Here is a 57,671-nt window from a genome sequence, read left to right on the forward strand (position 1 = left end):
AATATCACGCTCAAAGCCAAAGAATAGTGGATGGCTTAAATCAATTTTACTTTTATACACAGCGCCCGCTATTAATTTCTTGGCACCTAAGGCTTGTTTATCAGAATATTGCATATCATCGGTGGAAAAAGAGGAGTTGATAGCTTCACCAGATAAGGGCTGGTTGTTTATCCAACCGAGTCGAGCAAACCAAGCCACTGCTGATTTTTGACCAACCACTACACCGCCTCTGTTCATCCATTTTTCTAACTTATTAATGGTGCCATCGTTAATTTTGATATATGAGCCTGATGCAAAAAATATGTGGGTGTACCTATCTACATCGCGGTTGTTCAAATCACGCATGTCCCAAATGGTTACGGGTAAACCTACGCGGGTATCAAGGTAATGCCACATTTCACCCACTTCGTAACTTGAAGTACCTATTCCACCAATCAACAATACCTTGGGAGATGTTACTGGTGCTAAGCTACGCGAGCCTAAATCACTGCCTGAAGAAGTCAGACCGCTTTGAATATTATAAGCGCGAATATTGAACTTTTGAGCGCTGCTTGACACTATGCTAGCCACTTCACTAGGTTGCGTAAGGGCATTGGGAATAACTACGCTACCTCGTGCAAACTTCACTTCGCCAGAAGATGTCAATGCCGTGAAATCTGAACCCGCTACTCGAGCTTGAACACCTTTATCAAGAAGTGATTGAAGTAATGCCGGTGCTGACGAGTCAAACCATTCAAAAGCATAAGCGTAAGCATCACTATCTATAGCAATATTTTGTTGCGTACTTGCCTGCCATGTACTTAATGCTAGCTTTCGGCTAAGCGAAGATTTCACTTGTTCATAAGGTAAATTAAACGCCAAGCCAATATTCCAATTTGAAACATCATAAAAAGTGTTGTCAGTAAAGCGTTTACGTTCACTGAAAAGTGAGCGAATTAAACGATACTGGGCTTGGTCAAACGGAATATAAATACTTTGCTTAGCCTTATATTGCGTGCCATTAATATCAATATCTTCACTTAACATTTCTAGCTTAATTTTATGTGATTGCAAAATATTGACCATACGTTCAAAGCGGGTAGCGTCTTTGCCCCTTGTGACCACATAGCCTGCAAATTTGTCATCTGCCACTAGCTTTTTAGTGTCTTCAAAGAATTCACGCTGATAAGCTAAAATAGCGGCTTTATTAGCGAACGCGCCAGCAAAAGTAGACAAAGAAGTAGTGACTTGATTTTGAATAGAATCTTGGAAAGTTAGCAAGCCATTAATTGATTCTTGCACGTGTCCGCGGCTGCTCGCTTGCTCGAACAAAATACCTATGCTGCCGTGCGCGTCAGGGTAAGTAGACCCCTTCCCATAGTAAAAATCATCAAAACTTTCTTCGCTAAAATACAACTTTTTCGCATCGTCTAAGGCTTTTGCATGAAACTTAGCGATTGCAGAGGTGAGTGTTACATTTTGATTAGGCGTCCATGGGTTTTTACGTGCAGCAATGCCGGGCTGAAAGAAAAAGGTACTGTCGGTGCCCATTTCATGAAAGTCAGTTACTATATGCGGGCGCCACGCGTGAAATTGCGCAATACGTGCTTTTGACTCAGGATGTGTTAGCAACAACCAATCGCGGTTTAAGTCAAACCAATAATGGTTTGTTCTTCCGCTAGGCCAATACTCTTTATGCTCTCTATTACTGGGATCAGATACTAAGTTTTTGCTTTTATGCATATTCGCCCATTGTGCGAATCTGGCCATGCCATCTGGATTAAGTGATGGGTCGAGTAATATAATGTTTTGCGCTAATAAGTTTTTAACTTCATCACTGTTTGAAGCCGCTAAATGGTAGGCAATTAACATAGACCCATTGCTACCCGAGGGTTCGTTACCGTGAACGCTATAACCCATGTAAATAACTAATGGGGCATCACTTTTCGCTGATTCGCCTAACTGAATGCTTTTTAGATGCTTAGCTTGAATTTCATCGATATTACTTTGGTTTTCTGGTGAGGTAATACGCACTGAAATCAATGAGCGGTGTTCGTGCGTTTTCCCAATTACGCTTACATTCACACGCTCAGATTTTTCGCTCAGTACTTGCATATAAGTAAGCAATTGATCATGACGCATATGCCATGTACCTATGGGGTAGCCAAATACCTCTTCAGGAGTAGGAATATCAGGGTTGTAGTCTTGATTTTTAGGGAGAAAATCAAGGTCACTTGTTTGAGAAAAAGCGTTTGTTGCAAGGCCTAGTGTGCTTACAATAATGAATAAAACCAATGATGCCTTAACAAATCCTAGCAAGTGATGCATATAATTCCTTTGTTTTATTTTCTTTTCAGCGAACAATTGTCGCTCAATTTGAATCAAAAGTATAATTATGTAGCAATATATTAGACCAAAGTAAAAAATGATGAGTACTTGAGTGTTTTACTCGGGTAATTTTTGCTACACTATAGCCATTAATGATTAACGCATTGTTGAGGCTCCTATGATAAATATTTCCGAATCAGCACAATCTCACTTTTCAAAACTGCTTGCACAACAAGAAGCCGGTACAAATATAAGAGTATTTGTTATAAACCCAGGTACTTCTAAAGCAGAATGTGGTGTGTCTTACTGCCCGCCTGACGCCGTTGAGCCACAAGATGTGCGCCTTAACTTTAATGGCTTTGATGCTGTAGTAGACGAAGAAAGCGCGCCGTTCTTAGAAGACGCAGAAATTGATTTTGTAACTGACCAAATGGGTTCGCAGCTTACACTTAAAGCACCTAATGCTAAAGCCCGTAAAATTAGCGATGACGCATCTTTGGTTGAACGCATCAATTACATGATTGAATCTGAAATTAATCCACAATTGGCAAGCCACGGTGGCCAAGTGTCACTTATGGAAATAACCGAGGACGGTGCAGCCATATTGCAGTTTGGCGGTGGTTGTAATGGTTGTTCAATGGTTGATGTAACGTTGAAAGACGGCATTGAAAAGCAAATGCTTGAACAATTTGCCGGAGAAATTACTGCAGTGAAAGATGCTACCGAGCACGAAGCTGGCGAACACTCTTACTACTAGACACTCCGCTATTGCCAAACACTAATGAAGAGTTTAGCCGCAAGGTTAAGCTCTTTTTTTATAACACGGCTATATAAAGGCTTGTGGCTTGTAATAAGTCCAGTAGTAATAGTAAATGCCTTGCGTAATACCTCTACTGGCTAAAAAACTTAACATGGCTATCCACATTGCCATGTTACCTTGTTCGCTAAACACTAAGTAGAAAGGTAAAAAGACTAAGCAGGTACTTACTAACATACTTGTACGCATAGCCGCTCCCTTGCTTAATCCTACGAACACTCCGTCCATTAAAAAACACCAATGCGCAATAATAGGCAAGCATACAATAATGTTTGAGTAGTCTTTCATGGCCCTACGAATATTGTCATGATCACTTAGCAAGTTAACAATTGGACTGTCCAGAAAGTAAAATACAAGGGCATACAAAATAGCAAATATACTTGACCACACTAGCCCAATTTTGAAGTTTTGATGTATTTTATCAATGTCTTTATCACCCTTCGCTTCGCCAATAAGGGCTTCAACACCATTGGCTACGCCATCTAAACCTAAGGCAATTAAGGTAAAAAATTGCAAAATTATGGCATTTACTGCCACCGCTTCTGCGCCGAAATGCGCACCGCGAAGCATGATAAACGCTATCACAAATTGCAGTGCTAAATTCCTAACAAAAATATTGGAGTTGAGCGAAAGTAAACTTTGCATGCTTGTGAAACTTAACCAACTGCGCAAACGCGCTCTTATCTCATGGCCTTTACTGTGGAATAGTTTTAATTTGGACTGTCCAGAATAGTGTTTAACTATGAAATAAGCGCCTAAAATCAACATCATATATTCAGCGCAGGTGGTTGCACCAGCTACGCCCTTAACGCCCCAATCAAACACATATACAAACAGTAAGCTTGCCGCAATATTAATTACGTTAATCAGCACCTGTAAAATCAACACTAATTTGGTTTTATGCTGCCCAACTAACCAACCCACAATCACCAAATTAAGCATGGCGGCTGGCGCGCCCCAAATTCTTACAAAAAAATAGTCTTGTGTGCTGCTAGCAATTTGAGCAGAAACGTCTGAGAAAAACAGGCCCGCTTGAACAATCGCTTGTTGCAATAGCAAAATACAAAACGCGAGTAACAAACTAAGCGCCGCCCCTTGTATTAATACCTTAATTTGCATGTGTGGTTCGGCATTTTTTGTTTGCGCACTCAAGCCCGTAACCGACATTTTTAAAAAACCACACAGCCAATATATTTGCGTCACAATAAGGCTGCCAATAGCCGCACCAGCAAAATAATGAACTTCCTCCATGCGCCCCAAAATGGCGGTGTCTACCAGTCCAAGAATAGGGGTGGTTACATTCGCCAATATCAAAGGCAGGGCCAAGGCTAATAAACGTCCATGAGTTTGCGAAAAATTAGTGATACTATGCCCTTATTATTTTAGCTATTGAGTCGGCTTGTTTATGTTTGTGCATCGCAATGTTTTTAACTTTTTTCTTATTCTAATTGGAAGCTTAATAGCACAGGCTGCTTTTGCAAACCAAACCATTGCTGAAAGCCCAAACCACCATAATTTGGTTATATTACAGTATCATCATGTATCTAGCGATACTCCGGCAAGTACCAGTGTTTCCACTGCCGTATTTGAATCGCATATGGCGCTTTTATCAGAGGGCTACAAGGTAGTAGATTTAAGCAGTGCTCTTAAAAAGATTCAAAACGGACAAGCGCTAGAAGATAAGTCTGTTGCGATTACCTTTGATGACGGTTATACCAATATACTTGAAAATGCCCATCCTATTTTAAGCAAGTACAATTTTCCCTATACGGTGTTTATTAATCCATCAATTATTGGTGAATCTAGTGCCCAGCTCACATGGGAACAAGTTAAATCAATGCAAGATTTAGCCACGTTTGCCAATCATACTTTAGACCACGCCCATCTACTTGCGAGAAATCCAAATGAAAGTAGTGAGCAAGTGTTAAAGCGCTCAATGAACAATATTGAGATGGCTGAAAATATTATTAGTGACAACATAGGCTACAGTAAAAAGTGGCTTGCCTACCCTTATGGCGAATTTAACTTGCGTCTTAAAAACGCACTGCTTGATGCTGGCTATATTGGCTTTGGACAGCAGTCTGGTGCAGTATCACGCATGAGTGACTTTGGCGCATTGCCGCGCTTTCCAGCGGCTGGTGTGTACGCAAATATAAATAGCCTAAAGGTAAAACTAAATAGCTTAGCCATGCCAGTTACTCAGTTAACACCCGCCAAAGTTGAATTTAGCTCGGGCGAGGAAATCACCGGTTTTACCCTTACAGTAAAACCAAAGGATATTAAAATGGGCCAATTCGCCTGTTACTTTCAAGGTAAAACCCTTGAGCTTGATATTGCTGAAAGCTCGGTAAATATAAAGCTGCCTTTCACCATGAAAGCCGGCAGAATGCGCGTTAACTGCACCGCGCCTAGTAAGCAGTTATCAAATCGTTATTATTGGTTTTCACATGCTATGTTTACCGCCACAGAAAGTGGCGAGTTTCTTGACTAGTTGTTCAAACCGCCCAACTAAAGGGTGTAATGCAAGCGCGAAAAGGTTTGCTGAGTAGGTTCAAAAAATGAGTCTTTGCTCAGCATGAATCCGCAGGCTAAATAAAAACTTAAAGCTTCATCGTTGTCTTTATCTACATCTAAAATTACGCAGCTTTTGTTTAGTATTTTTGCTTGCTTTATAGCATGCGCTATTAGCTTTCTGCCAAGCCCTTGTCCTTTAAAGTTTTCATGAACCGCCAAATGACCAACGCAAAGTTCATGTTCCGATGGGCTTTGAAAAACACGGCTCAGCAATGGGTTAGTTATGAGTAAGTGTTGAATTTGGCTTTCTAACAAGTACTGCTGCAAGCACTTAAGCGTGGCGAGTTGAAAAGCATCACCTAGTTGCGCATGCCAAAGGGTCATGCACGCGCATATTTGCAGATTCGAGTTATCATTTTTGGAAGGCTCAATCACATAGTGCATGTTGGCGCTAAATTGGCCGTTGTCTTGTTGAGCAGCCTGTTCTATAAAGGCTTTAACTGCCTGTTCGCCCTTAAATAAATAAGGCAATAATACCGGCGCTGATGACAAAATAAGCTCACAAAGATTAGCTGAGTCAGTCACTACACCTTGTCGAATGTTCATCATGATAAAAAGTGCGCTAGTCAGACGCCAATATAATTGGCAGGTCTTGTTTTATTTGCTGCATATCGCTAATGGCCAATTTACCGGCTTGTTGCTTAGGTTTAAAGCGCCCCACCACATTGCCTTTAGGATTAATCACAACAATAGACGCGCTATGATCGACTAAGTAGTTTTCATTATCAGTACTTTCACTCAAGCTATACATCATTCCCATACTGCGTACTAAAGGAAATATTTGCTCATGCGGGCCCGTAGAGCCAACAAAGTCGGCGTTAAAGTAATTAATATATTCGTTTAAACGTTCAACGGTATCGCGCTTAGGATCCACCGACAAAAACCATACTTGCAAAGGATGTTTTGCCTCAATGGCAGTAATTTCTGGATATATTTCGCTAATTTCAGAAAGCGTTACCGGGCAAATATCAGGGCAAAACGTATAACCCACAAAGGCCAAGGTCCACTTGCCCATTAAGTCTTCGTTGGTGAAAGGCACATTGGTATGCTTTGTTAGGGTAAAATCAGCAAGCGCTCGCGCTTGAGGGTACCAACTTAAGTACTGTGTTTGCTCTGATAAGGGCTCATCTTTTGAACTAGGCGGAGCAATAACTAAGGCGGCATAAATCCCACCTATAAACACAACCAACAGAAACAAACCTAAGCCAGTATTCTTCATACACCTTTTTCCTATATGCCATAAGCAGTATTAATTTAATGCGCCTGTTACACCAACAAATAGTGATCAAGCAGTAATACAATAAATAGTACCATTAAATGAATAATAGAAAACTTAAAGGTGGCCATTGCCGTATCGGATTGTGGCTTAAACTTGAGTTTTAAAGCCATATATAAAAAATAAGCATTTAATGCACTAGAGCCAACAAGGTATAAGTTTCCACTCATGCCGGTCAAATATGGCAATAAGCAAATCAAGCATAGCAAAACGGTGTAAAGCACTATACAAGTTTTAGTAAAGTCGATGCCGTGGGTATTTGGGAGCATCGGTATTTCGGCTTTTGCGTAATCTTTCTCTCGATGAATCGCTAAGGCCCAGAAATGAGGCGGCGTCCATGTGAACACAATGAGTACCAGCAACAAGCCATAGGCATGAATTTCGCCGGTAACTGCGGTCCAGCCAAGTAATGGAGGAGCTGCACCTGCTAAGCCACCAATCACAATGTTTTGCGGCGTAGCGCGCTTTAAATACATGGTGTAAATAACCGCATAGCCCACAAGGCTAAGTAAGGTTAGCCATGCGGTAAGCATATTCACAAACAAGGCCAAGGAAGCAAAACCAATTGCACCAAGGGCAAATGCGAACCATAGAGCTCTTTCAATCGATACTTTGCCTTTTGCTACGGGGCGGTTAAAGGTACGCGCCATTAAGGCATCAATTTTATGATCAACCGCGTGGTTAATAACCGCCGCTGCCGACGATAAAAAGCCAATACCTAATAAGCCCGCAATAAGTACCATTGGGTCAACCCAAGTTTCACTGGCCAAACACATACCCACTAAAGCGGTGAGCAAAAGCAACATTACTACTTTTGGCTTGGTAAGCTCGTAATAATCACGCCACACCTGAGTGATTTTCGCACTTGGTTTAGTGGCTTTGTTACCCGCAAGGGGAAGCGCTTTACTCATGTTATTCTCCTTCTCATAGCAGGCAAAACATAGCGCATTTCACCTGCACAAAAATGTATTAACTAGTATTTTCGATACATTGTGTAAGTGAGTAGTATCATCACTAACAGCAAACAGGCGGCCACTGCATTGTGCAGCACAGCTACGCTAAGTGGTAAGGTATACACCACATTACTAATGCCTAAGCCTATTTGCACACCAAGTACTACCACCAATAGGGTGCTCATGCGCTTAACTAAACCTGAGCTTGATTTTTTATACAAGGCAACCGCCAACCAGCAAATATATAAAAACACCGCAATTGCGCCAAAGCGATGTGCCACATGCATAGTTACGCGCTCTTCATAGGAATGCACGCCAAACTCGTAATTTTCTGCCTCGGGAACACTAAACGCCCCAGCAATATCAATTTTTGACGTCCACGTCCCTTCACAAATAGGTAACTCAGTGCATGCTAAAGATGCATAATTCGCGGATGTCCAACCGCCTAAACCTATTTGAATTACTAGCAAGATAATGCCAATTGTGCCAAATTTTGCGAAGTTTCGAATTTGGGCATCACCGCCAGGTATTCGATAAGGCGTTATGCGTAAATAGAGCAAGAACAAGCATGACAACACCGTAAAGCCACCTAATAAATGCCCCATAACAACAACAGGTAGTAAATTCAAGGTAACTGTCCACATGCCTAAAGCGCCTTGAAAACACACTAATAACAGCAAAATGAAAGGTAATTTAATAGGTGAATTGCGCCCACGCATTCTCTTGACCAAAGATACTACGAACAAAATTAAAATAAACAAACCAAGGCTGGCGGCAAAATACCTATGGATCATTTCATTCCATGCTTTTTGTGCTTCTACTGGTCGTTCAGGATAGGCAGCATTAGCAGCCTCAATTAAACCCTCGTCTTGGGGAACCACTAAATGTCCATAGCAACCCGGCCAATCAGGGCAGCCCAATCCGGCATCGGTCAAGCGGGTGTATACGCCAAGCACAATAACGACAAGGGCCAGTAATATGCTAACGAATACCAATTTTTTCATATAACCGTGATCCTAAGCCTTAACCAATACGCGAGAGTTTCAATAGTTTTCTGAGATCTGCCAATATGTTGCGGCTATCCATAATCGCTTCCTCAGCATTGGCTGTGGTGGGATAACGTAATACAACATTATGCATAGTGTCAGTAATGAAAATAGCATTTATATTAGTGTTGTTAAACACTTTGTTTACATTTTCTTCACTTTTTTGTATCAATTCAACACCAGGTAACGCTAGTACTTCACTTAGTACATCATTACTTGAACCTTCCGTTTGAATAAACAAGGTGCTTACTCGGTCAGATTCTTTACCTGTAGCTTGGTATATTTGCTTAATACTGTATATGGCGTTTTGGCATGATTGCGCGCAGCTTGCCGGAATAACGTATAAAAGGTGCCACTTTTGCTGGCTAGTGTTTAACAATCCGCCAGCTTCAATAACGGGTTGAAGCAGCTCACCTTTATTAGTAGAAGCCTCGTTGAACCACTCAAATTTTAAAGCGAAATAAGCAAGTAGCACCGGTAAAACGAATACAGCTATCATTAACATTAGGTTGTTTTTATTACTTTCATTTGCCATGGTGGCGTCCTCTTATAATACCAATCAGCGGAAACTCATTGGGTAAATGCGCATGTATAACATGTATGAAAAACGTTTATGACGAACGTTTGCGCAAACTGATTAAAAATATAGTTAAACCTGCCACAGCTAATCCAAACCACTGGATGGCATAAGCAAGGTGCTTTTCAGGCTGCATACTCATCACTTTCCATTCACGTACCAAATCAGTGGAATCATTTGGTAACAAACGAAGCACGAAGGGCAATACCTCGGTATTTAAGTGTTGACTAATTTGCGCTAGGTCAAGCTCTTGCAGCAATGCTGGAAATTGCCCAAAGGCTTGATTCGTTTCTTTTACAAAAGCGTTATTAGTCGGAATATACACAATGCCCTCAAGCCTAGTTAACTCACCCCTATTACTTGGCAATTTAATGCTTGGCATTTCTCCTCTTGCGCCTTTGTTTTCTATCCACCCCATATTAACCATTAATACGCCGTACGACGTGTTAAATGGGGCCAATACGTAAAAGCCAGGCTTGCCCCCATGTAGTTTGTTATCAATATAAAAAAGTGTTTCTGTAAAACTGCCCGTAGCATGAGCTTGATAATCTTGATAATGCGACACCTCGCTTATTACCTTTGGTAACGAGAGCGTGGCCTGCTGCTTAGCTTGTTCTATATGCGCAATTCGTTGCTGCTTTTCATCCATTCGTTGAAGCTGCCAAAAGCCTAAAAAGAGCATAATGACAAGCGCCGTAAAAACGATTATGGTAGTAATATAAGGAAAGTGAGTATTCGCTTTTATTAAAGCCATAACTTACTTGCATCCAAATAAAAACAATAGGCATTTACTGATGGCAATAAAAATAATTGTAGGCGGCTTACTCATTTTTATGGTGTACAACTTGTTCCGCGCAATGCAGATCATGTTAAAAGGCGACACCGGCGAACCCATGAGTAAATTCATAGGCCGCAGAGTGCTCACCTCTGTTTTTATAATATTATTACTGCTTGTTGCTATAGCCACTGGTTTGATTCAACCCAACCCGCGCCCTTATTAAAGTATATAAACAAAGAAAAACAGCATTACCCACACCACATCAACAAAGTGCCAATACCAACTACCTGCCTGAAAAGCGAAATGCTCTTTTGGCGTAAAGTGCCCTTTCATTACCCTAAACAACATCACAATAAGTATTACCGTACCTAAGGTTACATGCATGCCATGAAAACCGGTCAATAGGAAAAACGTATTGCCGTATACCCCTGAATCTAGCGTAAGGCCAATGTCATAGGCGTGAATATATTCCCATGATTGCAAGCCTAGAAATATAAGTCCCAGCACTATAGTAAAAAATAGTAAGCCCGTTAATTGCTTACGTTTGTTTTGCTCTAGCCCTACATGAGCATAGTGCAAAGTAACAGATGAAATTAATAAAATTACGGTGTTAGCCAAGGGCAAACCAAACCAACTCATAGTGGCCGATTCGGTCCCACCAGGAGTAGTTAGCAATGGCCACACAGCTTCAAAAGTAGGCCATAATACTTCGTTGGTCATAGCGTTGTTTGAAGCACCCGCCAGCCATGGCACTGAAATTGTTCGGGCATAAAACAATGCGCCAAAAAATGCTGCAAAGAACATTACCTCTGAGAAAATAAACCACGACATACCTTGGCGATATGAACGGCCAAGCTGGTCGCTATATAAGCCTGACATTGACTCGTCAATTTGATTTTTAAACCAACCAACAATCATAATAAGTAGCGCGGCTAAACCTGCGATAAGCGTATATTTGCCAAAGCCTGATTCGCCCTTACTAGACTCTATAACTAAGTTTCCCGCTCCCACGGCAATTAAAAACAAGGCCACTGCGCCCACAATGGGCCAAATGCTTTGCTCGGGTACGTAATACTTTTGATATTCTTGCTGAGCCATTTTATTCTCCAGATATCTTAATTCATTGCTACATCAGCGGCTTGCTCGGTGATGTCGTAAAGTGTGTATTGCAAAGTAAAGAAGGTAATGTCTTCAGGCAGTTGTGGGTCAATATAAAATACCATAGGCATAATAGCCTCTTCACCGGCCTTCAAAGGCTGATGCTGAAAACAAAAACACTCTGTTTTATTTAAATATAAAGATGCCGTACCCGGCGATACCGAGGGTACGGCTTGCGCAATAATGTCGCGCTGTGTAGGGTTTCTCACGTAAAAAGCCACTTCGCTCATTTGCCCGGGATGCACATCTACTTTGCGCGTTTGTGCAGTAAACTCCCATGGCATACCCGAATTAGTGCGGGTAATAAAATCTACCGTAATGGTGCGGGTTTCATCAATATCTTGCGGTTTATAAACTGCGGCTTCGGTATTTGTTTTTCCGTTTATGCCGGTTATGTCGCAAAACACATCGTATAGTGGCACCAGCGCATAACCAAAACCAAACATTCCCACTACAACCAGTAATATTTTACTGACTGACTTACCATGCCCGCCCGATTGCGGTGCACGGCTTTGCTCATCATTTTGCTTAGGGGTTTGCTCAGCACTCATGTAGCATCTTCCGCCCTATTTAATTACTGGAGGTGTATCAAATGTATGATACGGCGCAGGCGATGGAATTTCCCACTCCAAGCCCTCAGCCCCTTCCCAAACTAGGCTTGTTACCGGTTCACCTTGCTTACGGCAGGCTTTTATCAATAACGCTAAGAATATAAGCTGTGACAGTCCAAAGGCAAAGCCACCCACTGATATCCACTTATTGAAGTCAGCAAATTGCAGGGCGTAATCGGGAATTCTTCGCGGCATACCCGCTAAGCCTACAAAATGCATAGGGAAGAACAATACATTTACCGACACTAATGAGCACCAAAAATGCCATTTAGCTAGGGTGATATCAAACATCTTACCGGTCCATTTAGGTAACCAGTAATACACCGCCGCCATAATTGAGAATACCGCGCCGGTTACGAGTACATAATGAAAATGTGCTACCACAAAATAGGTATCATGATATTGAAAATCTACTGGCGTAATGGCTAGCATTAAGCCTGACAACCCACCAATGGTAAATAGCACAATAAATGCGATAGCAAACAGCATGGGTACCTCAAAACTTAGCGAACCGCGCCACATTGTGGCCACCCAGTTGAACACTTTCACCCCAGTGGGAACAGATATAATCATAGTGGCAAACATAAAGAACATTTCTGCGGCCACGGGCATTCCCGTGGTGAACATATGATGCGCCCACACAACAAATGACAAACCTGCAATTGAAGCGGTGGCATAAACCATTGAGGCATATCCAAAAAGCTTCTTGCGCGAGAACGTAGGCACAATTGCCGATATAATTCCAAAGGCAGGCAATATCATGATGTAAACTTCAGGATGGCCAAAGAACCAGAATATATGCTGGAACATGACTGGGTCACCGCCGCCGGCAGCGTCAAAGAAGCTTGTGCCAAAGAATTTATCAGTAAGCACCATGGTAACTGCCGCAGCAAGCACTGGCATTACAGCTATAAGTAAAAATGCAGTGATCAACCATGTCCATACAAACAAAGGCATTTTCATAAATGTCATGCCGGGGGCACGCATGTTGAAAATGGTCACAATCACGTTAATAGCCCCCATAATTGAGCTTATACCCATTATGTGAACTGAAAACACAAACAAGGCAGTGCTATCACCACTATAAGTGGTTGAAAGCGGGGCATAGAATGTCCAACCGAAGGCAGGGCCGCCGCCTTCCATAAATAATGACGCTAATAAAATCAAGAAAGCAAATGGCAGTATCCAAAAGCTCCAGTTATTCATGCGCGGCAAGGCCATATCTGGCGCGCCTATCATCATAGGCACCAACCAGTTAGCTAAGCCTGTAAAGGCGGGCATTACGGCACCAAAAACCATAATTAAGCCGTGCACGGTCGTCATTTGGTTAAAGAAGTTAGGCTCTACAATTTGTAGTCCAGGTTGAAAAAGTTCGGCGCGAATTACCATAGCCATAGCACCGCCCACTAAAAACATGATAAAGGCGAACCACAAATACAAAGTACCAATGTCTTTGTGGTTGGTAGTGAACAACCAGCGTGTTATCCCTTTTGGAATATGGTGCTCATGCTCATGATGGTCGCCTTCAGAAATAGGATCCGTGGTATTGGTAGTGGTTGTCATAATTTACTTATCCCCATTCATAATTGCGTTTACATCTTTAGCCTGCACCATATCACCGGTATTATTACCCCAAGCGTTTCGCTCGTAAGTAACTACAGCCGCAATTTCAGACATAGTTAACTGTTTTGAAAACGACGCCATTGAAGTACCGCTCTTACCGTTTACGACTATATCAATGTGCCCTGGAATATCTTCGGTAGCCATTTGCGAACCTTTCAATGCCGGGAAAACACCCGGTAAACCTTCACCGTTAGGCATATGACAAGCCGCACATACGCCGTCATAAATGCGTTTACCGTTTGTCATTAGCTCATCCATGCTCATGTTCATAGCCAATAAGCGCTGCTCTTCTTCGCGCGCTTTTTGCGCAATGGCTTCTTGCTCTGCTATCCACGCTTCATATTCAGCAGGCTCTTTTGCAATAACTACCACGGGCATAAAACCATGATCTTTGCCGCAAAGTTCAGCGCACTGTCCGCGATATATACCGGGCTCGTTTACATTCGTCCACGCTTCGTTAATAAAACCGGGGTTAGCATCTTTTTTAACGGCAAAGTCAGGCACCCACCACGAATGAATAACGTCATCTGAGGTAATTAAGAATCTGACTTTTTTTCCAGTAGGAATCACTAAGGGGCGGTCTACTTCTAGCAGGTAATTTTCGGTTTTTTCGAATTTGTTTTGTATTTGCTTTTGCTGGGTGGCCATTACTGAATAAAATTCAAGGTCATTATCCCTGTATTTGTAATGCCATTTCCACTGGGAACCGGTTACCAAAATGGTTACATCTGGCTTACTTACGTCTTCCATATCAAGCAAGGTTTTAGCCGCAGGCACTGCCATACCAACTAAAATTAGAAAAGGCACCACTGTCCATGCAATTTCCACTTTCACGTTTTCATGAAAATTCGCTGGCTTTGCCCCTTTAGATTTTCTATGGGCGATCATGGAATAAAACATTACACCAAAAACTAATACGGCAATTACCACGCAAATGAAAAACATTAGCATGTGTAAATCATACACTTGATGAGAGATGTCAGTTACACCCGGACGCAAGTTCAAATCTGAACGGCCACTGCTAGCAACATTTTCTGCAAAAGCACTCGTCGAGAAAATGCTAGGTAGTAGAAAAGAAAGGAAAGGTCTGAGCTTCACACTAATACTCCCACTATGTGTACAAAAAACAGATGCATATAGCAAAGCCACACATCCATATTGCAGACAAAAGATTAAATTAAAGTAACGCAAATGTTTATATTTTGTAAAAACACGATCAATAATCAAACAATTTTCGCCGCTAGTCTAGTGTTTTTTATAATTTTTATTCAGTATTTGCTTTATTAATAAGCGAATTGCGTAGGGGAATTAAAAAAGGGCGCTTAGAAATAAGCGCCCTATGGGATGATTTTTCACAAACTAATTGTTAACCAAACAGTTTTTTAGATTATAAATCGCCGTGATCGCGAATAACGCCTACAGCTAAACCTTCAACGGTAAAGAATTGCGAGGCTAGATCAACTCGAATTGGCTCGAATTCTTCATTCTCAGCATGCAATAAAATTTCACTGCCTTTACGCTCGAAACGCTTAACCGTAACATCTTCATCAACTCGCGCTACCACTACTTGACCGTTATTCACTTGATCCGTTTTATGAACCGCCAGCAAATCACCATCCATTATGCCAATGTCTTTCATACTCATTCCGCGTACGCGCAACAAGTAATCAGCCTGGGGGTGGAACATGGTAGGGTCACACTTAAATCTATTTTCAATGTGCTCTTGAGCTAATATGGGTTCACCCGCGGCTACTTGGCCTATTAAGGGCAAGCCATCTTCTACCTCATCTTCTAAATCAACGTTAAGTTTTATACCGCGGCTTGTGCCCGGCAAAATTTCAATAACGCCTTTTTTAGCCAAGGCTTTTAAATGCTCTTCTGCAGCATTTGCAGATTTAAAACCAAGTTGGCGCGCAATTTCTGCTCGCGTAGGGGGCATACCCGTATCAATCATAGTAGTTTTTATGAGATCAAGTACTTCTTGTTGCCTAGGGGTTAGTGGACGCATACACAGCCTGTTCATCTATACAGTTAAACCCAGTATAACTTTTAATAAGCTATTAGCAACTTTATTTTACGTTTATCAGCTAGATATGAACATTTTTATAGCTTGAAGTGGTCTTACTAGCGGGGAATGTTATGTTTTGATACAACTTTACAGTGCATCTGCAGCCTTAGTTCGTGATAACATTGTAATCTCAATAAATATTCCATTTTCCAACATTATCATTTTTATACTACTGGAGATTTTATGAAAGCGATTGTAAACTTTTTACGATCATTGCTTGCTAAGCCTATTGGATGGCTAGTTTCGGTTAAAAGTATTCCCAACGATTTAACAAAAGAGCTGGGCATTGACCCATCAAAGCCTATTGTATATTTGCTGCAAACAAAATCGTTCACCGATTCTATTGCCCTAGAAAAATCAACAACATTCCTAAACTTGCCTTCGCCTAAAACCATGCTAAAGCTTGAAGGTGAGCAATACGAACGTAGCTATTATTTAAATCGTCCGCAAAGTATTATTACTCGGCAAATAAAACCAACCACAATTGAAGATAACTTCACGCAAATGTTTCATTTTCAGCGTGAGCACCAAGACGTTGACGTCCAGCTTGTTCCTGTTTTCATATCATGGGGGCGTTCAGCAGGAAAAGAGCGTTCAGGGTTTGCGCAGTTAATTGCAATTAAAGCCTCGCCTAACTGGCTACGTAAAGCCATGATTGTTTTGTTCTTTGGGCGTGATAATTTTGTAACCTACTCAAAGCCTGTTTCCACTAAAGAAATGGCGGCGTTAAAAGGAAGCGATCAACAAATAGCCCATAAGTTAATACGTGTGGCACGTACCCATTTTCAGCGCAAGCAACAAACTTTAAGCGGCCCAACGTTGTTAGAAAGGGCTAGCTTGTATAATTCTATTTTAGGTGCAAGCTCGGTTAAACAAGCCATAGAAGACGAGGCAAAACACAAAAAGGTTCACCCCACAAAGGCACGCGCAAAAGCCCAAAGGTATGCCAAAGAGATTGCCGCTGATTACCGTGAAGGCTTAATTAGAATTGGTGACCGCGTACTTAGCCGGGTATGGAACAAAATTTACGATGGCATAGATGTAGGGCATGCCGACCGCGTGCGAGAGCTTGCCGCAAACGGCCATGAAATTATTTATGTGCCTTGCCACCGAAGCCATATGGATTACTTACTATTAACTTATGTAATTTATCATGAAGGTTTAGTAACCCCCCATATTGCTGCTGGTATTAATTTGAATTTCTGGCCTGCAGGGCCAATTTTTAGGCGCTGCGGAGCGTTCTTTTTGCGCCGAAGCTTTGCCGGAAACAAATTGTACTCAAGCGTATTCCGTGAATATTTAGAGCTACTATTTAATAAAGGCTATTCGGTTAAATACTTCCCCGAAGGTGGGCGCAGCCGCACTGGCCGCCTGCTTCCGCCTAAAACGGGTATGCTAGCGATGACCATTCAAGCCTTCACTAAAGGGGTTAAGCGCCCTGTGTCTATTGTTCCCGTTTACATAGGGTATGAGCATGTAATGGAAGTGAAAAGCTACATGAAAGAGCTCAAAGGCAAATCAAAGAAAAAAGAATCACCAACACAGGTATTCTCAGCTATACGAAAACTCAAAAACTACGGCCATGGATATGTAAACTTTGGTGAGCCACTTTCACTTAATAACTTTCTAGACCAAGAAGTACCTGACTGGCGTGAGCACGTTACCGATGATGATAAAAAGCCTAAATGGTTAACTCCAACGGTGAATAGCCTTGCCAACAACATTATGACGCGCATAAATAACAATGCTGCGCTTAATGGCACTGCCTTGCTCGCCTTTATTTTGTTGTCATCAAAAACTCACATTATGAGTAAAGATGAATTAATCAAAGCCGTAAAAGACTACTTGGCTTTGTTTGAAGCGAACCCCTATAGTTCAGACGCCACTTTCCCAAGCAACAGTGCTCAAGACATTGTTGATAGAACCTTAGCCTTAAATCGCTTTGAGCAAACTCAAGACGCTTACGGCCAAATGGTATCACCTAAAAAAGACAATGCCATTCTACTGACCTTTTATCGCAATAACATAATGCATATGTTTGCGGTACCAAGCTTAGTAATGGCGCTCATATTCGCCCACGGCAAGCTAAATAAAACCAGTATATTGGCCTCGATTGAACAACTTTACCCCATGCTTAAACGCGAATTTTTCATGAGTTTTACAAGTGAAACCTTATTAGCGTATGTAAGTAATTTACTAGACTACCTAGTAAATTCCGGCATGTTAATTCAAGAGGGTGATCAATACAGTAGCGCACCACCAAGCTCTAATGAATTTCATAGCGCTTGGTTGTTAAGCCGAAGCATGCAAGAAACGTGGCAGCGATACGCGGTAGTGCTTCGCGTACTTGAAACAGAACAAACCATTGGCCGCGCTCAGCTTGAAAGGCAGTCAACAGCGGTAGCAGAGCGTTTGTCTATATTGTTTGGTATGCATTCGCCCGAGTTTTACGATAAAAACGTGCTAGCTACATTTGTAAACGCATTAAAAGAGAACCACTTAATAACCAGCAATGAAGATGGAAGCTTAAGCGTATCCACGCAAAGTTTGGATTTAAAAGATACTATAATGCCGTTAGTATGGCCTGAAATAGCCCAGCACTTAGAGCGAATTTAGAAAAAGAAAAACAGAGTAAGCAGTTGCTTACTCTGATGATAGGAAGAAGTTGTAAGCAGGATCATCAAGATGTTCCTGCACTTCAAAATCAAGTTTATCAAGATAGTCTTGAAAACTGGCTCGCTGTTCGCTTTGAATTTCAAAGCCGGCTAATACTAAACCCTGCGCTGCACCATGGTTTCTATAATGAAACATAGTGATATTCCAGCTTTCACCCAAGGTATCTAAAAAGTGCATGAGTGCACCCGGATATTCTGGGAACGAAAAGCTAAATATACTTTCTTCAATTGGCGTTTGCGGACGGCCGCCTACCATGTGGCGAACATGTAGTTTTGCTAGTTCATTCTGAGACAAGTCAGAATAATCATAGCCATGCTCACTTAACTTAGCCATAAGCGCATCAAACTCTGCTTTACCGTGTTTTAGTTTTACGCCAACAAATATATGCGCTTGCTTATTATTGCTATAACGATAATTAAATTCGGTAATCACTATGCCGCCTAGCAAACGGCAAAAGGCTTTAAACGCGCCTTTATTCTCAGGAATATTAACCGCAAAAACCGCTTCTTTTTGTTCACCCAATTCGCAGCGTTCTGACACATAACGAAGCGTGTGAAAATTGATATTCGCGCCGCACAAAATCCCCGTTAAACGTTTGCCTTTAATATCATGTTCGCGGCAATATTTGCGAATAGCTGCAACAGATAGCGCGCCGGCAGGCTCTGCAATTACGCGTGTATCATCAAAAATATCTTTAATGCCGGTGCAAATTTCATCGTTACTAACGGTAATTACATCGTCTAAATAACGTTGGCAAATTCTAAAGGGTTCAGTGCCTATGGTTTTTACCGCTACGCCATCAGCAAATATACCCACTTGCGGCAAGGTAACCGGGCCGCCTGCGTCTAATGCCGCTTTTAAGCTTGCAGACTCTTCAGACTCCACACCAATAATCTTAATAGAAGGCTTAACTTGCTTTAAATACAATGCGATGCCAGCAGCTAAACCACCGCCACCTACCGCTACAAAAATATAATCAAAGTGGCTTAATTGCTCTAACATCTCTTTTGCAATAGTACCCTGCCCTGCAATTACATCAGGGTGATCAAAAGGCGGGATCATTGAATAACCATTAGCTTCACGTAATTGGGCAGCATGCCCACTGGCTTGGTCAAAGCTTGTGCCAAATTGCACCACCGTTACGTTGTCACCGCCAAATTGGCGTACAGCGTTTACTTTTATATCTGGGGTGGTTTCAGGCATCACAATGGTTGCCTGTATATTCATGGCCTTAGCCGCATAAGCTACGCCCTGCGCATGGTTTCCGGCAGAGGCAGTCACTACTCCAGCATCGCGCTGAGCTTGGCTTAACTGCGCCATACAATTATAGGCGCCGCGCAATTTAAACGACTTCACCGGTTGTTGATCTTCGCGCTTTAAAAACACTTCATTTTGCGTAGTTTTCGACAAGCTCTCTAACTTGTTTACGTCAGTAACAACCGCGGCGTCATACACTGGCGCTTGCAGTATTTTTATCAAATAATCAAAGTCAGATTGAACCGTGGCGGCACCCGCCGTATTGTTGCTCATGAATTGCTTACCTTTAATATTTGATTTTGCTTGGGTCGCGCACCGCGCCTTTATCAGCACTGGTTGCCATCATAGCGAATATTTTCAATGACGTAGATACTTCTCGAACACGTTCAAGCGGCTGATACGGCTTCGCACTTGCTTCTACTTGCGTTCTGCGAGCTTGTAGCTCGTCGTCACTCAACAATACGTTAATGGTTCTGTTAGGAATATCAATTTCAATCATATCGCCATTATTCACTAAGGCTAAACCACCGCCACTAGCCGCTTCTGGTGAGCAATGTCCTATAGATAAACCCGAGGTTCCGCCTGAAAATCTGCCATCGGTAATAAGTGCGCAATCTTTGCCTAAGCCTTTTGATTTTAGGTATGAGGTGGGGTAAAGCATTTCTTGCATACCTGGGCCACCTTTAGGGCCTTCATAGCGAATAATTACCGCTTCACCCTTTTGTACTTCGCCATTAAGTATGCCCGCAACTGCGTCATCTTGGCTTTCATATACCCGTGCTGGACCCGTAAATTTCCAAATAGATTCATCAACACCTGCGGTTTTAACAATACAGCCATCTTTCGCCAAGTTACCTGAAAGCACGGCTAAACCGCCCTCTAGGCTATAGGCATTATCAAGGTTTCGAATACAGCCGCCTTCGCGATCATCATCCACCGTTGGATATCGACAACTTTGGCTAAAGGCTTGTGTGGTGCGTATTCCGGCGGGGCCAGCTTTAAAGAATTCGCGAGCAAATTCGTTTTCAGGATTCGTTACATCCCAATCAGCAATAACCTCTTGCATGGTTTTCCCAAGTACATGGTGCGAATCACCATGCAGCAAGCCAGCTTTATTAATTTCATTTAAAATACCCATTACACCACCGGCTCTGTGCACATCTTCCATATGATATTGCGGAGTAGAAGGCGCTACCTTACATAAATGCGGAACCTTGCGTGATAAACGGTCAATATCATCCATGGTGAAGTCAACTTCACCCTCAATTGCTGCGGCAAGTAAATGCAAAATAGTATTGGTAGAACCGCCCATGGCAATATCAAGGCTCATCGCATTTTCAAAGGCATTAAAGTTAGCAATATTACGCGGCAGCGCAGTTTCGTCATCATCACCGTAGTAACGCTTACATAAATCAACAATGGTACGACCGGCTTCAACAAACAAGCGTTCACGGTCTGAATGCGTGGCTAAGGTAGAGCCATTACCTGGCAATGACAAACCCAATGCTTCGGTTAAGCAGTTCATTGAATTGGCGGTAAACATGCCTGAACATGAACCACAAGTAGGGCAAGCTGAACGCTCAATTTGGTCAGTGTCTTCATCACTCACGGTGTCATCTGCGGCAGCTACCATGGCATCAACTAAATCAAGTTTAATAAGTTGATCCGACAACTTGGTTTTACCCGCTTCCATTGGCCCACCAGATACAAATATTACCGGTATATTTAAGCGCATAGAGGCCATTAACATTCCCGGTGTAATTTTGTCGCAGTTAGAAATACACACAATGGCATCTGCGCAGTGAGCATTTACCATGTATTCTACGGCATCAGCAATAATTTCACGTGAAGGCAATGAATACAGCATGCCGCTGTGCCCCATTGCTATGCCGTCATCAACAGCAATGGTATTAAATTCTTTTGCCACCGCTCCGGCTTCTTCAATACTGCGCGCTACCAGTTGGCCTAAATCTTTAAGGTGAACATGCCCCGGCACAAACTGCGTAAAAGAGTTTGCAATAGCAATAATAGGTTTGCCAAAATCACCGTCTTTCATGCCAGTTGCGCGCCATAAGGCACGTGCACCCGCCATGTTGCGGCCATGAGTTGTGGTAGCTGATCGTAATTTAGGCATGCTAATTTCCTTTATTGTGTATTGCGAACAAGTTGTTTTTGCCAACTTGAAAAAATAAGTATTCGCCGCGCAAACATTTATGGGAGCGCCACGATATGAATATATTAGGGAGGATATTTTGCCTTAAATGAATTAAGGAAACAGCAACAAACTGGTAATTTTGCGCTATTAAAAACACCCTCGTGAAAGGGGTGATATAGTTTACTGAGCAAATTAATACTCAATACTAATAAACACCATTTCCACTTTTTATTTAAGGCCTGCAGGTTGCACGCGCTAAATAAACAAATGATGCTCAAAATACAAAATTGTCGTCACGCGTAGAGTGTGCCTTTATTTATCTGCACACGCAAGAATATTTCCAGTTTAGCGCAATATTATGAGCGAATGCAGCGAAAAACTGGTCCAAGGTTCGGTTTTAGCCCTTTATTGAGTACTTCATAATGCATACCCAATAAATAAAAACACACGGAATGCATATGGAACTTGCGGTAGTGTACACACGTGCCAATTTAGGAATTGATGCACCTTTAGTAACAATAGAGGTACATTTGAGTAACGGTTTGCCGGCATTTAACTTAGTTGGCCTGCCTGAAACCACGGTAAAAGAATCACGTGACCGCGTTCGAAGCGCAATGATAAACGCCGGTTTTGAATTTCCCAACAAACGCATCACTGTAAACATGGCTCCTGCCGATTTGCCTAAGGGCGGCGGGCGCTTTGATTTAGCCATTGCTATTGGCATTATTTGCGCGAGCGAAGGATTAGGCGCGGGATGCTTAGAAACGTATGAATTTGTAGGGGAGCTTGCCCTTTCGGGCGCATTAAGAAGCGTGCAAGGCGCTCTGCCAATGGCATTTGCGGCCGCCAGTTCAAAACGCCAATTAATTTTGCCGCAATTTAATGCACAAGAAGCTGCCTTAGTTAGCCAAGCGCAAGTATTAAGTGCCAATAGTTTATGGGACGTTTACCTTCACCTAACGGATAAAAAACACTTAGCGCAAGCAAAGCCCCAAACTAGCAACAACATCCAAAACAATTACAGTGAAGTATATGGTGATTTAGCTGACATTGTAGAACAAGACCACGCCAAACGCGCGCTAACTATATGCGCCGCAGGCGGTCACAACTTACTTCTTTTCGGCCCAGCTGGCACGGGCAAAAGTATGTTGGCAAACCGTTTGTTGTCTATTTTGCCTGAGCTAGGTGAACAAGATGCGTTAAAAGTAGCGTCTATTCGTTCGGTGGTAGGGCAACAAATTACCCCGCAAAATTGGCGACAACGGCCGTTTAGGCAACCTCATCATTCTAGTTCAGCAGCAGCTTTAGTTGGCGGTGGCAGCTATCCTATGCCTGGCGAAATTACCTTAGCGCACAAAGGTGTGCTATTTCTAGATGAGCTACCAGAATTTGGCCGCCACGTGCTTGATGTATTGCGCGAGCCTTTAGAAACCGGTGAAATTAACTTATCACGCGCCAAGCACAAAACAACTTATCCAGCTAATTTTCAACTAGTAGCAGCAATGAACCCAAGCCCCACAGGCGATGTAGATGACAAACGCTGTAATGATGACCAAATTCTACGCTACTTAAACAAGGTGTCAGGGCCATTACTTGACCGAATAGACCTACAGGTGCATGTACCGCGAATTGATATTACCCAAGCGATACAAAAACAAAATAGCGCTAAAAGCCCCCGCGTCACTAGCCAAAATGTGCGCGAGCAAGTAAGCCAAGCACAAGCGGCGCAATATAAACGCCAAGGCTGCTTAAATGCTGATTTAAGCAATAAAAGTATTGAGCAGTTTGCAGGACTAAGTGACGAAAACCAAAATTTCATAAGCCGCGCAATAGATGCATTGGGGCTGTCGATGCGGGCGTTTCATCGCAGCGTAAAAGTGGCGCGCACTATTGCCGATTTAGAACAAAGCCCACTTATTACCAAAAATCATTTAGCTGAGTCGCTGTCATACCGTAGTTTTGACAAGCTGCTTAAGCAGCTCACGTCAGTTTAAGGTAAGCCTGCTTATATTGTATCTAAGGCAGTCAATACATCATGAACAATGTCACTTTCGCGCTCACACCCTACGCTAAAGCGCACTATGCCTTCAGGGATATCGTCAGACCCCCACCGTGCGCGGCGCTCACCCATACTATGTACGCCACCAAAGCTGGTAGCAACATGCACCAATTGGCAGGCTTCAAGAAAGGTAGTGGCAGCTTCGGCATTGGCTAATTCAAAACTAATAATGAAGCCATACAGTGATTGTTGGCGTTTCGCCACTTCGTGTGAGGGGTCACTTGCTAGGCCTGGGTAACGCACCGAACTCACCTTCGGATGAGTTAGCAGTAGCTGAGCTAATGTCATAGCATTGCTGCACATCCGTTCAAGGCGCACATCAAGCGTGGCCAAACTGCGATGCACTAACCATGTTTCCATGGGCCCCGGAATGTTGCCTGAAAATTTGCGCCATTCTCGCATCTTCTCAACAAGCTCATTATTTTGTGAAGACACATGGCCAAATAGAACGTCACTGTGCCCATTAACGGCCTTTGTATCAGCACTCATGGTAATGTCTGCACCCAATGTAAGTACTTGCTGACCTAAAAAAGTAAGTGTGGTGTTATCTACCGCTAAAATGCCACCATGCTCATGAATCTTTTTGGCGGCTAAGGCTATATCGAAGGTATCAAGCATTGGATTACTAGGCGTTTCAAGCAAAGCTAAATCAATACCCTCAAAAGAAAATAAATCAATGTCTTTTGTTGCAATAGTTTGAATATGAACACCGAATTTTTGCAGAAACTTTTCAGCATATACGCGCACGGGCGTGTATCCATCATTCGGCAATAATATTGTTTGCCCCGGTTCAACCAAGCTGGTGAGTACGGCTGCCGCGGCTGACAAACCCGAAGGAAAAATAATGGTATCACCCCCTTCTAACTGCGCTAAGCCCGTTTCAAGATTATGCCAAGTAGGTTGGTTGAATCGTCCGTATTGATACACGGCTGGGTCAACCTCACCGGCTAAATGAAAGGTGCTGGCAAATTGCGGGCCTTCACGAAAAGGATTACCATTTTTAGCAGGTAAATCCCCTGCATTAATAGCTTGGGTAGCAAGGGTGGGCTTGTTGGTCATAAAAATCTCAGGCAAATATATAAAATTAGCAATAGGCTGCTTACTATAAGGGAATCGTAACTTACACTGCAAACATTTGGCTTACGGCCTTAATTAAGGGCTCATTCATTCTTTCGTTCAAGTAACACAAACCTAAGCGATAGTGCTCAATATCATTTACCGATACCGTTTGCACTTTGGTTTTAGCGGCTGAGTTTTCAAGTACTATTTGGGGCACAAAACCAATCCCTAAGCCTAGCGCCACCATGCTCACAATGGCCTCATTACCTGACACCTTCGCATATACTCTTGGGCGAATATTGTGTTCAGCAAACCAATGGTTAACAATACGTTTCGAAGGCCCTTGAGCGGGCATAATCACATTTGTGTTTTGCCACTTTATGTCATTTACCGTACTTACATTCATGTTACTAGGCACAATAAGCGTAAGCGGCACTATATCTATGGCTTGAAAGTGGATATTTGCGGGGAAATCAGGTGTATGAATAGCAATCGCTACGTCAGCGTTATTGCCTTGTTTAAGCTCGCTTACCTTGCTTAATGCTAAGGCATGGTCACCAGTATCAAGTTTAATTTCAACCGCGGGGTAAAGGGTACGAATTTTTTCAAGCAAGGTAGGTAAATAAGTTTGCGCTGCCGTTACCGAGCAATATAAAGACAACTCACCGCTTAACTCTTCCCCCTGTTGTTTAAATTCGCTTTGCAGCTGATGGTACTGGGCAAGGGTTTCATCAGCAAAGCTTAATAATTTTCGCCCAGCACTGGTTAACTGTACGTTTCTATTGTTACGAATAAACAGGGTTACGCCACACTCTTGCTCAAGGCGCATAATAATGCGCGTTAAGGTAGGCGGAGACACAAACATAGCCGATGACGTTTTCGTAAAACTTAAGCTAGTTGCCAAATGTTGGAACTGTTTTAAACTTTTAATGTCCATAATTTGCACTATTTTTAGCAAGCAAGGCATCGAATAATAACGTTTATTTCACTTTAAACAATAGTCTATTGCAAATAATTCAATTTATAAAATAATACGCTTTGCTACTATGCATTCCAAGGTCGTCACAGACTACAAATTTTAGTTTTGCATTTTAGATGCTCGGAATACAAATTACATGGCAAATTATTTTAACAGCTTAGCTTTCAGACAACAGATTGACCAAATTGGTCAATGTAGATTCATGCAACGCGAAGAATTCGCAACTGGTTGTGATTTCCTTAAAGGAAAATCAATCGTAATTGTGGGTTGTGGTGCACAGGGTTTAAACCAAGGTTTAAACATGCGCGATTCAGGCTTAAACGTAAGCTACGCCTTACGCCAATCAGCTATTGATGAAAAACGTGACTCATTTGTACGTGCAAGTGAAAACGGTTTCACCGTTGGGACTTATCAAGATCTTATTCCTAACGCTGACTTAGTTTACAACCTTACGCCTGACAAACAGCACGCGAGCGTTGTTGAAGCTGTAATGCCACTAATGAAGAAAGGCGCAACCTTGTCTTATTCTCATGGCTTCAACATTGTTGAAGAAGGCCAGCAAATTAGAAGTGACATTACTGTAGTAATGTGTGCTCCTAAATGCCCAGGCACTGAAGTTCGTGAAGAATATAAGCGTGGCTTTGGTGTACCAACACTTATTGCGGTTCACCCTGAAAATGACCCACAAGGCGAAGGCTTCGAAATTGCCAAAGCATTGGCAAGTGCAACTGGCGGTGACCGCGCAGGTGTACTTGAAAGTAGCTTCGTTGCCGAAGTTAAATCTGACCTAATGGGTGAGCAAACTATTCTTTGTGGTATGCAACAAGCCGCTGCGGTACTTGCTTACGACAAAATGGTTGCTGAAGGTGTTGACGCTGCATACGCAGGTGCACTTATTCAATACGGCCTTGAAGCAATTACCGAAGCACTGAAAATTGGCGGCGTAACCAACATGATGGACCGCTTGTCAAACCCAGCTAAAGTACTTGCGTTTGATTTGTCAGAAGAATTAACTGACATGATGCGTCCATTATTTGAAAAACACCAAGACGATATTATTTCAGGTGAGTTTTCAAAAACCATGATGGAAGATTGGGCTAATGGCGATGCGAACTTGCTGAAATGGCGTGAAGAAACCGGTCAAACTGGTTTTGAAAATGCACCAGAGTACACAGGTACTATTACTGACCAAGAGTTTTTTGATAAGGGCATATTACTCGTTGCCATGATCAAAACAGGTGTTGAAGTAGCATTTGATGTAATGGTTGAAGCCGGTATTTTACCAGAGTCAGCTTATTATGAATCACTTCACGAAACGCCGTTAATCTCAAACACGATTTCTCGTAAAAGATTGTACGAAATGAATGTAGTAATTTCAGATACTGCAGAATACGGCAACTACTTGTTTGCCAACGCAGCTATCCCACTACTTCAAGAAAAGTTAATGCCTAAAATCACCCTTGAGCACATTGGTGGCGGCCTGAGCAACACCGGTAACGGCGTTGATAACTCAAGACTAGTGGCTATTAACAAAACTATTCGTAACCACGGCGTTGAAGCCATTGGTGAAGAATTACGTGGATACATGACCGATATGAAAGCAATTATTGCTTAATCATCGGGTGTAACCACACCAGTTCTGTCGTTAGGTGCTTAAACTAAGCTCCTTTTGCCCGGCCATTTTGGTCGGGCTTTTTTAAAATGGGGTCAGTGTAACTTTTTGCTTAACAGGTCTACCCATTTTTCCTGATTTCAATTTACTCCCAATCATTGTTTCAATTTTACCTTTGAATTCATCGTCGCCCAATACTATTTCTTTGTTCAAACTTACTCTTATTTCATTGATTAAAGATTGAGGGAGTGTCTCGTTGAACAATGACCGATATGCGCTCAGTCTCGTCGTACAGGTAGTCCCTAATTGCAAATAGATGTCATGTGGTTTGCATAACTCTGACAATACACCTAATGCATTATTGTGATAGCTCGACCATTTGTATTGCCATGGTTCATTGACCATTTTGGCTCTGACCGGATTCAATTCTATGTAGCGGTAAACATTGAGTAAATAAGTTGAAGTGCAGACCAACGACGATTTGAAGCGACCTTCCCAAAGGGTTCCTGTTTGCTTATAGGTGTCGTTAAAGTACCTTACATATTTTCTGCCTAGTGATTGCATCATTTGACTAACGCCCAAGTTGTCTGACCGCGGAGTGCACAACAAATGCACATGGTTGGTCATAAACACCCAAGCATGTAATGCTACATTAAATTTTTCGCTATATTGTTTTAACCAACTGGCATAAACAATAAAATCTTGTTCACGTTTAAAGCAAACTTTACGGTTGTTACCACGCTGAACAACATGTTGCGTCACATCTTTGGGGCCTATCCTTCTGCGCCTTGCCATATTCATTCCATCGATAAACTATTCTGTTATCAATATAAAACGAAGCAAATTTATTACAATCCTGTACCTAGCAAAACTGGACTTAGGGGGTAAGTAACACTGACCCCCTTTTTTATTATTTCACCACTACCGATGACTCAATAGTAATACCTTTATCCGTAATGTTAGTTTCCGCACTCAGCACCATATCCGTTTCCATCATTGTTTCAAGCTCAGGTGGAATAGCTTGTCCTGACATTTGCATAATAGGAAGTAATTGAGTAAAGAATTGACCATAATCAATCGTAATCGCTTGCAGTCCATTTGCTTCAACACTCTCAGCAAGTACTGACTCAGCTTGTACTTTCCCTTTAGCACCAGAGTAAATCACTAAATGCTCTTGGTTAGCTTGAGCTTTTACTTCTAGACCAAACTGATCAAGCATAGGAACGACTTCATTCAACGAAAGTTCTTCGCCTTTCGCGGGCAATGGTTGAGAAGCTAAAAAAGGCACAAATGTTTGTAGGCTACCGTAAAGTGAGCCTATATTTTCAGCTGAAAAAGAAACAATAGCATCAACTGCCATTTCCTGACCACCTGACATATCAAACTCGAATTCATTCACAGCTGCTGCTGCACCAAAGAAACCATTTGCAATACCTGCCATCGCGAAAGCGCCAGTAGGATTGTTTTGCTTTAATTCCTTTTGCAGGGCAAGTATTGGCTCGCAAGACAAAGGCAGATTAGCAACCGCATTAAACATAGAGCTTACACTGCCGCTTAACTCAGCAACATCCACACCCAAGCCAACAGACATAATACTAGTGCTGTCTTTCACAAAGTTAGGGATGAACCCTCTCAATGCTTTTAATGCATCGATCGTTACTTTGCTATTTGTTGGAATGAGTACTTTACCATCTATTTTAACCCCATCTTCAGCAAGCAAATCGATGTTGCTATCCATAAAGACACCAGGCCATAAGGCAGAAAGCATACTAATATCGGCTTTACACGCAGGCTCTCTAAACATTTCAAATTCTTGCTGAAACTCTTCACCAGCGAGTGTGTTTAAATCTATCGCCAAAGAGTTGCCATCCAAAGAAGTAAACATCAAACCAAGCTGCTTCGAACTTATAAAGCCAAATGCTTCTTTACTCATTTCATATTCATTCGTTAGCTTGTTATATACATCGCTGCCTACTAGTGGCTTGCTTTGCTTTTCAAAAGCCATGGTTGTTCTAAGATGCGCATCGCCTAACTTTGGACTATGAATAGCAATCACTCCCCAACCATCTGCGGCTCTTACCAAAAGGTCAAGTTGTTCAGTTTCATCTAACACATAGCGCACGTAGCTTTGGCCATCAACAACTTCATCACTATACGCAATGTTTGACGCTTGTTGTGCTTCAGAGAAAAAAGCTAAAAACCTTGCTTCATCTTTTAATTCCCAATGCATCACTGGTGCAATACCATTCATAAAGAATAATGAGCGTAATTGATTCTTAACGCCTATTTTCGTCTCTATGTCATCTGGTGTAGACAATGCACTCATAAGGCCAGTAACTAAAGTTAATGCAAACTTACTAGTTGCATCGCTTTCACTCTCTAAGCTTTTTTCTAGCATAGTCACTAATTCACCGTATTGACTAGGCTGCATACCAAGAGAAGCCAAATACGCTTTCATATCAACAGGCTCGAGCTGTGCAGACATTAATACCGTATCACCAGGAATATAGTCGAGTCGCTCTATATTTGCGCTACTCTTGCCGCCTAAGAGTTGATAGGCTCCGAAGCCCAATACAACTAGCACTATGAGGATTATAAGATTTTTCATAAAGGTTCCTTGTTGAAGTTATTAAGTAGCGTCCTCGCTACATCTATATGTGTGTTTACAACCCATTGAATATACCACCATTGGGCGTGAAATATGGGGGTCAGTGTCACTTTATTTCTTAACAGGCGTGCCCACTTTTCCTGATTTTAATTTATTCCTTCTCATCGCTTTAATTTTACCATTGAGTTCGCCGTGCCTAATACTAATTCGATGCAGCAGCAAACATTAAGTAAATAATTTAAAGTGCAGACCAACTACGATTATAAGCGACCTTCCCTAAGCGCTCCTGTTTGCTTATACGTGTCGTTAAAGTACCTTGCATATGTTCCGCCTAGTGATTACTTCATTTGACTAGCGCCCAAGCATGTAATACTACATTTATTACAATATTGTACCTAGCAAAACTAGACTTAGGGGGGGGAAGTAACACTGACCCCCTTTTTTCGCTATGTAACTTAGTTGCATTTTAGCGCATAATGGTTTTGCACTAATCGGCGTCAAATTTTAGAATGCTGGTTAATAAAATAAGAAAACATAGGATCGAATATGTCATTTAAACTTACCTTAGTTGCGGGTGCGGTTATGTTGTTAACTGCCTGCTCTAACGAATCAGAAACTACTAATACGCAAAATACTCCACTACCAAGCGCTGAAACCGCGCCAATGGAAGTAAGCAAAAACGCGTCAGAAAAAGCTAACCAATTGTTTGACGAGCTATTCGAAGAATCTATTGCTCGTTCTCCCCAGTGGTTAACAGCCCTAGGCCGTAAAGCCGATAACGACAAATGGAACGATATTTCAGATCAAGCAGCCAAAGAAACACAAGAACTTGCCATTGCACAATTAGCTAAACTAAACGCTATTGATGCTCCACAACTTGATGATCAAACCCAAACAAGCTTAATGCTATTTAAGCAGAAGCTAGAAAACCAAATTGCTGATTACAAATGGCGCTTGCACACTTACCCTGTGAACCAAATGTATGCCTTGCATGCTGGCGTACCTACCTTGTTGTTAAACCAACACCGTATTGATAGCGAAGCCGATGCACAAGCCTATATTGCGCGTTTGAATGCACTACCTGCGTATTTCGCACAAATTATTGATGCTTTAAAATTGCGTGCTGAAAATGGCGTAATTACTCCCAAATTTGTGTTCGCTCATGTTATGCGTACTGGCGAAAACATTGTACAAGGGGCACCACTAACAGAAGGTGATGACAACACAGTATTTGCTGACTTTAAACGTAAAGTAGACGCCTTATTTGAAGGTGATGACAGCGAAAAAGCACAACAGAAAAAAGCCGAGCTCATTGCCCAAGCTGAGCAAGCCATGCTTGAGTCATTCAAGCCTGCTTATGCTAATTTGCAAAGTTATTTAAGCGAACTTGAAAAGCAAGCTGACACTAAAGACGGCGCTTGGAAATTACCCAATGGTGATGAATTTTATAAAGTAAAACTTCAGCGCACCACTACCACAGACTTAACAGCCCAAGAAATTCATCAAATAGGCTTAGATGAAGTGGCTCGTATTCATGATGAAATGCGCGAGATTAAAAATAAGGTTAATTTTGAAGGTGATTTAAGAGCCTTTATGGACTTTATGAAAACTGACTCGCAGTTTTACTATCCAAATACTGAAGAAGGTAAAGCGCAATACTTAGCCGAAGCCACCGCCTACATTGATACCATGATGACGCGCTTAGATGAGTTGTTTATTACCAAGCCCAAAGCGCCACTTGAAGTTCGCGCAGTTGAAGCGTTCCGCGAGCAATCAGCTGGCAAGGCGTTTTATAATCAGCCGTCACAAGATGGTTCACGCCCTGGCATTTATTACGCTAACCTATATGACATGGAAGCTATGCCAACCTACCAAATGGAAGCCCTAGCGTATCATGAAGGCGCACCTGGCCATCATATGCAAATAGCGCTTCAACAAGAACTTGAAAACATGCCAATGTTTAGAAAGTTTGGCCGCTATACCGCTTACACTGAAGGTTGGGGTTTATACACTGAGTACATGCCTAAAGAAATTGGTATGTATTCAGACCCATACTCTGATTTTGGCCGCTTGGCGATGGAGCTTTGGCGAGCATGCCGCTTAGTGGTTGATACAGGTATACACGCCATGAAGTGGACGCGCCAAGAAGGTATTGATTACTACGTTGATAACACGCCAAATGCAAAATCTGACGCAGTTAAAATGGTTGAGCGCCATATTGTAATGCCTTCGCAAGCCACGGCTTACAAAATTGGTATGCTGAAAATTCTTGAGCTTCGTGCTGATGCAAAAGAAAAACTGCAAGATAAATTCGACATTCGTGAGTTTCATGAAGTGGTGCTACAAAATGGCCCAGTGCCTTTGAACGTGCTGGAAGCAAACGTTAATGCTTGGGTAGAACAAACACTATAGCGTGTTCGTTACCTGCCTTACGTAAGTTTACAAAAGCCCCTAAACGGGGCTTTTTTTATTACTAAAATTTCATATAAAGCGAGCGCGATATCACGTATCATACATGCTGATTTTTGTATTTTCACCACAGGCCTTAGTCACTTTTATGGATCTTATTTTCTTTGATTTAGACGGCACCTTGTTAAACAATGCCTCTGAAATATCTACCTTCACAAAAGACACGCTAGGCTTGTTATCAGAAAAAGATATTGCCTACACCGTAGCAACCGGGCGCACTATGTTAGCGGCCAAACATTTAATTGAAGACCATGCTTTTACGCTTCCTCATATTTACAACAATGGCGTAACTATATGGGATCCTGAGCATGAATCTTTAACTTTGGAAAACTTGCTTGATAACGCTGAAATTAGCACTGTATTAAGTATTGCCACAAGCCATAACATTACGCCTTTTGTTAATACGCTCGAAAACCATCATCACAATATTTATTTTCCTGACCCGCAAACAGAAGTTGAAAAAGAATTAGTCAATAAGCACTTTTCAAGATCTGATGCTACCTTGTTGCCCTTAGCTGCTATGCCAAGTAATGCCCAAGTAACCAACATTAGTATGATAGGTGATTCATCTGCAATTACTGATATTTGGAAAACCTTAAACAGTTATAGCAACTTAATTGCGTATTCTGGGCCAGCTATACAAGGCCAAAATTGCCGATGGCTAGACGTGCACCATTGTATGGCTAGCAAAGGCGGGGCGGTTGAAAATTTAAAAAACCGTTTAGGCGCAAGCAATGTTATTTGTTTTGGTGACAGCGATAACGACCTAAGCATGTTCGCACTCGCTAACGAAAGTTACGCACCTGAAAACGCCTCTGATGAAGTAAAACACGCAGCAAATGCGGTAATAGGCCACCACCATAAAGATGGTATTGCCCACTTTTTACGTGAGCGTTTTTCGCTGTAAAAAATAATTATACGAAAGTGCTATAATTGATGTTTTACATTGCCAATAAAAGGTGTATAACACTGCAAAATTACCTTCACTCGTAATACGAATGCAAAGCCATTTAATACAGTAGAGTGAATGCGACTACGGCAATTTCAATTAAGGATTTATGCGTGCGTGTTTGGCAAAAGATATTAAGTTTACTACTGTTGATTACCTTGAGTGGCTGCGAAAGTTTAGCGCCACAAAACACACCAGTTGAAGCTGTTCAAGAAATAAAGCCCGTTTATCAGGTGCAAATTGCGCCGAATAAGTTAAGCGGAAACAGCCAAATTCAAAGTGTTGCGCCTTTAAGTTTATTTGAGGGCAGCAAAGGAATTTACGCACTTATTGATACCAAAGTAAACGCCGAAAAAGTGTATATATTAAAGGGCGTAACACTGCATCATGATGAAACCTTTGCCCAATTAGATTCATCTAACAACAATACTCGCCCCAGCATAATTGCAAACTTTGATTTAAAGCCTATTAAGCGAGTGGAATACGGGCAGCACCTTATTTTAGAAGAAAACAATGTAGTCTTAAATTATGAGTTAACTGATGACATACATGAGTTTTCATGGGTAGATTATACCGCTGACATTGCCAAGCTTAAAACCGCTATTAGTGAAAAAGACCTAGCTAAAATAAAAGCGCTGAACATTCCTACCGAGCTTATTCCAAGTAATATTCTGCGTATTTTGTATGACCATATACAAACTAGCGACAGCAATGAAGATATTAAGGTTTACGAGCAAATTATGAAGATGCTATATACCCCAAACGAAAACGCTCCGGAAGCACCCGAAGCGTTGATTGAGTCTTTAAAATAACGTATTCGCTTGCTGCCTAGCCTTTATGGCTTGTGCAAACTTTATTAAACACGGCGGAGTATATTCCCTACTCTTCTAAAGGAGTGTACTTAATGCCAAGGTTTACAGCCAAATAAGTAAAAATGCCAAATACTAAAAAGCCGTATGCAATAGGGTAAATATTGCTAGTGAGGTAATTGTTAATAAACACCGCAATTGGCACGGCCAACAAGCTTGTGAACGAACCAATAAAAGCCGCTCCTACACCAGCAATATGTCCAACCGGCACCATGGCCAATGAATTCAAATTACCAAATAAAACACCAATAAAGAAAAAGCCCATAAACATAACCGACACAAACAACCACAACGGTGGTATTCCATTGAATAACACTGTAATTACGGTCATGGCTACACCATACACAACAGTCATGACCAAGGCGCCGCGCACTAACTTAAGCATGCCTAACTTCACTACCATCATGCCGTTAAATAAAGAAGCTGCACCTATAGCAAAGGCCAAAGTAGCAAACAACAAAGGAAAGTATTCGCCCGTATCGTAAATGCCTTGAAAGATAGTTTGCGAACCACTTAAGTAAGCCAAAAACGCACCAAATATTAAGCCCATGCCCATTGCTGGGCCCATTACGGCGGGCTGTTTAATTAACCAAGCTACCGAGCGAAAAAACGCAAGCCAGTTAAACTTCACTCTTTTTGCGCGCGGTAGGGTTTCTTTTTGCCGTGAAAAAAACCAAATGGCGGAAATAATCGCCACAATAGCGAACACTGAAAAAATATGTCGCCAGCCAAAAGCATGCATCACAAATTGCCCCACAAGCGGCGCTATCATAGGCACTAAAATAAAGATAACCGTAGTGAATGACATTACACGTGCCATAGCATTGCCCGAATATAGGTCACGAACCAAGGCCATTGATGCTATGCGCGGGCCTGACACCCCAAAGGCCTGAATTAATCTACCCGCTAACAACACTTCCATTGACTGCGCCAAGTAGCACACTAAAGTGCCTAAAAGAAAAATAATTAAGCCCACTAAAATGGTTAATCGCCGCCCTCGGGCGTCAGCGAAGGGGCCAAAAAACACTTGGCCAAATGCCATGCCCACAAAAAAGATAGAAACAATAAGATAAGTTTGTTGGCTACTTTCGCTATTTAACTCGCTACCAATAACTTGCATAGCAGGCAACATGGCATCAATACTTAGGGCCACTAACGAAGTTAAAAACGCCATAAGCAATATAAACTCAACCAGGGGCAGTTTTGCGTCGTTAGGCGTGTTTACGTTTGCTTGCTGTGCATCCATTTTTAGGCTCACTTCGATTGATATTCATACAGGCGCGAAACTTAACATACATGTATACTTAGGGCTATGATAAAGTTCGTTTAAATAAGCTTAAATTCTTAAAATGAAAGGTATTGTTCACGCAAAGATATAGCGTACAATAAACACCCTTCAAGCATAATATACCGCCTAAGTGCGTAATAATTTTGAATATAAATAGGAAGTAAACATGGCCGCGTTCGGAACTCTTTTTATGCCAGAAATGGCGCTAGCTACTTTTGAAAATGGCGTTTGGAGCGAAGCTTCAATGGTATCGGCTAGTAGCATTGCAATGCATCCTGGTGCCCATGTTTTGCATTATTCAAGCACCTGTTTTGAAGGTTTAAAAGCATTTCGTCACGAAGACGGCGGCATATATGTGTTTCGTATGGACCAAAACATTAAGCGCTTTCAGCAAAGCTCTGAATTATTACACTTACCTAAAGTAGACGCTGACCAGCTTTCAAAGATGATTCTTGATGTGGTTGCACAGTATGACAGTGAGGTCCCAGCGCCTCCAGGCTCTATGTATATTCGCCCTACGCATATTGGAACAGAAGCTTCAATAGGGAAAGCTGCGGCACCATCAGCCACATCAATGATGTATGTCTTGTTATCACCCGTGGGTGATTATTTTGCAGGTGGCGCGAAGCCCTTGCGTTTGTTGCTAGATGAAACCGGCATGCGCTGCGCGCCGCACATGGGCATGATCAAAAGCGGCGGTAACTACGCCAGTGCGCTAGGCCCTATATTAAATGCTCGCGATGAAGTACAAGCGGATCAAATCTTGTTTTGTCCAAATGGCGATGTACAAGAAACCGGTGCCGCTAACTTTTTAATAATTGACGGCAACGAAATTATTACCAAGGGCTTGGATTCAAGTTTTCTGCACGGTGTAACTCGTGCGTCTATTCTTGCCATTGCCTCTGACTTAGGCATGACGGTGAGCGAGCGCAACATTAGCGTGAGTGAATTATTAAAGCTTGCTGCAAAACCGAATGTTGAAGCAGCGTTGTCAGGCACGGCGGCTGTTCTAACGCCGGTAGGTACTTTCATTCATGAGGGCACTGAATACACAGTAGGCTCTGGTGAAGCAGGCCCTACTACTATGAAGCTGCGTGCTGTATTAAATGATATTCAATGGGGTAAACGTGAAGATACCCATGGCTGGTTAACAAAAGTTAACTAGCACTGAAATGCTAGGTACATTAACTGTACCTAGCCATATGACTCTTCTAACAATAAATCAAAGGGCGTTTTGCCATCAGCATCTAAATGGGTTTTAAGTAAAGGAATGGGTTGCCCGTGGCCTGCAGCTGTTTGCAAAAAATAATGCGCTCGGCGCTTTAAACGCTCCCCATATTGCCCGCCCACTAAGGCAATATAATCGGCGCCGCCACGGCGCTGAGGTTTAGCAAACACACTGATAAAAGTGGTCACATTTTTCATACCCTTTTTATTGGGTATTTTGTATTTGTTGCGCATTTTGGCTTTTACGGGATCTAAGGCAATAAGCAAATTTACCTCTATTCCTTTTTTACGTAGGTGTTTGGTCGCAATATCTTTCGCCACGCTGCCCCCGCGGCTATGGCCGACTAAATTTATGCGTATAGCCGGGTTTTTACGGCGAAGCTTTCGAATGTGCTTCACAATTTCTTTTTTATCTAAGTAGCCATAATACTCGGTAATAGAGTGCGGGCCTTGGTGCTTTTGAAAATACCTTTGTGCATACTCCATTAGGCGCGTAGGCCCCCAATAAACCACGCCAAATCGTTCGCGGGTTTTGTCAGCGCCACCGCCTATAAAAAATATCACATTGGTAACATTGTCAGTGCCATGCGCGCTCCCAGTGGTGGCATGGAGTGTAGTAGATGCGTGCATTGCGCTTAAACTTACCTTATTAACTACCCAGTGTTTATATTGTAACCTGCATTGGTTTATTAAAACGACTTTTTATTGCTCGCCGTTTTTGGTAAAGCAATAGTAATAAACCATAATTTGTGAAAGCTTGGCAAGCACTGTAGAGTAATGCGCAAATAACAAAAAATGAAATGGAGAAACGATTATGCGTATAGCTGCTTTAGCACTGGCCACCTCAATGGCTTTATTAGGCTGTTCAGAAGCCCCGCAACCCCCACAAACCTCTGAAGCATCAGTGGTAGCCTCAAGTTATACCCAAGCTGACATACAAGCCGAAAGTGCACGTTTGAATGCGTGGTTTGAAGAAAAGTACGAAGCAGAAGTTATGCAAAGCCCCATTAATTTAACTTACCTGGGCAGAACGGAGCGCCAGGGTGAAATTGATGATTTCTCAATGGAAACTTTTGATCAACAAATTGCGACCACCAAAGCAAATTTAGACGAACTTAAATCTAGCTTTGACTACGATAAGTTATCAGAGGATGCCAAGGTGTCTTATGATTATTGGGTGTATAACAGCGAACAAACTATAGCGGAAGATAAATTTAGAACAAACTCTTATGTGTTTGATCAAATGACGTCTGTACACAGTTCATTCCCGCAATTGCTTATTGCCATGCATCGCGTAGATACGCTTGAGCAAATGGAGCAGTACATTTCGCGAATTAGCGGCAGTGCTCGAGCCATAAACCAACTTGTCGATTTATCAAAATTGGTAGCTGAAAACGGGGTTCGCCCGCCTTATTTTGCTTTTGAATCCGTTATTAGCGAATCTAAAAAGATTATTAGCGGTGCACCGTTTGATGATGGCGAAGACAGCGCTATTTGGGCTGATGCAAAAGGCAAAATTGCCGGCCTGCTTGACGCACAAAAAATTGACCAAGCTAAAGCAGATGAACTAAGCAATAGCGCAAAAGCGGCCTTATTAAATAGCTTTAAGCCGGCCTATGAAAACTTAATTGCATGGCAGGAAGAAGACCAAGTCAATGCAAGCGAAATTGCGCAAGGCGCGAATGCCCTGCCAAATGGCATGGACTATTATAACCAGCGCTTAGCCAATCAAACCACGACTACCTTAACGGCAGATGAAATTCATAACATTGGCTTAGCGGAAGTAAAACGCTTACGCGGTGAAATGGAAGCCATCAAAAAAGAGTTTGGTTTTGATGGTAGCTTACCTGAGTTTTTCACATTTTTACGTGATACAAAAGACGATGAACGCCTTTACTACCCTAATACCGACGAGGGCCGCCAAGGCTATATAGATGATGCCACGGCTGCCATAAATAAGATTAAAGCGGTATTACCTGATTACTTTGGGATTTTGCCAAAAGCCGATATGGAAGTGAAACGTGTTGAAGCCTTTAGAGAGCAAGATGGTGCAGCTCAGCATTATTCACCGTCTACGCCTGATGGCTCGCGTCCTGGAGTGTACTATGCGCATTTGTCAGATATGACCGCCATGCCTAAGCGCGAGCTGGAAGTAATTGCTTATCATGAAGGCTTACCTGGCCATCATATGCAAATTGCAATTTCTTTAGAACTTGAAAATATACCAACTTTCCGCAAGCAATCATATTTAAATGCTTACGGTGAAGGATGGGCTTTATATTCAGAATGGCTAGCGAAAGAGATGCCTGGTACTTACCAAGATGCTTTATCAGAGTTTGGCCGTTTAGGCTCTGAAATTTGGCGCGCTATTCGTTTAGTGGTTGATACGGGCCTACATGCTAAAGGTTGGACTGAACAAGAAGCAATAGACTACTTCAAAGCTAATTCAGCCGTAACCAGCGGCCAAGCACAATCAGAAGTTCGCCGCTACTTAGTATTACCCGGCCAAGCTACCGGTTATAAAATTGGTATGCTTAAAATCCAAGAACTTCGCGCTATGGCAGAAGCTGATTTAGGTGATAAGTTTGATATTCGTGCATTTCACGACACCATTTTAGGTGGCGGTGCCTTACCGCTTACGATTTTGGAAGAGCGTGTAAAAGCATGGATGGAAGAAGTTAAGCAGGGGTAATTACTAGCAACATGAAGTGTGGCCTACACAATAGGCCATACTTTATTTCGCTCATCCCACATTTTTTGCGCTTTTGATAGCGCGTCTTCAGTAGATAAGTTTTCCATGCATGATAGTGCCACTGCGGCAGTGCCTATACTCGCGGCATGTCCATAGGGTGAATCTAATTCACCGCACCAAACTTGCGGCAAAGCGTGCACTTGTAATTGGCGTGTTTGATGGGACCACTGGCTGAGCAATACAGGAAACTCACGTGTAAGCGCGTTCTTGCTTTGTAAGTACTGCATAGAAAACGCTTTTTCTGGCGTAGCTTCAACCTCGCCGCTGTCACCACGAATGCAGGCAACCTTGCTTTCACCTAGTATTTTGGCCACTTCTATATGATGATTATCTAACTCACGATGAAAAACACCATGCACACTCGCTTTTGCATTTGCAGGGTTAAGCATTTTAGCGAGGGTATGCATACATGAACGAAGCCCTAAAGTATGGCGCATACCAAGTAAGCTCGCCATTTGCGGGTGTAGGTCTTTAATACTCATATAGCAGAAGTTGCGCTGCGCTAAATGCAATTTAGCCTCTTCTACACTTTTCGCAATGGGAATATTCAGCGACGTAAATACCGTATCAAGATACAAGCGATTTGAATCACTTTCCTCAAGCCCGTGCATAAACACTTTATAACCCTGCTGCGCCAGCAATATTACTGACAAAAGCAACCATGGTAAGTGGCGTCGCTTGCCTGCATAACAGCCTAAATCAAGGTCAATACTGCTTAAAGTAGAAATGCTTTGCGGTAATGTTTGCCTGCACGCTAAAAGTAAACCACTTAGTTCTTCGGTGGTTTCCTCACGCATTCTTAAAAGCATTAATAATGCGCCAACTTGTTCAGGTAAAGCTTCGTTGTTTAGTATGCGCGCCATTGCATCTTGGGCTTGGGCTTGATTCATGGTTTTACCCGATTTTTGACCGCGCCCTACCAATGCAATGTACTGGGAGAATTTTTCAAAAATGCGCGTATCATCACGGGTAGTCATACGTTTATTCGTCTCGCTCAAGTACCGTAATGCGGCCATTTGATAAACTATAAATGAAGCTATGTAGCTTTACCGTTTGCCCGCGGGCTATTGCATCTTTGTACACACTGGTTTCGCGTACATGGCGGGCTTGCTCAAGCACATTCATTTCGCACAAGCGGTTAATGCGGTCATGATACTCTAGCTTTTCTAGCTCATCAGCATTGGCTTTGGCAATATCTTTAATATGCATAAGCCAGTTATCAATTAAGCCGAAGCTGTCACCATCAAGAGCGGCCTGCACGCCTCCACAACCGTAATGTCCGCACACAATAATGTGTTTCACTTTCAATACGTCAAGGGCGTATTGCAGTACTGACATACAGTTAAAATCAGTATGCACCACCATGTTTGCTACGTTTCTGTGAACAAACACGTCTCCTGGCATTAAGTCCACAATTTGGTTAGCCGGTACGCGCGAATCACTACAACCAATCCATAAATATAAAGGGGTTTGTTGTTTTTCTAACTTGGAAAAGAATTCAGGATCTTCTTGTTGTGTTTTTTCAGCCCAGTTCTTGTTGTTGTCAAGCAAGCGCTGAATTTCTGATTTATTTTCTTCTTGTGCTGTATTCATGAGCGAACGTGTCCATCGCCCATTACGACGAATTTTTCTGTAGTTAATGATTCTGCGCCCATGGGGCCGTATGCGTGTAGTTTACTGGTTGAAATACCTATTTCAGCGCCTAGGCCTAGTTGGCTTCCATCAGAGAAGCGTGATGATGCGTTCACCATAACTACCGACGAATTCACTTCCTTAATAAAACGCTGCGATTTACTTAAATTTTCAGTCACAATTACTTCGGTATGGCCGCTACCATAGGCCATTATATGTGCTACTGCACTTTCATAGCTATCAAGCTGTTTAACCGCTATTTCAAGGGCTAAGTATTCAGCGTGCCAATCATCCTCTGTGGCTATTTCTGCGTCATCAAAATAAGCGAGTGACTGCTCGCACGCATGAACCTTTACCTGTTTTTGAGCAAACAATTCTTTTGCTAAGGCAAAGAAATCAGGGGCTATATCTTTGTGTACCAGCAAAGTTTCAAGTGCATTACACACACCTGTGCGCTGGGTTTTACCGTTCTCTAAAATATTTAATGCTTTGGTAAGGTCAGCGTCTTTATCAACGTATAAATGGCACACACCTTTAAAATGCTGAATTACGGGCACGCGGCTATTTTGAGTTACATAATTGATTAAGCCTTCACCTCCACGGGGAATAACTAAATCAATATACTGACTTAACGTCAGCATTTCTTGCATAACGGCGCGATCAGGGTCGGGAATAACCGTTACAATGCTTTCGGGCAAACCACTCTCGCGTAATGCTTCATGCAGTATTTTTGCTAAGGCTTGATTAGATGCTTGTGCTTCTTTGCCGCCGCGCAAAATAACCGCATTACCGGCTTTTAAGCAAAGTACTGCGGCATCTACGGTAACATTAGGGCGTGATTCATAAATCATGGCCACCACACCTAAAGGAATACGCATTTTGCCTACCGTAATACCCGAAGGTAATGGTTTGACGTGGCTCATGCTACCAAGCACTTCCTCTTGTGCGCACACTTCAAGTACGCCCTTCGCCATCCCCTCAATCGTGTTGGCATCTAGCGCCAAACGCTCAAGCATAGAGGCACTTAAGTTTTGCTCTTGTGCCTTACTTAAATCAATTTTATTGGCCGCTATAATGCTAGGCGTATTGGCAATAAGTAAGTCTGCTATTTTAGTTAAAAGCGCTTTGCGCCCCGCGCCCGATAAATTAGCGATGCTGCCGCAGCTTTGCTGGGCTTGTTGTGCCGCCAAAGTAATATTAAATGTCATAAAAAACCTGTATAAGAATAAGCGCGCTTAATCGCGTAGTACTAAGTTGTCACGATGGATAACGGCTTCACCAGCATCGTAACCTAAAATTTCTGATATTTGTTCGCTCTTACAACCTACAATACGCTGAAGTTCGGTACTTGAATAGGCTACTAGGCCTTTTGCTAAGAGTTTATTTTGATGCATAACTTCAACGTTGTCACCTGCATTGAACTTCCCCATTACATTAACAATCCCTGCCGCGAGTAAAGACGCGCCATTTAGCGTTAATGCCTGGTGGGCACCCGCATCTACATGCACGGAACCTTTGATCTTGCTGGTATGGGCAAGCCAATCTTGGCGAGCTCTTGATTTTGCAGCCGAGCCTGAGGTAAACAAGGTGCCGGTTATTTCTCCCTTAGTAAGGGCGTCAAAACTGGATGATTTTTGCCCATTTAGCAAAATAGTATTAATCCCTGACTGCGTACATTTTAAAGCGGCCTGAAGTTTAGTTACCATTCCGCCTGTACCTACTGAAGTACCGGCTCCCCCGGCTAATGACATAATATGCTCGTCTATTTGTTCAACCTTGGTAATTAACGTCGCACTTGGATTGCTGCGTGGGTTGCTTGTATATAGGCCATCTACATCGGTGCAAATAATTAAGCAATCAGCCTGAGCCGCTATGGCTGTATGAGCCGCTAGGTTGTCGTTGTCACCTACTTTTATTTCATCTACAACTACCGTATCGTTTTCATTCACAATAGGTAGTGCACCATTGGCTAATAGGGTTTCAAGTGTATTTTTAATATTCACGAAGCGCTTACGATGGGCTAAATCATCAACGGTAAGCAATACTTGCGCGCAATCTTGTTCGAACAGCGCTGCCCAGTTTGCCATCATTTTAGTTTGCCCTATGGCAGCCATGGCTTGTTTTTCAGCAATAGTAGGTTTATGCCCTGTTTTAATTCGGGTTCGCGCGGCAGCAACACTGCCTGATGACACAAGAATAATTTCTTTACCCTGTTTGGTACTTTGCGTAATAAACTTGGCAATGGCATCTAAGTATTGATGGCTACAATTGTGCCCATCAGGTGACACCAATGCGCTTCCTACCTTAATAACGGCGCGTTGCCATGAAAAATTGCTCATGTGAAATTTGTGCTAAATGTAAGTTTGTTAGTGGCTTGCAAGCATACCCTTTGTGTATGATATCTCAAAAGAATTATTAGGATATTCTTACTATTTTTCCCTATAAGTTATAAATTTATCCTAATATTTCCTAAAATTTACACTGCGTGTTCTTTATTCAAAAAAAATAGCCCTTTACAAGCACATAATACACACAATATAGTACAGTATAACAATAATAAAAATAATCTAACCTCTCCCCCGACAGTAGGATCTTGCATGTTTAGTAAAAAATCAACATGGCTTGCTAGTATATTATTGGCAGCCTTAAGCGGTGTTTCCCACGCGCAAATTAATCAAACGAAAGGTAGTTTTGAAGATAAATTTCGCCAATTAGATGAAGTTCTACCTACGCCCAATGTGTATAGAAACGCAGCTGGTGCGCCTGGCCATCAGTATTGGCAGCAAAAGGTAGATTACAAAATTGATGCTACCTTAGACGAAGCAAAACGCCACATTAGTGCTTCACAAACTATTACTTATACTAACAACAGCCCTGATACCTTAAAGTATTTGTGGATTCAGTTAGACCAAAACAAATTTAAAAACGATTCAATGTCGGCCTTAACCACTACCTTTGGTGGTATTGGCAATCGCGGCCCTGCAACTGCTGCAGCTAGCGGTTCGTCGCCAGCTAAAATGAGCCTTGCAGCTTTGCGTCGCCAGCACTTCGTTGAAGATGTTGAGCTAGGTTACAACATTGAAAAAGTTGCCCTTAAACGCGGACAAGAATTGTCACACGTAATTGTGGGTACTTTAATGCGCGTTGACTTAAACAAGGCCTTAAAGTCAGGTGAATCAGTTACATTTAATATCGACTTTTCATTTAACATTGTAGAAGAAGATGCCGTATCAGCCCGTGCCGGTTATGAACATTTTCCTGATGATGAACGCGAAGGCGGTAACGATATATTCTTGCTAGCACAGTGGTTCCCACGTTTAGCGGCATATACTGATTATGAAGCATGGACCAACAAAGAATTTATTGGCCGTGGTGAGTTTACATTAGAATTTGGTGACTACGAAGTTAACCTTACAGTACCGGCTGACCACATTGTATCGGCCACCGGTGAACTAACTAACCCGCGTGATGTGCTTACGTCTACTCAGCGCAAGCGCTTAAAAGAAGCAGAAGATGCTAAGCGCCCCGTGTTTGTTGTAACTGAAGAAGAAGCCTTAGAGAACGAAAAAGAAGGTACTACTAAAACCAAAACATGGACGTTTAAAGCTAAAAACGTGCGTGATTTTGCATGGGCCTCTTCACGTAAATTTATGTGGGATGCTAAAGGTTATCAACAAGGCGGTGATGTACAGCCTTTAGTTATGGCCATGTCTTTTTATCCTAAAGAAGGCGGTGATTTGTGGAAGAAATATTCTACCGAATCAGTGGTTCATACCATGGATGTTTACTCGCGATTTTCATTTGATTACCCGTATCCGGTAGCCCAGTCAGTAAATGGCCCAGTTGGCGGTATGGAGTATCCAATGATTACATTCAACGGCCCAAGAACTGAGCTTCAAGACGACGGTGAACGAACCTATTCTTTAGCTGAAAAACGCTTCTTAATTGGGGTGGTTATTCATGAAGTGGGTCATATTTATTTCCCAATGATCGTTAACTCTGATGAGCGCCAATGGACATGGATGGACGAAGGCTTAAATAGCTTCCTTGATGGCGTAGCCGGTCGCGAATGGGATCCAACTATTCCTTGGGGCGTAGAACCTGCTGACATTACTGACTACATGGCCTCTAGCACACAAGTACCTATTATGACTCAGTCTGATTCAGTATTGCGCTTAGGTCCGAATGCTTATACTAAACCTGCAGCGGCACTGAATATTCTTCGCGAAACCATTATGGGACGTGAATTGTTTGACTTCGCATTTAAAGAGTATGCCCAGCGCTGGATGTACAAGCGCCCAACGCCTTCTGACTTTTTCAGAACAATGGAAGAAGCTTCTGGGATTGATTTAGATTGGTTTTGGCGTGGTTGGTTCTACTCAACTGACCATGTAGATATTTCTTTAGACAGCGTTTATAAACTTCGCTTAGATACGAAAGATCCTGATATTGATTTTGATCGCCAGCGCCAAGATTACAATGACAAACCATTGTCATTAACAGATGAGCGCAACAAGGCTGAAGGCAAAACCTTATGGGTTGACCGAAACAAAGACGTATCTGATTTTTACGACGAAAACGATATGTTTACGGTTACCAATAAAGATCGCAACAGCTATCAGTCATTCCTTAAAGGCTTAAAGCCTTGGGAAAAAACAGCATTTGAGCGCGCCGTAGAAGAAGATAAAAACTACTATGTGTTTGAGTTTTCTAACTTAGGTGGCTTGGTTATGCCGGTTATTTTTGAAATGACCTTTGAAGATGGCAGCAAGGAAATGGTACGTATCCCGGCTGAAATTTGGCGCCGTACACCTAAAAAGGTACAAAAGCTAATTGTGACCGACAAAGACCAAGTGCTTGTTAGCGTTGAAGTTGACCCACGTTGGGAAACGGCTGATGTTGATGTAAACAACAACCATTACCCTCGCAAAATTATTGAGTCGCGCTTAGAAGCGTATAAGAGCTCAAGCAGTAAGAGCAAAGTGCGTCGTGACTTAATGCAGGAAGTAAAAACCAAGCTTAAAACTGACGAAGATGATTCAGATGATGATTCAGAAGGTAGTAACTAAGCAGATGCATTTGAATAAAACGGCCAGCACATTGCTGGCCACCTTAACGCTTTGTTTTGTTATGCTAGTGCTCAACGTAAGTTGGGCGCATCAGCAAAAAATGGCAATTACGCGTGTTGAACTAAACCCACGTACGAATATGCTTGAAGTGATGCACCGTTTTAACCTACACGATGCAGAACACGCCGTGAGTGAAATATTTGGCAAGGGTGCTGATATAATGAGTTCTAACAACACTCAAACCCAATTTGCTAACTACGTGGCTGAGCGTTTTGGTATTTACATGCAAGATGACACCGCCCTTGAAATGAAAATGGTGGGCTTTGAGTTAGAAGGCAAACACTTTTGGGTGTATCAGGAAACGCCTCAACCTGAATCTATGTTTGGTTTGCAAATAGTACATAACGCCCTGCGCGATATTTGGCATGCGCAAACCAATACCGTTAACGTAAAAATTAACGATGATATAAACACCTTAACTTTTACTGAAAACACCGAAGTATTACGCGTAGATTTTCAGCATTAGTTGTAATAGCACTCCCCTTCAAAACATAATTACTACTAAAAGCGTAGCAGCGCCCCTGTTACTCTTTTAGTAGACATGTTAAAAATACGTTTCAAATAATAATAAACAAAAGCAATAACTACGAGACGTATAACATGGGTAAACAAACCGAACGCACTGCCAAACGTGCCGCTAAGAAAGAAGCCTTAAACGCACAAGCCGCTGAACAAGCCAAACAAACTGAAAAACCCATGGAAGGCTTTAAAGATAAACAAAATATTATGTGGCCCATTCTTAGCGGAGCTATGGCAATTACCATCACCTTTCTAGTATTTTTCCCGCAAAATTTAGGCGGCGGTATAACCTCGGTTTATAGCGTTATGGTGTGGTGGGGCGTGTTTGGTATGTTTTTGTTTCGTTACTTAAATAAAGCGGGCAGCATTGGCTTTATTGGTGGCAGCGCCATTGGTATGTTACTGCACATTTTTGCCCCTGTTTTTGCCGCGCTTATGGTGTAAGCTTAAGCTAATTTACAGCCTAAAATAAAGCGGCATAAATGCGAAAGCCTAGCTCTGATAAAAAACCATTACACGAGAAATCGATACCAAGTTCTAGGGTGGCTCGCTTTTTTAAAGTAGGCGCTATGGCTAGTTCATTAGCTGGCAACGTAGTTAAAAACTCTTTGGGCGCTGCAATACAGGCTCAAAAGCCTTCTAAGCAAAATACACTTTTACACCTAGATAACGCCAAAACTATTACCAAACACCTTGCTCACATGCGCGGCGCCGCTATGAAATTAGGGCAAATGTTGTCAATGGATGCTGGCGAGTTACTACCTGCAGAGTGGGAGCCAATATTAGCTATGTTGCGCGAACAAGCCAACAGCATGCCCCAAGCCCAACTTCGCGAAGAATTAAACAAACATTGGGGCCCTGATTGGCAATCTCACTTTTCTGAATTTTCGTTTGACCCCATAGCGGCAGCATCCATTGGGCAAGTGCACAAGGGGGTACTTAAAAACGGGGAAACTGTGGCAGTTAAAGTGCAATATCCTGGTGTAGCTGAATCTATTGATAGTGATATAGACAACGTAGCAGGTTTACTTAAGCTAAGCCGCCTAATTCCTAAAGGCTTAGATATTCAAAGTATACTTGAGCAAGCCAAAGGGCAGCTAAAGCAAGAGGCTGATTACACCCTTGAACTTGCCCATTTACAGCATTACGGCGCCTTACTCAAAGGTGACTCACGCTTTATAGTGCCTAAGGCTTATCCGCAATTATGTAACCAACATATTTTATGTATGGAGTTTATTGATGCTCGCCCTATGGCCGAGTTAGCTTACGAAACCACTCGGTGCAAAACCACGCTTATAGAAAGCCTATTTGACTTAGTGTTTAGCGAACTATTCACCTTTCGCTTTACCCAAAGTGACCCAAACTACGCAAACTTTTTATATAAAGACGACACTAAACAGCTTGTATTACTTGACTGCGGAGCATGCCGGCATTTAAGCGAGCATGCTAGTTCTGGCTACGTACAAATGGCAAAAGCAATGCAACAACAAAATGCGCCACTTATATCGCAAGCCTTACTAGACCTAGGTTTGCTAAGCTCCAATACGCCTCAAGAGGCGCAAAATATAGTGCTAAACGCTTGCATTACCGCAAGTGAATCATTGCAAACTAGCGCATACAATTTTAAGCAAGCAAAAATCATTAAAAGGCTTCAAGCGCAAACCCAAGAACTGATTGATCAAAAATATGCTATTGCCTCACCCGATTTTGATGTAGCGCTTATAAATCGAAAGGTTACAGGCACGGTTATGTTAGCCAATAAGTTAGATGTTAGCATTCCCTTATCTTCAATATTAGCGCCCTACATTGCCAATTCGTAAATTTACTGGCAGTGCGGGCACTAAAAAAGCACCGCACAAGCGAATTACACGAACCGGTGATCATGCGTTGGAAAAGTTTCGTAAGTTCATTAATATAGGTCTATTCTTGTAGAATTAATTAGGAGTGCAATATGTCACTTGATAGCAATAACACTAACGCCTTAATGCAAATGTCGGCAGAAAAAAGATATGCGCATATGCTAGATGAAGTAGCTTCCACTAAGCAGATTTGGATACTTACCGATGAACACGGCTGCGTAATGCTTAATACGGATGACGAAGATTGCGTGCCGGTATGGCCAAGTGAAGCCAGTGCGAAATATTGGGCAAGTGATGAGTGGTCACATTGCAATGCGCAGGCAATTAGCCTACAAGATTGGCTTGAGCGCTGGACAAACGGCCTTGAGAGCGATGACGTATGCGTTACCGTATTCCCTAACCCAGGCGAAGAAGGTTTAGTCATTTTTCCTGAAGAGTTTGATGACGACTTACGCAAGCAGTTTGCTAAAACACGCTAAGCGAGTTGCCTGCTCTAAAAGCACTTGGTGACACACCTACTGATTGCTTAAATCGCTTAGAAAAATGAAATACATTATGGTAGCCAACATAACTGGCAATATATTGGACGGGCCAACGAGTATGCATAAGTAAACTTTTTGCCCGTTCTATTCGCAAGTAAATTAACTGCTGTATTGGGCTTCGCTGAAAGTAAGCTTGGCACAAGCGATGCAAATGTGGTGGCGAATAGTGTGCATATTCGCTCATCAAATTTACGTTCCAATCAAGCTGTAAGCGCTTCTCTACTTCCTCAAATAAATTATGAATACGTAAAAATGAGGAGCTACCATCAGGCCTAATTTGCGAGTTTTCTATACTGTTTACATTGTTGTTTGACGTGTTTTGCGAATCAATGTGCAAGCCTTGTTGCAAATAGTGCGTAATAACGGGATACACCCCTTCGCGCAAACCTGGCTTAGGCTCACTGTAAAGGAGTTCCATAGCGTGGTGTAAAGGTGCTACATTTTGATTTTCAAGCACACTTGCAGGCTTATCTAGTAAGTGTTTCCAGCGCGGCGTATCGGCCAAGTTAATCCACACTACATCCCAAGCCGGTGCATTAATTTGTACGGTAAAGCCTTGTTTGGCGGGTAAAATGGCTAAGCTGTTTACCTGTAAGCTGTACTCAGTTTTTGAGGTAATAAGCGTACCCTGCCCGCTAATTGTATAAAACAGTGTGTGCTCTAGGGGCGACACCCTTCCTACTTCATAAAGCCCCGCTAAGTTTGAGCAGCCCGCAAGGGTAATATCTACGCCTTTTATTACCTTAAGGCGCTCAGTGCTTATGAAGCGCTCATAGCAACTTGGCCCTATTTCGAGTACATCTTGAATGCTGTTCATATATTAAGCATGATAGTTTATGACAAAAATTAGATAGTTTTAAGCATAAAGCAAAAAGCGCTTTTTCGCTATTATATTGCGCTTATACAAGTATAGGTATGCGCTTAATTCTAAATAGCCATTGCAATAGGTAAGCTAAGTATGACAACACATCAAATATCACATTTAAAAATGACGTCTCTTGAACAAGTTATTCAACGCCGCGATTGGGAAAACCATTTAAGCTATCAAATTAATCAGCTGCATGCCCATAGCCCACTAAATGGATATACCTCACTTAGTGATGCACTGCGTAAAAAGAATGCGCAAAAGCGCAGCCTAAATGGCAAATGGGATTTTAAGTTATTTGCTAAACCAGAAGATGTTGATGGCACCTTGCTTGCCCCAAATACTGACGCAAACTGGGACAGCATTACCGTTCCCTCAAACTGGCAAATGCAAGGTTTTGATAAACCTATTTACTGCAACGTGAAATATCCTTTTCCGGTGAACCCACCATATGTGCCTAACGACAACCCTACCGGCTGCTACCGAACTGAATTTGATGTATCAGAAGCTAAACTTAAGCAATGTACCCGTATTATTTTTGAAGGCGTAAATTCAGCGTTTCATTTGTGGTGTAACGGTGAATGGGTAGGTTATTCGCAAGATAGCCGCTTACCGAGTGAGTTTGACTTAAGCGATTATTTAAGTGTTGGCACTAACCGTATTGCTCTTATGGTGATGCGCTGGAGTGATGGCAGCTACCTAGAAGACCAAGACATGTGGTGGCTAAGCGGGATATTTCGCGATGTTACGCTGCTCAGCAAACCCCGCGCGCACATTCAAGATGTGTTTATTACACCTAAGTTAGATGCATGTTATCGCGATGCGCAGCTTCATTTGCGCACTGCAATTACGGCTCCTGAAAATTACACAATTAGTGTGCAAGTATTTGATGGCGAAACACCCATTTGTGACGCACACATGCAAAGCACAAATACCAAGCGCGTAGATGAAAAAGGCGGTTGGGATGATGTGGTTTTTCAAAGCTTAAATATTCAAAACCCTCAAAAGTGGACAGCAGAAACGCCTTATTTGTATCGCTGCGTAATAAGCTTAAATAACGAGGATGGTGAGGTAGTAGACCTTGAAGCCTACGATATTGGTTTTCGACAAGTTGATATGATTGCAGGGCAATTGTGCGTTAACGGCAAGCCGATACTTATACGTGGTGTTAACCGCCATGAGCATCATCCTGAAAATGGCCATGCGGTAAGTGAAGCCGACATGATTGCTGATATTAAGCTCATGAAACAAAACAACTTCAACGCAGTGCGCACTGCGCATTATCCCAATCATCCACGCTGGTATGCATTGTGTGATGAGCTGGGTTTATATGTGGTAGATGAAGCCAATATTGAGACCCACGGCATGTTCCCCATGGGGCGCTTAGCGTCAGACCCACAATGGGCCGGTGCGTTTATGTCGCGCTATACACAAATGCTAGCGCGTGATAACAATCATGCTTGTATCATAATTTGGTCATTGGGTAATGAGTGCGGCCATGGTGCAAACCATGATGCTATGTATGGGTGGTCTAAAAGTGTAGATCCTTCGCGCCCCGTGCAATATGAAGGTGGCGGCTCAAACACCACAGCTACCGATATAATTTGCCCTATGTACGCAAGGGTAGATAGCGACATAGAAGATGACGCCGTCCCTAAATTTTCAATCAAGAAATGGCTTAGTTTACCAAATGAAACCCGCCCACTTATATTATGCGAATACGCCCACGCCATGGGTAATAGCTTGGGTAGTTTTGAAGATTATTGGAAGGCTTTTCGCGAATATCCGCGCTTGCAAGGCGGCTTTATATGGGACTGGGTTGATCAAGGCTTGTCAAAAGTAGATGACAGCGGCACCCACTACTGGGCTTATGGTGGTGACTTTGGTGACACCATAAATGATCGCCAATTTTGTATAAATGGTTTGTTGTTTCCTGATCGCAGCGCACATCCTAGCTTATATGAAGCAAAATACTGCCAACAGCATTTTCAATTTGATTTACAACAACTGCAGCAACAAGAATTAGCACTATCAATTACGAGTGACTACGTATTTAGGAATACGAGCAACGAAGAATTAGTGTGGACCTTACTCAAAAACGGCAAGCAAGTAGAGCAAGGCAAATACACATTAGATATTGCGCCGCAAAATAGCACTATTGTAGGCATAACACTTGCCAGCGAATTTGAATTAGGCGCACAGTATCATCTAAATGTTGATGTAGTGCTTATTGATGACTGCGACTTTGCCGATGCTGGGCACGTAATGGCAAGCGAGCAATTTACGGTAGCTAACTTAATGGGCTTAAAGCCTATAGCTTCAAAAAGTACCGCTGAACACGGGTTTACAATTGATAGCACCAGCGCTGAAATAATTATTAGCAATGCACAAAGCAAGTTAGTAATTGATGCTTCCACCGGCTTAATTCGCCAATGGATTCAAAACAACGAGCCTGTTTTAAGCGGGCCTTTAGAAGATAATTTTTACCGCGCGGCCCTTGATAATGACATTGGCGTAAGCGAAGTTGACAACATTGACCCTAACGCATGGGAAGCTCGCTGGTTACGTGCAGGTATTGGCCGCTGGGAGCGCGTTTGTAACAAGCTTGATTTACAGGATTCAGGTAGCGATGTACGTATTACCTGCTTATTTAGCTATACCTTTGAAACCAAAGTACAAGCGCAAAGCCAATGGATTTACTGCTTAAATGCACAAGGTGAACTAAGCCTAAGCGTAACAGTAAATTTAAGTGATGCCCTGCCCCCTATGCCGCGCATTGGCCTTAGCACTACCTTAGCGAAATCGCAGGTTTCTACAGTAAATTATTGTGGTTTAGGGCCTTTTGAAAATTATCCTGACCGTATTGCTGCGGCTCGATTTGGTGCTTACTCATCTGATTTAGCGAACTTGCACACCCCGTATATATTTCCTACTGACAACGGGCTACGTAGTGGGTGTAAGTCTCTTTCTTTAGGAAAGCTTAATGTTAAAGGTGAGTTCTTGTTTTCAGTTAGTGAGTATTCACAAGCGTCTTTAGCTAGCGCGAAACATACTAATGAGCTTAAGCCAAGTGATGTGTTATATGTAAATATTGATCATAAACACATGGGTGTAGGCGGTGATGACTCATGGAGCCCCAGTACGCATAAGGCATTTTTACTTGAGCAAAAACAATATAGCTATAGCCTTAAGATTAGCGCTAAATAGCAAAAATACGGGTGCTGAATAGCTATAAGTAGCAGCAAATAATTGTGGAACTTAAGCTTGATGTGTGTATATTTTATGCACACAAATAAGCTTAAGGACCCAGCAATGCAACTTATAATAGGCAATAAAAACTACTCTTCATGGTCGCTTCGCGCATGGATTATGATGGCTAAATCAGGCCTTGATTTTAGTGAAACTAAACTTGTACTTGATACCCCTGAATTTTACGCCGCACTAAAAGGTATTACGCCCTCATTAAAAGTGCCTACTTTAGTTGACGGCGATACCGTTGTTTGGGACTCATTGGCTATATGCGAATATATCAATGACGCCCATTTAGCAGGTAAAGCTTGGCCCGCTGCTGTGTCGCAACGCGCTAAGGCCCGCGCTATAGCCTGTGAAATGCACAGTGGTTTTTCAGGCGTGCGAAATGAAATGCCTATGAACATACGCGCCAAGCGCCGTGTTGAGCTAAGTGAGCAAGCCCTTGCTGATATAGCTCGTATTGAGCAAATTTGGTCTGAACAATACGAAGAATTTGCACAAAAAGGCGGCTGGTTATTCGGCCAATGGAGTATTGCTGACGCAATGTTCTTGCCTGTTGTACTGCGTTTTGTGACCTACGATGTAAAGCTAAACGAAGCCGCAACAAGCTATATGAAGCATGTATTGGCGTGTGAAGATCTTAAACGCTGGATTGATTCTGCACTAGAAGAAACCGACATTGTGACCATAGATGAAGCCGGCGAAGATCGCTAACGAGCGACGAATTTGGAGGTTACCGCCTTCGCGGTAATGACGGTGCGGGCGGTAATGACGGTGCGGGTAATTTGGAGGTTACCGCCTTCTCGGTAATGACGGGGGGCGTTAATTACGAGGTGGCGAGGTAATTACGGGGCGGTTTCGGCAAATGTGCAGTTTTTAGCTAGATTGCTTAGTTCATGCAACTTATCTTGCTAAAGCATGGTCTATCGGCTTTGTGAAAAATTGGAGTTCATAGTGTTATCTAAAAACCTCGCCATTGCGGCCATAGTCAGTAGCGTGCTTGTAGGTGCTTGCGCACATAAGCCTGAGCGTTCAAAAGAAGCCTCTCAAAGCTTTGTACCTAGCATTCAAAAAGACGGCTCAAAACGCTTCTTATTTATTGTGAACTCTGGGCAGTCCGAAAAAGGCGGTAAAGGGCAAGGCGAGCGTGGCGGAAAGGGTGAGCGTTCTGATAGAGGCGAGCGACCTAGCCGAGGGCAAGGAGGTAGCGGCGAGCGAGGAAACAAAGGTGGTGGTGAGCGAGGCGGTCGCGGCGGTCAGTCAACAATGTCAGAAGAAGATATTAGAGCCAGTGTAACGCCATTGCTAAAAGCTAAACTCGCTGAAACAAAGTACTGCCGAAACAGTTACATTGAATTAGATTTCAGCTCGGTACAAGGCACTACTGAAATACGCGGAGAATGCCAAGAAAGCGCCTCAAGCGCTGATAGAAAAAAATGGGCGAATTAGCATCGCCCTTTTTCAATTAATCGCAGCAATAGCCTGATTGTATAAGGGCATCGCGCAGCGCCTTAATATGCAAGGGGCCAATTTCGCAGCATCCGCCAATTATGCTAGCGCCGTTTTGCACCCACTTCATGGCGTGTTTTGCGTATTTTTGGGGGCCCAAATCTTTTCTTGCATTTAATACTTCAACGGTATCGCCAGGATATAATTCTTCTATTGAAGTAAACCCGTTAGCGTAAGCCCCTATTTGCTTAGCAGATTTTTTCAATACAGGCCAACTGTGGGTAATAGCCTCAGGTTGGCTACAGTTTAGTACTATAGCTTCTACCCCTAGGGCATCGAGTTCTTCTATGGCGCTTTTAAGGGTTTCACCACTTCGCAATAACTGCTGGTTGTCATCACACACACTTAAGGCAATCCAAACAGGTTTGCCGGTTTCTAAAGCCGCAGCACTAGCCGCACTAGCCTCTAAAATAGATGACATGGTTTCGCAAATAAATAAGTCGCTGGCTGGATTTTGTAGCTCAGCCAATTGCCGGTAATAGCTGAGTGACTCAGCGTACGATAAAGACATTTCAGGATGATAACTGGCCACTAGTGGCGGTAAGCAAGCGGCTATACGTACATTACTTTGTCCACTTTGCGCTACTGCGGTGAGCGCCGCTTGGTTGGCTAAGTCGTGTAGCTTTTGAAGCTCATTGAGTTGGTGCTCACGTTTAAGCCTGGGAGGCGTTGCCGTATAGGTATTAAGGGTGATCACACGCGCGCCAGCCGCTATAAAGTCACTATGCAAATCACACACTAGCTGCGGCTCATTCAGCATAATATCAGCCGACCACATAGGGCTAACTTCACGCGCACTTCTGCGCAATAATTCTTGCCCCATGCCGCCATCAAGCAGTGTTATGTGAGCCATGGCTTTACTTACCTAAACGAATAAAAGAGGTGAAGCTTAGCGATTGCTTGCTTAAAGTCAACCACGCAAATACTTTGCGCTACTGAGCTTGCGTTTTAGCAGAAAAATTATGTTTAAAATACAAAAGGGTAACTATGGCCAGCACTACGGTTACTACCACACATACTGGCTCAAATGCACCACCAAGGAGTTCACGATATTTTTTTGACCAAAACAGTGCAAAAAATGCATGGTTGGTGAGCAAAAACCCGCACCAAAAATTAATACGTTTTGCCCATGCCGCATTTTTTAATCCGTACCAAGCCAAATTTCCTATTAGCACGGTAAGGCACAGTATAGCGGTAGGAATAATGTAGTGCTTACCAATTATAAAGGTCTGCAATACGGCTATTAACAGTAATGCAGTGAGCAAGGCCATAAACCAATCTAAGGTATTGGCCCAAGTTATAGAGAATTTCATAAAAACGCCGTAGTAGTAGATGCTAAGTGCATTGAGTTTCAATACACTTAGCAATGCAATAAATAAACCAATACAAATTAGGCGTTTATAAACCCTCTATAGTAACAGGCACTCCGTTTAACACCGCATTGCCCGACAACTCATCTAACAGCATTTCATCACTTAAATCATTCACACTCACACCCGCATACTCTTTGGCTACTTGCCAGCGCATGCCTTTTTTGTTGTGCCCCCATCCATGAGGAATAGAAATAACGCCGGGCATAATGTTCTCAGTAATTTCTAGCGGAATATCAATACTCCCCACACGAGAACTCACTCGAATAGTTTGCTCATGGCTTAGCTTATACTTTTCAGCATCGGCGGGGTGCAATTGCGCAGTGCATCGTGATAGGCCTTTGTTAGTCCCCTTTACCATTCGCTTGCTATTGTGAAGCCAAGAATTATTGGTTTTTAAATGCCTGCGGCCTATTAGCTGCAAGGTGTTATCATCTTTAAGGCTTTGCTCAAAGAAATGTGCATCTACACGGGCTAAATCAGCCATAAAATAATCAAAGCGCAAATCTATCTTTTTATCTTCGTGGAAAATAGCATTGGGTAAATCTGGGCGAAGTGCCCCTAAGTCAATTCCGTGGGGAAGTTCACGCAGTAACTCTATACTTAAGGGTTTGCCCTCGTGTTTATATGCACCTGATTTAAGCAAATCATCCACCACACCAGTTGGCTCTTTCTGCCAAAGCGCTTTGTATTTATCACTTGGTTTGCCGTTTAAAGCATCTAAGCGCTCAGCTAAACTCAAATAAATTTGCCAATCGGTTTTGCTATTTTCTTCAGGTTCAAATAGGGCAGGAGAAAACTTTACGCTGTTTCGTACCGCGAAATTATGAAACACAATGTCGTAGTGATCACGCTCTAAAGCCGTAACCGGCGGCAGAATAATATTCGCATGGCGCGATGTTTCAGTTATGTAGAAGTCTATCGCTACCATGAAATCTAATTTGCTAATGGCGTCATCAAGCTGCAAACCGTTTGGTGTGGTCAACACAGGGTTACCCGCTCCTAGCACTAAAGCCTTAATTTGCCCTTCGCCTGGGGTCAGCATTTCTTCGGCCAATGCCGCCACAGGAAACTCTCCGCCAAAAGCGGGTAGCTTGCGTACTCGGGTATGGTAATTAGCAATAGACCCCCGCCCCGAATGTGGCAAGTAATCAGCCGCAGGTTGCGTGAACATCATGCCGCCTTGTTTATCAAGGTTTCCGCTTAGCATATTAAACAGCGTAATCATGTACTGCGTTAAGGTGCCA

General features: G+C 42.6%; 48 protein-coding genes (2 of these 48 only partly in view). 19 read left to right on the forward strand and 29 right to left on the reverse strand.

The features are described 5' to 3' along the window. On the reverse strand, positions 1-2,307 hold the 5' portion of the coding sequence (locus ACOI22_RS10315) for a M14 metallopeptidase family protein (protein WP_420671944.1). 267 nt of this gene lie to the left of the window's left edge; only the first 2,307 of its 2,574 coding nucleotides appear in the window; it begins with the start codon at positions 2,305-2,307; its stop codon lies beyond the left edge, outside the window. A 178-nt stretch (positions 2,308-2,485) separates the two neighbouring features. Between ACOI22_RS10315 and nfuA the strand changes: the two genes are divergently transcribed. Continuing rightward, positions 2,486-3,064 (forward strand): Fe-S biogenesis protein NfuA, encoded by a 579-nt coding sequence (gene nfuA / locus ACOI22_RS10320; RefSeq protein ID WP_420671945.1) that lies wholly within the window; start codon positions 2,486-2,488, stop codon positions 3,062-3,064. Between the two features lie 69 nt (positions 3,065-3,133). On the opposite strand, the gene ACOI22_RS10325 is transcribed toward nfuA, so the two are convergent. After that, positions 3,134-4,450 carry an MATE family efflux transporter gene (locus ACOI22_RS10325; RefSeq protein ID WP_420671946.1) on the reverse strand — a complete coding sequence of 439 codons (1,317 nt, stop codon included), beginning with the start codon at positions 4,448-4,450 and terminating at the stop codon, positions 3,134-3,136. Between the two features lie 79 nt (positions 4,451-4,529). Here ACOI22_RS10325 and ACOI22_RS10330 point away from each other — a divergent pair, with 79 nt between their 5' ends. Next, entirely contained in the window at positions 4,530-5,615 is a 1,086-nt protein-coding gene (locus tag ACOI22_RS10330) for a polysaccharide deacetylase family protein (RefSeq protein WP_420671947.1), read from the forward strand. Positions 5,616-5,632: 17 nt separating this feature from the next. Here the strand turns inward: ACOI22_RS10330 and ACOI22_RS10335 are convergent, their stop codons facing one another. The 6 genes from ACOI22_RS10335 to ACOI22_RS10360 all read right to left on the reverse strand — a co-directional run bounded on the left by ACOI22_RS10335 (position 5,633) and on the right by ACOI22_RS10360 (position 10,304). Further along, the gene (locus ACOI22_RS10335) at positions 5,633-6,247 is read right to left on the reverse strand and encodes a GNAT family N-acetyltransferase (RefSeq protein ID WP_420671948.1); all 615 of its coding nucleotides are present in this window, start codon (positions 6,245-6,247) and stop codon (positions 5,633-5,635) included. Between the two features lie 13 nt (positions 6,248-6,260). Continuing rightward, the gene (locus ACOI22_RS10340) at positions 6,261-6,917 is read right to left on the reverse strand and encodes an SCO family protein (protein WP_420671949.1); all 657 of its coding nucleotides are present in this window, start codon (positions 6,915-6,917) and stop codon (positions 6,261-6,263) included. 47 nt (positions 6,918-6,964) lie between these two features. After that, a complete protein-coding gene (gene cyoE, locus ACOI22_RS10345; protein WP_420671950.1) occupies positions 6,965-7,885 on the reverse strand; it encodes a heme o synthase in 921 nt (306 codons plus the stop codon). A gap of 62 nt (positions 7,886-7,947) precedes the next feature. After that, positions 7,948-8,931, reverse strand: coding sequence for a COX15/CtaA family protein (locus ACOI22_RS10350; RefSeq protein ID WP_420671951.1), 984 nt, complete (start codon positions 8,929-8,931; stop codon positions 7,948-7,950). Positions 8,932-8,950: 19 nt separating this feature from the next. Then, positions 8,951-9,508, reverse strand: a complete 558-nt coding sequence (locus ACOI22_RS10355; protein ID WP_420671952.1) for a hypothetical protein — start codon at positions 9,506-9,508, stop codon at positions 8,951-8,953. 76 nt (positions 9,509-9,584) lie between these two features. After that, positions 9,585-10,304, reverse strand: coding sequence for an SURF1 family protein (locus ACOI22_RS10360; RefSeq protein WP_420671953.1), 720 nt, complete (start codon positions 10,302-10,304; stop codon positions 9,585-9,587). 40 nt (positions 10,305-10,344) lie between these two features. On the opposite strand from ACOI22_RS10360, the gene ACOI22_RS10365 reads away from it, so the two are divergent. After that, positions 10,345-10,551 (forward strand): DUF2909 domain-containing protein, encoded by a 207-nt coding sequence (locus ACOI22_RS10365; protein ID WP_420671954.1) that lies wholly within the window; start codon positions 10,345-10,347, stop codon positions 10,549-10,551. Here ACOI22_RS10365 and ACOI22_RS10370 read toward each other — a convergent pair. The 5 genes from ACOI22_RS10370 to lexA form a co-directional block, all read right to left on the reverse strand. Then, complete coding sequence (locus tag ACOI22_RS10370) at positions 10,548-11,426, reverse strand: cytochrome c oxidase subunit 3 (protein ID WP_420671955.1); 879 nt, start codon at positions 11,424-11,426, stop codon at positions 10,548-10,550. The two genes, ACOI22_RS10365 and ACOI22_RS10370, sit on opposite strands and share 4 nt — an antisense overlap. Before the next feature lie 17 nt (positions 11,427-11,443). Next, positions 11,444-12,037, reverse strand: a complete 594-nt coding sequence (locus tag ACOI22_RS10375; protein ID WP_420671956.1) for a cytochrome c oxidase assembly protein — start codon at positions 12,035-12,037, stop codon at positions 11,444-11,446. Positions 12,038-12,052: 15 nt separating this feature from the next. Beyond that, entirely contained in the window at positions 12,053-13,660 is a 1,608-nt protein-coding gene (gene ctaD, locus ACOI22_RS10380) for a cytochrome c oxidase subunit I (RefSeq protein WP_420671957.1), read from the reverse strand. 3 nt (positions 13,661-13,663) lie between these two features. Next, positions 13,664-14,779, reverse strand: a complete 1,116-nt coding sequence (gene coxB, locus ACOI22_RS10385) for a cytochrome c oxidase subunit II (RefSeq protein WP_420672356.1) — start codon at positions 14,777-14,779, stop codon at positions 13,664-13,666. Positions 14,780-15,107: 328 nt separating this feature from the next. After that, positions 15,108-15,728 (reverse strand): transcriptional repressor LexA, encoded by a 621-nt coding sequence (gene lexA / locus ACOI22_RS10390; RefSeq protein ID WP_420671958.1) that lies wholly within the window; start codon positions 15,726-15,728, stop codon positions 15,108-15,110. A 243-nt stretch (positions 15,729-15,971) separates the two neighbouring features. Here lexA and plsB point away from each other — a divergent pair, with 243 nt between their 5' ends. After that, positions 15,972-18,404, forward strand: a complete 2,433-nt coding sequence (gene plsB / locus ACOI22_RS10395; protein WP_420671959.1) for a glycerol-3-phosphate 1-O-acyltransferase PlsB — start codon at positions 15,972-15,974, stop codon at positions 18,402-18,404. Between the two features lie 27 nt (positions 18,405-18,431). Here plsB and ilvA read toward each other — a convergent pair whose 3' ends face one another. Both ilvA and ilvD read right to left on the reverse strand, forming a co-directional pair. Next, positions 18,432-19,994 (reverse strand): threonine ammonia-lyase, biosynthetic, encoded by a 1,563-nt coding sequence (gene ilvA / locus ACOI22_RS10400; RefSeq protein ID WP_420671960.1) that lies wholly within the window; start codon positions 19,992-19,994, stop codon positions 18,432-18,434. Positions 19,995-20,007: 13 nt separating this feature from the next. After that, on the reverse strand, positions 20,008-21,855 hold the full coding sequence (gene ilvD, locus ACOI22_RS10405) for a dihydroxy-acid dehydratase (protein ID WP_420671961.1): 1,848 nt from the start codon (positions 21,853-21,855) through the stop codon (positions 20,008-20,010). A 479-nt stretch (positions 21,856-22,334) separates the two neighbouring features. On the opposite strand from ilvD, the gene ACOI22_RS10410 reads away from it, so the two are divergent. After that, positions 22,335-23,870: a YifB family Mg chelatase-like AAA ATPase gene (locus tag ACOI22_RS10410; protein ID WP_420671962.1), complete on the forward strand. Its 1,536-nt coding sequence runs from the start codon at positions 22,335-22,337 to the stop codon at positions 23,868-23,870. A gap of 11 nt (positions 23,871-23,881) precedes the next feature. Here the strand turns inward: ACOI22_RS10410 and ACOI22_RS10415 are convergent, their stop codons facing one another. Together ACOI22_RS10415 and ilvY are read right to left on the reverse strand one after the other, a co-directional pair. Further along, a complete protein-coding gene (locus tag ACOI22_RS10415; protein ID WP_420671963.1) occupies positions 23,882-24,994 on the reverse strand; it encodes a cystathionine gamma-lyase in 1,113 nt (370 codons plus the stop codon). A gap of 61 nt (positions 24,995-25,055) precedes the next feature. Beyond that, positions 25,056-25,931, reverse strand: coding sequence for an HTH-type transcriptional activator IlvY (gene ilvY / locus ACOI22_RS10420; RefSeq protein WP_420671964.1), 876 nt, complete (start codon positions 25,929-25,931; stop codon positions 25,056-25,058). 178 nt (positions 25,932-26,109) lie between these two features. Between ilvY and ilvC the strand changes: the two genes are divergently transcribed. Continuing rightward, positions 26,110-27,588 (forward strand): ketol-acid reductoisomerase, encoded by a 1,479-nt coding sequence (gene ilvC / locus ACOI22_RS10425; protein ID WP_420671965.1) that lies wholly within the window; start codon positions 26,110-26,112, stop codon positions 27,586-27,588. Between the two features lie 81 nt (positions 27,589-27,669). Here ilvC and ACOI22_RS10430 read toward each other — a convergent pair whose 3' ends face one another. Together ACOI22_RS10430 and ACOI22_RS10435 are read right to left on the reverse strand one after the other, a co-directional pair. Further along, positions 27,670-28,380 carry a transposase gene (locus ACOI22_RS10430; RefSeq protein ID WP_420671966.1) on the reverse strand — a complete coding sequence of 237 codons (711 nt, stop codon included), beginning with the start codon at positions 28,378-28,380 and terminating at the stop codon, positions 27,670-27,672. Positions 28,381-28,495: 115 nt separating this feature from the next. Beyond that, positions 28,496-30,193 carry a hypothetical protein gene (locus tag ACOI22_RS10435; protein ID WP_420671967.1) on the reverse strand — a complete coding sequence of 566 codons (1,698 nt, stop codon included), beginning with the start codon at positions 30,191-30,193 and terminating at the stop codon, positions 28,496-28,498. 546 nt (positions 30,194-30,739) lie between these two features. Here ACOI22_RS10435 and ACOI22_RS10440 point away from each other — a divergent pair. The 3 genes from ACOI22_RS10440 to ACOI22_RS10450 all read left to right on the forward strand — a co-directional run bounded on the left by ACOI22_RS10440 (position 30,740) and on the right by ACOI22_RS10450 (position 34,423). After that, positions 30,740-32,605 carry a DUF885 domain-containing protein gene (locus ACOI22_RS10440; protein WP_420671968.1) on the forward strand — a complete coding sequence of 622 codons (1,866 nt, stop codon included), beginning with the start codon at positions 30,740-30,742 and terminating at the stop codon, positions 32,603-32,605. Positions 32,606-32,750: 145 nt separating this feature from the next. Continuing rightward, positions 32,751-33,569, forward strand: a complete 819-nt coding sequence (locus ACOI22_RS10445; protein ID WP_420672357.1) for an HAD family hydrolase — start codon at positions 32,751-32,753, stop codon at positions 33,567-33,569. A 155-nt stretch (positions 33,570-33,724) separates the two neighbouring features. After that, entirely contained in the window at positions 33,725-34,423 is a 699-nt protein-coding gene (locus ACOI22_RS10450; protein WP_420671969.1) for a hypothetical protein, read from the forward strand. A gap of 67 nt (positions 34,424-34,490) precedes the next feature. Here ACOI22_RS10450 and ACOI22_RS10455 read toward each other — a convergent pair whose 3' ends face one another. After that, positions 34,491-35,726 carry a multidrug effflux MFS transporter gene (locus ACOI22_RS10455; protein WP_420671970.1) on the reverse strand — a complete coding sequence of 412 codons (1,236 nt, stop codon included), beginning with the start codon at positions 35,724-35,726 and terminating at the stop codon, positions 34,491-34,493. 208 nt (positions 35,727-35,934) lie between these two features. Here ACOI22_RS10455 and ACOI22_RS10460 point away from each other — a divergent pair, with 208 nt between their 5' ends. Continuing rightward, positions 35,935-36,933, forward strand: coding sequence for a branched-chain amino acid aminotransferase (locus tag ACOI22_RS10460; RefSeq protein ID WP_420671971.1), 999 nt, complete (start codon positions 35,935-35,937; stop codon positions 36,931-36,933). Positions 36,934-36,962: 29 nt separating this feature from the next. Here ACOI22_RS10460 and ACOI22_RS10465 read toward each other — a convergent pair whose 3' ends face one another. Continuing rightward, entirely contained in the window at positions 36,963-37,625 is a 663-nt protein-coding gene (locus ACOI22_RS10465) for a hypothetical protein (RefSeq protein WP_420671972.1), read from the reverse strand. Positions 37,626-37,809: 184 nt separating this feature from the next. Here ACOI22_RS10465 and ACOI22_RS10470 point away from each other — a divergent pair, with 184 nt between their 5' ends. Continuing rightward, positions 37,810-39,687 carry a DUF885 domain-containing protein gene (locus ACOI22_RS10470; protein ID WP_420671973.1) on the forward strand — a complete coding sequence of 626 codons (1,878 nt, stop codon included), beginning with the start codon at positions 37,810-37,812 and terminating at the stop codon, positions 39,685-39,687. A gap of 23 nt (positions 39,688-39,710) precedes the next feature. Here ACOI22_RS10470 and ACOI22_RS10475 read toward each other — a convergent pair whose 3' ends face one another. From ACOI22_RS10475 to proB, 4 genes are read right to left on the reverse strand one after another with little or no spacing between them, the layout of a single operon-like run. Continuing rightward, entirely contained in the window at positions 39,711-40,724 is a 1,014-nt protein-coding gene (locus ACOI22_RS10475) for a glycosyl transferase family protein (protein WP_420671974.1), read from the reverse strand. Positions 40,725-40,728: 4 nt separating this feature from the next. After that, positions 40,729-41,340 carry a carbonate dehydratase gene (can, locus tag ACOI22_RS10480; protein WP_420671975.1) on the reverse strand — a complete coding sequence of 204 codons (612 nt, stop codon included), beginning with the start codon at positions 41,338-41,340 and terminating at the stop codon, positions 40,729-40,731. After that, complete coding sequence (locus tag ACOI22_RS10485; RefSeq protein ID WP_420671976.1) at positions 41,337-42,587, reverse strand: glutamate-5-semialdehyde dehydrogenase; 1,251 nt, start codon at positions 42,585-42,587, stop codon at positions 41,337-41,339. Before ACOI22_RS10485 ends, can begins: the two co-directional genes overlap by 4 nt. A gap of 27 nt (positions 42,588-42,614) precedes the next feature. Then, complete coding sequence (proB, locus tag ACOI22_RS10490) at positions 42,615-43,718, reverse strand: glutamate 5-kinase (protein WP_420671977.1); 1,104 nt, start codon at positions 43,716-43,718, stop codon at positions 42,615-42,617. A gap of 258 nt (positions 43,719-43,976) precedes the next feature. Here proB and ACOI22_RS10495 point away from each other — a divergent pair, with 258 nt between their 5' ends. The 5 genes from ACOI22_RS10495 (at position 43,977) to ACOI22_RS10515 (ending at position 49,365) form a co-directional block, all read left to right on the forward strand. Continuing rightward, on the forward strand, positions 43,977-46,448 hold the full coding sequence (locus ACOI22_RS10495) for a M1 family aminopeptidase (protein WP_420671978.1): 2,472 nt from the start codon (positions 43,977-43,979) through the stop codon (positions 46,446-46,448). Continuing rightward, entirely contained in the window at positions 46,423-46,974 is a 552-nt protein-coding gene (locus tag ACOI22_RS10500; RefSeq protein ID WP_420671979.1) for a DUF6702 family protein, read from the forward strand. Before ACOI22_RS10495 ends, ACOI22_RS10500 begins: the two co-directional genes overlap by 26 nt. Positions 46,975-47,108: 134 nt before the next feature. After that, the gene (locus ACOI22_RS10505; protein ID WP_420671980.1) at positions 47,109-47,471 is read left to right on the forward strand and encodes a hypothetical protein; all 363 of its coding nucleotides are present in this window, start codon (positions 47,109-47,111) and stop codon (positions 47,469-47,471) included. 38 nt (positions 47,472-47,509) lie between these two features. Beyond that, positions 47,510-48,847: an ABC1 kinase family protein gene (locus tag ACOI22_RS10510; protein WP_420671981.1), complete on the forward strand. Its 1,338-nt coding sequence runs from the start codon at positions 47,510-47,512 to the stop codon at positions 48,845-48,847. A gap of 131 nt (positions 48,848-48,978) precedes the next feature. Next, positions 48,979-49,365 (forward strand): DUF2750 domain-containing protein, encoded by a 387-nt coding sequence (locus tag ACOI22_RS10515; RefSeq protein ID WP_420671982.1) that lies wholly within the window; start codon positions 48,979-48,981, stop codon positions 49,363-49,365. Here ACOI22_RS10515 and ACOI22_RS10520 read toward each other — a convergent pair. Next, on the reverse strand, positions 49,352-50,245 hold the full coding sequence (locus ACOI22_RS10520) for a helix-turn-helix transcriptional regulator (protein ID WP_420671983.1): 894 nt from the start codon (positions 50,243-50,245) through the stop codon (positions 49,352-49,354). The genes ACOI22_RS10515 and ACOI22_RS10520 overlap by 14 nt on opposite strands. A gap of 171 nt (positions 50,246-50,416) precedes the next feature. On the opposite strand from ACOI22_RS10520, the gene ACOI22_RS10525 reads away from it, so the two are divergent. The 3 genes from ACOI22_RS10525 to ACOI22_RS10535 all read left to right on the forward strand — a co-directional run bounded on the left by ACOI22_RS10525 (position 50,417) and on the right by ACOI22_RS10535 (position 54,994). Continuing rightward, positions 50,417-53,500, forward strand: a complete 3,084-nt coding sequence (locus ACOI22_RS10525) for a beta-galactosidase (RefSeq protein ID WP_420672358.1) — start codon at positions 50,417-50,419, stop codon at positions 53,498-53,500. A 105-nt stretch (positions 53,501-53,605) separates the two neighbouring features. Continuing rightward, positions 53,606-54,259, forward strand: a complete 654-nt coding sequence (locus tag ACOI22_RS10530) for a glutathione S-transferase family protein (protein ID WP_420671984.1) — start codon at positions 53,606-53,608, stop codon at positions 54,257-54,259. A gap of 240 nt (positions 54,260-54,499) precedes the next feature. Next, positions 54,500-54,994 carry a hypothetical protein gene (locus ACOI22_RS10535; RefSeq protein WP_420671985.1) on the forward strand — a complete coding sequence of 165 codons (495 nt, stop codon included), beginning with the start codon at positions 54,500-54,502 and terminating at the stop codon, positions 54,992-54,994. 16 nt (positions 54,995-55,010) lie between these two features. Here the strand turns inward: ACOI22_RS10535 and ACOI22_RS10540 are convergent, their stop codons facing one another. The 3 genes from ACOI22_RS10540 to ACOI22_RS10550 form a co-directional block, all read right to left on the reverse strand. Then, positions 55,011-55,907: a homocysteine S-methyltransferase family protein gene (locus ACOI22_RS10540; protein WP_420671986.1), complete on the reverse strand. Its 897-nt coding sequence runs from the start codon at positions 55,905-55,907 to the stop codon at positions 55,011-55,013. Positions 55,908-55,986: 79 nt separating this feature from the next. Further along, positions 55,987-56,367: a hypothetical protein gene (locus ACOI22_RS10545; RefSeq protein WP_420671987.1), complete on the reverse strand. Its 381-nt coding sequence runs from the start codon at positions 56,365-56,367 to the stop codon at positions 55,987-55,989. Positions 56,368-56,452: 85 nt separating this feature from the next. Then, on the reverse strand, positions 56,453-57,671 hold the 3' portion of the coding sequence (locus ACOI22_RS10550; protein ID WP_420671988.1) for a molybdopterin-dependent oxidoreductase. The gene runs 923 nt beyond the window's last position; only the last 1,219 of its 2,142 coding nucleotides appear in the window; its start codon lies beyond the right edge, outside the window; it ends in the stop codon at positions 56,453-56,455.

The sequence above is a fragment of the Glaciecola sp. 2405UD65-10 genome (assembly GCF_048820975.1).
In the GTDB taxonomy this organism is placed as follows: domain Bacteria; phylum Pseudomonadota; class Gammaproteobacteria; order Enterobacterales; family Alteromonadaceae; genus Glaciecola.

Coding starts and splice junctions, on each gene's coding strand:
- nfuA (WP_420671945.1), top strand. CDS start 2,486: ATGATAAATATTTCCGAATCAGCACAATCTCACTTTTCAAAACTGCTT.
- ACOI22_RS10330 (WP_420671947.1), top strand. CDS start 4,530: ATGTTTGTGCATCGCAATGTTTTTAACTTTTTTCTTATTCTAATTGGA.
- ACOI22_RS10335 (WP_420671948.1), bottom strand. CDS start 6,247: ATGATGAACATTCGACAAGGTGTAGTGACTGACTCAGCTAATCTTTGT.
- ACOI22_RS10340 (WP_420671949.1), bottom strand. CDS start 6,917: ATGAAGAATACTGGCTTAGGTTTGTTTCTGTTGGTTGTGTTTATAGGT.
- cyoE (WP_420671950.1), bottom strand. CDS start 7,885: ATGAGTAAAGCGCTTCCCCTTGCGGGTAACAAAGCCACTAAACCAAGT.
- ACOI22_RS10350 (WP_420671951.1), bottom strand. CDS start 8,931: ATGAAAAAATTGGTATTCGTTAGCATATTACTGGCCCTTGTCGTTATT.
- ACOI22_RS10355 (WP_420671952.1), bottom strand. CDS start 9,508: ATGGCAAATGAAAGTAATAAAAACAACCTAATGTTAATGATAGCTGTA.
- ACOI22_RS10360 (WP_420671953.1), bottom strand. CDS start 10,304: ATGGCTTTAATAAAAGCGAATACTCACTTTCCTTATATTACTACCATA.
- ACOI22_RS10365 (WP_420671954.1), top strand. CDS start 10,345: ATGGCAATAAAAATAATTGTAGGCGGCTTACTCATTTTTATGGTGTAC.
- ACOI22_RS10370 (WP_420671955.1), bottom strand. CDS start 11,426: ATGGCTCAGCAAGAATATCAAAAGTATTACGTACCCGAGCAAAGCATT.
- ACOI22_RS10375 (WP_420671956.1), bottom strand. CDS start 12,037: ATGAGTGCTGAGCAAACCCCTAAGCAAAATGATGAGCAAAGCCGTGCA.
- ctaD (WP_420671957.1), bottom strand. CDS start 13,660: ATGACAACCACTACCAATACCACGGATCCTATTTCTGAAGGCGACCAT.
- lexA (WP_420671958.1), bottom strand. CDS start 15,728: ATGCGTCCACTAACCCCTAGGCAACAAGAAGTACTTGATCTCATAAAA.
- plsB (WP_420671959.1), top strand. CDS start 15,972: ATGAAAGCGATTGTAAACTTTTTACGATCATTGCTTGCTAAGCCTATT.
- ilvA (WP_420671960.1), bottom strand. CDS start 19,994: ATGAGCAACAATACGGCGGGTGCCGCCACGGTTCAATCTGACTTTGAT.
- ilvD (WP_420671961.1), bottom strand. CDS start 21,855: ATGCCTAAATTACGATCAGCTACCACAACTCATGGCCGCAACATGGCG.
- ACOI22_RS10410 (WP_420671962.1), top strand. CDS start 22,335: ATGGAACTTGCGGTAGTGTACACACGTGCCAATTTAGGAATTGATGCA.
- ACOI22_RS10415 (WP_420671963.1), bottom strand. CDS start 24,994: ATGACCAACAAGCCCACCCTTGCTACCCAAGCTATTAATGCAGGGGAT.
- ilvY (WP_420671964.1), bottom strand. CDS start 25,931: ATGGACATTAAAAGTTTAAAACAGTTCCAACATTTGGCAACTAGCTTA.
- ilvC (WP_420671965.1), top strand. CDS start 26,110: ATGGCAAATTATTTTAACAGCTTAGCTTTCAGACAACAGATTGACCAA.
- ACOI22_RS10430 (WP_420671966.1), bottom strand. CDS start 28,380: ATGGCAAGGCGCAGAAGGATAGGCCCCAAAGATGTGACGCAACATGTT.
- ACOI22_RS10435 (WP_420671967.1), bottom strand. CDS start 30,193: ATGAAAAATCTTATAATCCTCATAGTGCTAGTTGTATTGGGCTTCGGA.
- ACOI22_RS10440 (WP_420671968.1), top strand. CDS start 30,740: ATGTCATTTAAACTTACCTTAGTTGCGGGTGCGGTTATGTTGTTAACT.
- ACOI22_RS10445 (WP_420672357.1), top strand. CDS start 32,751: ATGGATCTTATTTTCTTTGATTTAGACGGCACCTTGTTAAACAATGCC.
- ACOI22_RS10455 (WP_420671970.1), bottom strand. CDS start 35,726: ATGGATGCACAGCAAGCAAACGTAAACACGCCTAACGACGCAAAACTG.
- ACOI22_RS10460 (WP_420671971.1), top strand. CDS start 35,935: ATGGCCGCGTTCGGAACTCTTTTTATGCCAGAAATGGCGCTAGCTACT.
- ACOI22_RS10465 (WP_420671972.1), bottom strand. CDS start 37,625: ATGCACGCATCTACTACACTCCATGCCACCACTGGGAGCGCGCATGGC.
- ACOI22_RS10470 (WP_420671973.1), top strand. CDS start 37,810: ATGCGTATAGCTGCTTTAGCACTGGCCACCTCAATGGCTTTATTAGGC.
- ACOI22_RS10475 (WP_420671974.1), bottom strand. CDS start 40,724: ATGACTACCCGTGATGATACGCGCATTTTTGAAAAATTCTCCCAGTAC.
- can (WP_420671975.1), bottom strand. CDS start 41,340: ATGAATACAGCACAAGAAGAAAATAAATCAGAAATTCAGCGCTTGCTT.
- ACOI22_RS10485 (WP_420671976.1), bottom strand. CDS start 42,587: ATGACATTTAATATTACTTTGGCGGCACAACAAGCCCAGCAAAGCTGC.
- proB (WP_420671977.1), bottom strand. CDS start 43,718: ATGAGCAATTTTTCATGGCAACGCGCCGTTATTAAGGTAGGAAGCGCA.
- ACOI22_RS10495 (WP_420671978.1), top strand. CDS start 43,977: ATGTTTAGTAAAAAATCAACATGGCTTGCTAGTATATTATTGGCAGCC.
- ACOI22_RS10500 (WP_420671979.1), top strand. CDS start 46,423: ATGATGATTCAGAAGGTAGTAACTAAGCAGATGCATTTGAATAAAACG.
- ACOI22_RS10505 (WP_420671980.1), top strand. CDS start 47,109: ATGGGTAAACAAACCGAACGCACTGCCAAACGTGCCGCTAAGAAAGAA.
- ACOI22_RS10510 (WP_420671981.1), top strand. CDS start 47,510: ATGCGAAAGCCTAGCTCTGATAAAAAACCATTACACGAGAAATCGATA.
- ACOI22_RS10515 (WP_420671982.1), top strand. CDS start 48,979: ATGTCACTTGATAGCAATAACACTAACGCCTTAATGCAAATGTCGGCA.
- ACOI22_RS10520 (WP_420671983.1), bottom strand. CDS start 50,245: ATGAACAGCATTCAAGATGTACTCGAAATAGGGCCAAGTTGCTATGAG.
- ACOI22_RS10525 (WP_420672358.1), top strand. CDS start 50,417: ATGACGTCTCTTGAACAAGTTATTCAACGCCGCGATTGGGAAAACCAT.
- ACOI22_RS10530 (WP_420671984.1), top strand. CDS start 53,606: ATGCAACTTATAATAGGCAATAAAAACTACTCTTCATGGTCGCTTCGC.
- ACOI22_RS10540 (WP_420671986.1), bottom strand. CDS start 55,907: ATGGCTCACATAACACTGCTTGATGGCGGCATGGGGCAAGAATTATTG.
- ACOI22_RS10545 (WP_420671987.1), bottom strand. CDS start 56,367: ATGAAATTCTCTATAACTTGGGCCAATACCTTAGATTGGTTTATGGCC.